Source organism: Niallia taxi, assembly GCF_004005475.1.
Lineage (GTDB): Bacteria > Bacillota > Bacilli > Bacillales > Cytobacillaceae > Niallia > Niallia taxi.
This window is the reverse complement of the sequence record NZ_RZTZ01000005.1, coordinates 57,672-115,342: the sequence shown is the minus strand read 5'-3', so window position 1 is coordinate 115,342 and position 57,671 is coordinate 57,672. Positions and strand designations below refer to the sequence as shown.

General features: G+C 38.8%; 48 protein-coding genes and 4 riboswitches (2 of these 52 cut by a window edge). Of the genes, 17 read left to right on the top strand and 31 right to left on the bottom strand.

All coding sequences use genetic code 11. The features are described from left to right. Window positions 1–43: the 5' portion of an ABC transporter substrate-binding protein gene (locus EM808_RS14315; RefSeq protein WP_182101938.1), read on the bottom strand. The gene continues 1,127 nt to the left of window position 1, outside the view; 43 of the gene's 1,170 nt are visible here — the first part of the coding sequence; the start codon lies at window positions 41–43; the stop codon falls past the left edge of the window. Between the two features lie 699 nt (window positions 44–742). On the opposite strand from EM808_RS14315, the gene EM808_RS14310 reads away from it, so the two are divergent. Continuing rightward, a complete protein-coding gene (locus EM808_RS14310) occupies window positions 743–1,522 on the top strand; it encodes a hypothetical protein (protein ID WP_127738882.1) in 780 nt (259 codons plus the stop codon). Window positions 1,523–1,565: 43 nt separating this feature from the next. Here the strand turns inward: EM808_RS14310 and EM808_RS14305 are convergent, their stop codons facing one another. Next, window positions 1,566–2,648, bottom strand: a complete 1,083-nt coding sequence (locus EM808_RS14305; RefSeq protein WP_127738881.1) for an NAD(P)/FAD-dependent oxidoreductase — start codon at window positions 2,646–2,648, stop codon at window positions 1,566–1,568. 188 nt (window positions 2,649–2,836) lie between these two features. On the opposite strand from EM808_RS14305, the gene EM808_RS14300 reads away from it, so the two are divergent. The 5 genes from EM808_RS14300 to EM808_RS14280 all read left to right on the top strand — a co-directional run bounded on the left by EM808_RS14300 (window position 2,837) and on the right by EM808_RS14280 (window position 8,088). Continuing rightward, entirely contained in the window at window positions 2,837–3,682 is an 846-nt protein-coding gene (locus tag EM808_RS14300) for an ABC transporter ATP-binding protein (protein ID WP_127738880.1), read from the top strand. Continuing rightward, window positions 3,633–4,556: an iron-hydroxamate ABC transporter substrate-binding protein gene (locus EM808_RS14295; RefSeq protein WP_127738879.1), complete on the top strand. Its 924-nt coding sequence runs from the start codon at window positions 3,633–3,635 to the stop codon at window positions 4,554–4,556. Before EM808_RS14300 ends, EM808_RS14295 begins: the two co-directional genes overlap by 50 nt. Window positions 4,557–4,639: 83 nt before the next feature. Further along, window positions 4,640–5,638 carry a FecCD family ABC transporter permease gene (locus EM808_RS14290; protein ID WP_127738878.1) on the top strand — a complete coding sequence of 333 codons (999 nt, stop codon included), beginning with the start codon at window positions 4,640–4,642 and terminating at the stop codon, window positions 5,636–5,638. Further along, complete coding sequence (locus EM808_RS14285; protein ID WP_127738877.1) at window positions 5,635–6,645, top strand: FecCD family ABC transporter permease; 1,011 nt, start codon at window positions 5,635–5,637, stop codon at window positions 6,643–6,645. Before EM808_RS14290 ends, EM808_RS14285 begins: the two co-directional genes overlap by 4 nt. Before the next feature lie 102 nt (window positions 6,646–6,747). Continuing rightward, window positions 6,748–6,852, top strand: a riboswitch (SAM riboswitch). Between the two features lie 111 nt (window positions 6,853–6,963). Beyond that, complete coding sequence (locus EM808_RS14280) at window positions 6,964–8,088, top strand: 5-methyltetrahydropteroyltriglutamate--homocysteine S-methyltransferase (protein ID WP_127738876.1); 1,125 nt, start codon at window positions 6,964–6,966, stop codon at window positions 8,086–8,088. Between the two features lie 463 nt (window positions 8,089–8,551). Here EM808_RS14280 and EM808_RS14275 read toward each other — a convergent pair whose 3' ends face one another. Beyond that, window positions 8,552–9,772, bottom strand: coding sequence for a sensor histidine kinase (locus EM808_RS14275; RefSeq protein WP_127738875.1), 1,221 nt, complete (start codon window positions 9,770–9,772; stop codon window positions 8,552–8,554). A gap of 230 nt (window positions 9,773–10,002) precedes the next feature. On the opposite strand from EM808_RS14275, the gene EM808_RS14270 reads away from it, so the two are divergent. Then, complete coding sequence (locus EM808_RS14270; protein ID WP_127738874.1) at window positions 10,003–11,040, top strand: PTS transporter subunit IIC; 1,038 nt, start codon at window positions 10,003–10,005, stop codon at window positions 11,038–11,040. Window positions 11,041–11,083: 43 nt separating this feature from the next. On the opposite strand, the gene EM808_RS14265 is transcribed toward EM808_RS14270, so the two are convergent. Then, window positions 11,084–11,371: a YxcD family protein gene (locus tag EM808_RS14265; protein WP_127738873.1), complete on the bottom strand. Its 288-nt coding sequence runs from the start codon at window positions 11,369–11,371 to the stop codon at window positions 11,084–11,086. Next, window positions 11,359–11,802 carry a preprotein translocase subunit Tim44 gene (locus EM808_RS14260; RefSeq protein ID WP_127739124.1) on the bottom strand — a complete coding sequence of 148 codons (444 nt, stop codon included), beginning with the start codon at window positions 11,800–11,802 and terminating at the stop codon, window positions 11,359–11,361. The genes EM808_RS14265 and EM808_RS14260 overlap by 13 nt, the downstream gene beginning before the upstream one ends. A gap of 500 nt (window positions 11,803–12,302) precedes the next feature. Between EM808_RS14260 and EM808_RS14255 the strand changes: the two genes are divergently transcribed. After that, on the top strand, window positions 12,303–13,739 hold the full coding sequence (locus tag EM808_RS14255) for a flavin-containing monooxygenase (RefSeq protein ID WP_127738872.1): 1,437 nt from the start codon (window positions 12,303–12,305) through the stop codon (window positions 13,737–13,739). Between the two features lie 45 nt (window positions 13,740–13,784). On the opposite strand, the gene EM808_RS14250 is transcribed toward EM808_RS14255, so the two are convergent. The 3 genes from EM808_RS14250 to EM808_RS14240 all read right to left on the bottom strand — a co-directional run bounded on the left by EM808_RS14250 (window position 13,785) and on the right by EM808_RS14240 (window position 17,901). Continuing rightward, the gene (locus EM808_RS14250; protein ID WP_127738871.1) at window positions 13,785–16,262 is read right to left on the bottom strand and encodes a DEAD/DEAH box helicase; all 2,478 of its coding nucleotides are present in this window, start codon (window positions 16,260–16,262) and stop codon (window positions 13,785–13,787) included. Window positions 16,263–16,359: 97 nt separating this feature from the next. Further along, a complete protein-coding gene (locus tag EM808_RS14245; RefSeq protein WP_127738870.1) occupies window positions 16,360–16,803 on the bottom strand; it encodes a VOC family protein in 444 nt (147 codons plus the stop codon). A 132-nt stretch (window positions 16,804–16,935) separates the two neighbouring features. Beyond that, window positions 16,936–17,901, bottom strand: coding sequence for an iron-hydroxamate ABC transporter substrate-binding protein (locus EM808_RS14240; protein ID WP_225314749.1), 966 nt, complete (start codon window positions 17,899–17,901; stop codon window positions 16,936–16,938). Window positions 17,902–18,110: 209 nt separating this feature from the next. Here EM808_RS14240 and EM808_RS14235 point away from each other — a divergent pair, with 209 nt between their 5' ends. Both EM808_RS14235 and EM808_RS14230 read left to right on the top strand, forming a co-directional pair. After that, window positions 18,111–19,142, top strand: a complete 1,032-nt coding sequence (locus EM808_RS14235; protein ID WP_127738869.1) for a FecCD family ABC transporter permease — start codon at window positions 18,111–18,113, stop codon at window positions 19,140–19,142. After that, window positions 19,139–20,146, top strand: a complete 1,008-nt coding sequence (locus EM808_RS14230) for a FecCD family ABC transporter permease (RefSeq protein WP_127738868.1) — start codon at window positions 19,139–19,141, stop codon at window positions 20,144–20,146. Before EM808_RS14235 ends, EM808_RS14230 begins: the two co-directional genes overlap by 4 nt. Before the next feature lie 46 nt (window positions 20,147–20,192). On the opposite strand, the gene EM808_RS14225 is transcribed toward EM808_RS14230, so the two are convergent. Beyond that, window positions 20,193–20,855 (bottom strand): DUF975 family protein, encoded by a 663-nt coding sequence (locus EM808_RS14225; protein WP_127738867.1) that lies wholly within the window; start codon window positions 20,853–20,855, stop codon window positions 20,193–20,195. Window positions 20,856–21,139: 284 nt separating this feature from the next. On the opposite strand from EM808_RS14225, the gene guaC reads away from it, so the two are divergent. Continuing rightward, window positions 21,140–22,123, top strand: coding sequence for a GMP reductase (guaC, locus tag EM808_RS14220; protein ID WP_127738866.1), 984 nt, complete (start codon window positions 21,140–21,142; stop codon window positions 22,121–22,123). Window positions 22,124–22,327: 204 nt separating this feature from the next. On the opposite strand, the gene EM808_RS14215 is transcribed toward guaC, so the two are convergent. After that, window positions 22,328–23,323, bottom strand: coding sequence for a DUF3231 family protein (locus EM808_RS14215; RefSeq protein ID WP_127738865.1), 996 nt, complete (start codon window positions 23,321–23,323; stop codon window positions 22,328–22,330). A 244-nt stretch (window positions 23,324–23,567) separates the two neighbouring features. On the opposite strand from EM808_RS14215, the gene acsA reads away from it, so the two are divergent. After that, window positions 23,568–25,286 carry an acetate--CoA ligase gene (gene acsA / locus EM808_RS14210; RefSeq protein ID WP_127738864.1) on the top strand — a complete coding sequence of 573 codons (1,719 nt, stop codon included), beginning with the start codon at window positions 23,568–23,570 and terminating at the stop codon, window positions 25,284–25,286. Between the two features lie 50 nt (window positions 25,287–25,336). Here the strand turns inward: acsA and EM808_RS14205 are convergent, their stop codons facing one another. The 4 genes from EM808_RS14205 to EM808_RS14190 all read right to left on the bottom strand — a co-directional run bounded on the left by EM808_RS14205 (window position 25,337) and on the right by EM808_RS14190 (window position 33,585). After that, window positions 25,337–26,071 (bottom strand): amino acid ABC transporter ATP-binding protein, encoded by a 735-nt coding sequence (locus EM808_RS14205; RefSeq protein ID WP_127738863.1) that lies wholly within the window; start codon window positions 26,069–26,071, stop codon window positions 25,337–25,339. Window positions 26,072–26,088: 17 nt separating this feature from the next. Further along, the gene (locus EM808_RS14200) at window positions 26,089–26,835 is read right to left on the bottom strand and encodes an amino acid ABC transporter permease (RefSeq protein ID WP_127738862.1); all 747 of its coding nucleotides are present in this window, start codon (window positions 26,833–26,835) and stop codon (window positions 26,089–26,091) included. A 64-nt stretch (window positions 26,836–26,899) separates the two neighbouring features. Continuing rightward, window positions 26,900–27,733, bottom strand: a complete 834-nt coding sequence (locus tag EM808_RS14195) for a transporter substrate-binding domain-containing protein (protein ID WP_127738861.1) — start codon at window positions 27,731–27,733, stop codon at window positions 26,900–26,902. Window positions 27,734–27,832: 99 nt separating this feature from the next. After that, a riboswitch (Lysine riboswitch) is annotated at window positions 27,833–28,016 on the bottom strand. Between the two features lie 166 nt (window positions 28,017–28,182). After that, the gene (locus tag EM808_RS14190; RefSeq protein WP_205685856.1) at window positions 28,183–33,585 is read right to left on the bottom strand and encodes an OmpL47-type beta-barrel domain-containing protein; all 5,403 of its coding nucleotides are present in this window, start codon (window positions 33,583–33,585) and stop codon (window positions 28,183–28,185) included. Between the two features lie 82 nt (window positions 33,586–33,667). Continuing rightward, window positions 33,668–33,765, bottom strand: a riboswitch (cyclic di-GMP riboswitch). Between the two features lie 328 nt (window positions 33,766–34,093). Beyond that, window positions 34,094–34,193: riboswitch (SAM riboswitch) on the top strand. A 150-nt stretch (window positions 34,194–34,343) separates the two neighbouring features. Between EM808_RS14190 and EM808_RS14185 the strand changes: the two genes are divergently transcribed. Beyond that, window positions 34,344–35,483: a 5-methyltetrahydropteroyltriglutamate--homocysteine S-methyltransferase gene (locus EM808_RS14185; protein WP_127738860.1), complete on the top strand. Its 1,140-nt coding sequence runs from the start codon at window positions 34,344–34,346 to the stop codon at window positions 35,481–35,483. A 54-nt stretch (window positions 35,484–35,537) separates the two neighbouring features. On the opposite strand, the gene EM808_RS14180 is transcribed toward EM808_RS14185, so the two are convergent. The 3 genes from EM808_RS14180 to EM808_RS14170 all read right to left on the bottom strand — a co-directional run bounded on the left by EM808_RS14180 (window position 35,538) and on the right by EM808_RS14170 (window position 39,124). Then, window positions 35,538–36,812, bottom strand: a complete 1,275-nt coding sequence (locus EM808_RS14180) for a cation:dicarboxylate symporter family transporter (RefSeq protein ID WP_127738859.1) — start codon at window positions 36,810–36,812, stop codon at window positions 35,538–35,540. Between the two features lie 139 nt (window positions 36,813–36,951). Then, window positions 36,952–37,848, bottom strand: a complete 897-nt coding sequence (locus tag EM808_RS14175; protein WP_127739122.1) for a response regulator — start codon at window positions 37,846–37,848, stop codon at window positions 36,952–36,954. 10 nt (window positions 37,849–37,858) lie between these two features. After that, window positions 37,859–39,124, bottom strand: a complete 1,266-nt coding sequence (locus EM808_RS14170; RefSeq protein ID WP_127738858.1) for an ATP-binding protein — start codon at window positions 39,122–39,124, stop codon at window positions 37,859–37,861. Between the two features lie 170 nt (window positions 39,125–39,294). Between EM808_RS14170 and EM808_RS14165 the strand changes: the two genes are divergently transcribed. Beyond that, window positions 39,295–39,999 carry a DUF421 domain-containing protein gene (locus EM808_RS14165; protein ID WP_127738857.1) on the top strand — a complete coding sequence of 235 codons (705 nt, stop codon included), beginning with the start codon at window positions 39,295–39,297 and terminating at the stop codon, window positions 39,997–39,999. A gap of 58 nt (window positions 40,000–40,057) precedes the next feature. On the opposite strand, the gene EM808_RS14160 is transcribed toward EM808_RS14165, so the two are convergent. From EM808_RS14160 to EM808_RS14150, 3 genes are all read right to left on the bottom strand, one after another. Next, window positions 40,058–40,732 carry a YdeI/OmpD-associated family protein gene (locus tag EM808_RS14160; RefSeq protein ID WP_205685855.1) on the bottom strand — a complete coding sequence of 225 codons (675 nt, stop codon included), beginning with the start codon at window positions 40,730–40,732 and terminating at the stop codon, window positions 40,058–40,060. A gap of 110 nt (window positions 40,733–40,842) precedes the next feature. Continuing rightward, the gene (locus tag EM808_RS14155) at window positions 40,843–42,306 is read right to left on the bottom strand and encodes a protein adenylyltransferase SelO (RefSeq protein ID WP_127738855.1); all 1,464 of its coding nucleotides are present in this window, start codon (window positions 42,304–42,306) and stop codon (window positions 40,843–40,845) included. A 174-nt stretch (window positions 42,307–42,480) separates the two neighbouring features. Beyond that, complete coding sequence (locus EM808_RS14150; protein ID WP_127738854.1) at window positions 42,481–43,509, bottom strand: polysaccharide pyruvyl transferase family protein; 1,029 nt, start codon at window positions 43,507–43,509, stop codon at window positions 42,481–42,483. Between the two features lie 417 nt (window positions 43,510–43,926). Here EM808_RS14150 and EM808_RS14145 point away from each other — a divergent pair, with 417 nt between their 5' ends. Beyond that, window positions 43,927–44,325: a DoxX family protein gene (locus tag EM808_RS14145; protein ID WP_127739121.1), complete on the top strand. Its 399-nt coding sequence runs from the start codon at window positions 43,927–43,929 to the stop codon at window positions 44,323–44,325. A gap of 34 nt (window positions 44,326–44,359) precedes the next feature. On the opposite strand, the gene EM808_RS14140 is transcribed toward EM808_RS14145, so the two are convergent. From EM808_RS14140 to EM808_RS14130, 3 genes are all read right to left on the bottom strand, one after another. Further along, window positions 44,360–46,285, bottom strand: a complete 1,926-nt coding sequence (locus EM808_RS14140) for an FUSC family protein (protein WP_127738853.1) — start codon at window positions 46,283–46,285, stop codon at window positions 44,360–44,362. Between the two features lie 195 nt (window positions 46,286–46,480). Then, window positions 46,481–47,134 carry a PspA/IM30 family protein gene (locus EM808_RS14135; protein WP_127738852.1) on the bottom strand — a complete coding sequence of 218 codons (654 nt, stop codon included), beginning with the start codon at window positions 47,132–47,134 and terminating at the stop codon, window positions 46,481–46,483. A gap of 17 nt (window positions 47,135–47,151) precedes the next feature. Beyond that, window positions 47,152–47,550: a hypothetical protein gene (locus EM808_RS14130; protein WP_127738851.1), complete on the bottom strand. Its 399-nt coding sequence runs from the start codon at window positions 47,548–47,550 to the stop codon at window positions 47,152–47,154. 229 nt (window positions 47,551–47,779) lie between these two features. On the opposite strand from EM808_RS14130, the gene EM808_RS29660 reads away from it, so the two are divergent. After that, window positions 47,780–49,147: a globin-coupled sensor protein gene (locus EM808_RS29660; protein ID WP_328590384.1), complete on the top strand. Its 1,368-nt coding sequence runs from the start codon at window positions 47,780–47,782 to the stop codon at window positions 49,145–49,147. On the opposite strand, the gene EM808_RS14120 is transcribed toward EM808_RS29660, so the two are convergent. The 8 genes from EM808_RS14120 to EM808_RS14085 all read right to left on the bottom strand — a co-directional run bounded on the left by EM808_RS14120 (window position 49,144) and on the right by EM808_RS14085 (window position 56,799). Beyond that, entirely contained in the window at window positions 49,144–49,563 is a 420-nt protein-coding gene (locus tag EM808_RS14120; RefSeq protein ID WP_127738849.1) for a MarR family winged helix-turn-helix transcriptional regulator, read from the bottom strand. The genes EM808_RS29660 and EM808_RS14120 overlap by 4 nt on opposite strands. Before the next feature lie 68 nt (window positions 49,564–49,631). Then, on the bottom strand, window positions 49,632–50,366 hold the full coding sequence (locus EM808_RS14115) for an SDR family NAD(P)-dependent oxidoreductase (RefSeq protein WP_127738848.1): 735 nt from the start codon (window positions 50,364–50,366) through the stop codon (window positions 49,632–49,634). Window positions 50,367–50,624: 258 nt separating this feature from the next. Then, window positions 50,625–52,430, bottom strand: coding sequence for a carbon starvation protein CstA (gene cstA, locus EM808_RS14110; RefSeq protein ID WP_127738847.1), 1,806 nt, complete (start codon window positions 52,428–52,430; stop codon window positions 50,625–50,627). A gap of 191 nt (window positions 52,431–52,621) precedes the next feature. After that, window positions 52,622–53,416, bottom strand: coding sequence for a tyrosine-protein phosphatase (locus tag EM808_RS14105; RefSeq protein WP_127738846.1), 795 nt, complete (start codon window positions 53,414–53,416; stop codon window positions 52,622–52,624). A 25-nt stretch (window positions 53,417–53,441) separates the two neighbouring features. Next, a complete protein-coding gene (gene phnC, locus EM808_RS14100; protein WP_205685854.1) occupies window positions 53,442–54,215 on the bottom strand; it encodes a phosphonate ABC transporter ATP-binding protein in 774 nt (257 codons plus the stop codon). A gap of 10 nt (window positions 54,216–54,225) precedes the next feature. Next, window positions 54,226–55,071 carry a PhnE/PtxC family ABC transporter permease gene (locus EM808_RS14095; protein ID WP_225314750.1) on the bottom strand — a complete coding sequence of 282 codons (846 nt, stop codon included), beginning with the start codon at window positions 55,069–55,071 and terminating at the stop codon, window positions 54,226–54,228. A gap of 1 nt (window position 55,072) precedes the next feature. Continuing rightward, window positions 55,073–55,870 (bottom strand): phosphonate ABC transporter, permease protein PhnE, encoded by a 798-nt coding sequence (gene phnE / locus EM808_RS14090; protein WP_127738844.1) that lies wholly within the window; start codon window positions 55,868–55,870, stop codon window positions 55,073–55,075. Between the two features lie 14 nt (window positions 55,871–55,884). Then, entirely contained in the window at window positions 55,885–56,799 is a 915-nt protein-coding gene (locus EM808_RS14085; protein ID WP_127738843.1) for a phosphate/phosphite/phosphonate ABC transporter substrate-binding protein, read from the bottom strand. Between the two features lie 275 nt (window positions 56,800–57,074). Between EM808_RS14085 and EM808_RS14080 the strand changes: the two genes are divergently transcribed. Then, window positions 57,075–57,671, top strand: the 5' portion of a protein-coding gene (locus EM808_RS14080; RefSeq protein ID WP_164849665.1) for a GntR family transcriptional regulator. It continues 45 nt past the right edge of the window; 597 of the gene's 642 nt are visible here — the first part of the coding sequence; it begins with the start codon at window positions 57,075–57,077; its stop codon lies off the right edge, out of view.

The following is a 57,671-nucleotide window of genomic DNA, read 5'->3' as shown; positions in this document are numbered from 1 at the left end:
CTAAAGCAGATGTTGCTAACAAATAACTAAGCTTCTTTTTCATGTTTGAATCCCCCATTTTGTTTAAGTATTCCGAAAATAACAAAATCTCCAAAGCTCTTTCTCTATTTCTTTGAAACATATTTGCTATTCTAGTACACTGCTGTCTTTGCTGTCCAGTATAATTTTTAACTAGTTCAACAAATCTGAAAATTTGTGACAGTTTTGTTTCTAAATAGCTTTACTTCCCTCTTATCGGCACTTTCTATCATTTCATTAGCATTCGATTATTCATATTCACCAAAAGTTTTTTGAATAATTTTACTAATGTGATTATTATATTAACCGCATTTCTATATATAAAGCAATACCCTGATTATGCCAAACTCATGTAATGTTTATTAACACATAACGTTATTTAAGTCTTTTTTTACACAAAAAAACGGGAAATTTCTACAATTCTCTACTCCTATAACAAAAATACCGACGAAATATTAACATAAGTTTTAATGCATTTTTAAAATTCACTTGAAGATAATCTGCTTTTTCCTATAAATATAAAGATACTATGCTAAAATATTAACTTACTAATATATTCAGTAAATTTCATTCGGGAACCTTAATTTGTAACATCTCATTACATATTCTATGAATAGGCCTGCTTCCTATTCTATTATTTTTTTAAAGTTTTTTTAAAATTTACTCATTTTTTTGTGAGGATAGGGAATAAAAAAGTAACAAGAAAAAAGAAGGGAGAATTAATATGAAGATTTTTCCCATAATGGTCACAGGTACTCTCCTTTTTCTCACAAGCTGTAACGCAAACGAACAGGCTAATAACGACAGGGTGTCTGCTGACAGCAATCAAGTACAGGCAGAGCAAACTACGAACAAGCCTGCTGCTTCACAGGACAATACAAATAGTGAATGGATAGCTGACGTCAAGAACCAGCTAAAAATGCAAGAGGCGGTACTACCACAAACCGTTCCGGTAGCAACCGGTAATTATGTGGCCGTTAATATCAACGATAACACAGAGGAAAGCTATAATGTCAGCTTCTATTCTTCTGAAACAAAGAAGGATATAAATGATCCTTCCTTAACATCAAAGGAAAATGTACAGCCACTGGCAAAATTTTCAGCCAATGTTAACAGTGAAGCTAGTAATACGTTCCCAACATTCAACGAGAAGGATATTCCAGAGGATATGTCTGTCGATTTAGGATACGGTATTAAAGGAATGATAGAGGGTGCTGCTGGAAGCACTTATCTACAATGGAAGGAAGGCAGATGGGTTATGCAAGTTAAAACCGTTTCTGCTGACAATCGGGATATAGAAACAGTCGGCAAGGAAATGGTTGAATATTTAGAGTCCCATTCTCTCCCTGCACCAAATGATAATGGCTTTGTTGAGGTTAGTTATCCAGCTGGAGAAGACAAAGCTGAAACACGGATAACTTGGGAAGACGGAAACACTATTTACGAACTAACGACATCAGGAGAGCCAGTTGATGCATTAGAAACGGCCGTTTCTGTAGAATAAAAAAAAATCCGCTGTCACTGACAGTGGATTTTTTTATTTTTATTTATATTTTTACCTTCATTTGTGTACAATCGTCACACTGCATCATATTTTTAACAATATCTTTATTGCGTTCTTTAAATACTTCGTTATGAGAGGAAACCATTCCGCTTGTATTAGCCTCAGGCTGAATAAACAGCTTTGCCTTATTTACTGCGTTCGCTGCATCTTGGAAAGCACCTGCAATTAAATGAACCTTTCCATCATGCTTCAAAATATCTCCAGCAGCAAAAAGTCCTGCAACAGATGTCTCGCTATTAGCCGTACCTGAAATATAATATTCTTCGCGCATCACTATATCTAATTCACTGTTCTTCAATAAAGAGGAATCCATTTCATAACCATGATTAATGACAACTTCATCAACATCGAGCAGTGCTGTTTCTTCAGTCTGGTCATTTGTTACTTCAACTGAATCAATTGTATCATGACCATCCTTCGCGATAAGCTTCGTGATAGAAGTATGGAACAAGATTTCTACCTTACTATCCATAAGCTGTGTCGCTTTAGCCTCATGTCCTCTAAAGCTGTCTTTTCGGCATGTTATATATACTTTTTTCGCAACTGGCTCTAGTTCAAGTGCCCAATCTATTGCTGAATTGCCTCCACCTGAGATAACTACCGTTTTATCCTTGAATTGCAGCAGTGATTTAACAGTATAGTTCAGGTTAGAAACCTCGAATCTTTCAGCACCTTCTATTTTTATTTTTTGAGGGGTAAGTATGCCGCTGCCCACCGCAACAATTACTGTTTTCGAATAGTGCAGCTCACCATTGGCTGATTCTAATATAAAACATCCTTCCGCGTTTTTGCGTATGGATGTAATCTTTGTATTTAAGGCAACTTCCGGATTAAATGTCAATCCTTGCTGCACAAGTTGTTCTCTTAGCTTTTCTCCTGGAAGTGGCGTAACGCCGCCTACATCCCAAATCATCTTTTCAGGATACAGATGGAGCTTTCCTCCCAAATGCGGCAAAAATTCAACGATTTTTGTCTTCATTTCTCTTAAACCACTATAAAAAGCAGAGTAAAGTCCTGCTGGTCCACCACCAATAATCGTCACATCGAATATTTCTGTATTTTCCATATCACTTCACTCCTATGGTTTGGGATTAAATTTAAATTGATTCTCATTCTCAATTAGTATCATAACCTGTTTTTAAATTTTTTACAATGGAATATTGACAGAAATATGAAACGATAATAAGATTTACTTGTTCAAAAATGATTATCATTCTCATTTATTTATCATAAAAAATATCACGGGAGGATACGATGGGGCGTTTATATACAGAGGATATAAGCATCAGTTATGGCGAAAAACTAATAGTAAAAAATCTTGATGTAGTTATTCCAGATGGCAAAATCACGACAATTATCGGATCGAACGGATGTGGAAAATCCACATTATTAAAAGCAATGACACGGATTATCCCGCACCAATCGGGTTCTGTCTTATTGGATGGCAAGCATATTAGCAAAATACATACAAAACAGCTTGCAAAAGAAATGGCTATCCTTCCCCAAACACCTGAGAGTGTCGCAGGCTTAACAGTCGGGGAGCTAGTATCCTACGGACGTTTTCCCCATCAAAAAGGATTCGGGAAACTAACAAAGCATGATATTGAAGCGATTGATTGGGCATTAGAATCAACCAACACGATGGAATTCAAAGACAGATCTGTAGATGCACTATCTGGTGGTCAAAGGCAGCGTGCTTGGATTGCCATGGCTCTAGCACAAGAAACAGACATTATTTTTCTTGATGAACCGACAACTTATCTAGATATGGCACATCAGTTAGAAGTGCTTGAATTATTGCAAAAGCTGAATGAAGAACAAGGTAGAACAATTGTAATGGTTCTCCATGACTTGAATCAAGCGGCAAGGTTTGCTGACTATATTATTGCTATGAAAGATGGCGAAGTAATTAAAGCAGGTAGCCCAACTGAAATCCTGACAAAGGATATTTTAAGAAAAGTTTTTCAAATTGATGCAGAAATAGGGGAAGACCCTCGCACAAACAAACCGATTTGCTTAACTTACCACCTAATAAAAGGAGAACAGAAAAATGAAGAAGTTCTTTATGCCAATGATTCTAATCTTGTTGCTACTAGTTAGTGCTTGCGGGAATAAAGCAGCTGAAACTAGCAGTAATGCTAAAGAAACGGACAAGAAATCAGAAACGATCACCTACCAATCAGAAAATGGACCTGTCGAGGTTCCAGCAGACCCGCAACGTGTAGTTGTATTGTCTTCCTTTGCTGGAAGCGTAATGTCATTAGGAGTTAACGTCGTCGGCGTCGATTCCTGGTCAAAGCTCAACCCAAGATTTGATTCCACACTAAAAGATGTGGCAGAAGTATCAGATGAGAATCTGGAAAAAATAATTGAATTGAAGCCTGACTTAATAATTGGATTATCTACTATTAAAAACGCCGATAAATTAAAAGAAATTGCACCTACTGTAACCTTTACATATGGAAAGGTAGACTATTTAACACAGCATCTTGAAATTGGAAAGGTGCTAAATAAAGAAAAAGAAGCGCAAGCCTGGATTGATGATTTTAAGCAACGAGCTGAAACAGCTGGAACAGAAATAAAGGCAAAAATAGGAGAAGATGCAACAGTCTCTGTCATCGAGAACTTTAATAAGCAAATGTATGTATTCGGCGACAATTGGGGTCGTGGAACAGAAATCCTCTATCAAGCTATGAAGCTGAAAATGCCGGAAAAAGTAAAAGAAATGGCACTTACTGATGGTTATTATGCTTTATCCACAGAAGTACTGCCTGAATATGTTGGAGATTACTTGATTATTAGTGAATATGCAGACCAAGATAACTCCTATCAAGAAACAGACTCCTATAAAAATATACCAGCAGTTAAAAATAATCATGTGTTTACAGCAAATGCAAATGAATTCTACTTCAATGATCCTCTAACATTGGATTATCAATTGGAATTCTTCAAGGAGCATTTTCTAGCAAACTAACCATTTCACGCTAACTTTGAATGCTGTGCACCTTGTGCGCAGCATATTGTTTATCCAAATCTAAACAGGAAAGATGATATAACATGACTAAATCTATTTCTTTTGTATGGAAGTTAATAATAGGTATTTCTCTGTTGCTTATAGCATTTATTGTCTCCATGGTTTTTGGAGCTGCTGATACATCATTAAAAGACTTATGGATTGCCATGACTTCAGATCATGCCAATCAAAACAGCAGTATTTTACGGGAGATTCGTCTTCCTAGGGAAATTGCCGCAATGGCAGTTGGGGCTGCTTTAGCCGTTTCAGGAGCTATTATGCAGGGCATAACGAAGAACCCACTTGCAGATCCTGGTTTGCTTGGACTAACTGCAGGCGCAAATTTTGCATTGGCACTGTCTATGGCACTTATCCCTTCGTTAAATTATTTCAGTATAATGTTAATTTGCTTTGTCGGTGCTGCTATCGGCACCATTTTAGTTGTTGGCATTGGTATGCTTCGAAAGGGCGGCAATTCCCCGCTGAAGCTTGTGCTTGCAGGGTCTGCTGTAACAGCTTTTCTCACAGCTATTGCTGAAGGAATTAGTCTGTTTTTTCACATTAACAAAAATGTGTCTATGTGGACTTCTGGAGGACTTATCGGAACATCCTGGGGGCAACTAAAAGTGATTCTTCCGGCAATTTTAATTGGAATTATTATCTCCTTCCTTTTGTCACGCCAGGTTACTATCTTGAGTTTAAGTGAAGATGTTGCTGTCGGGCTCGGACAGAAAACTGCTCTAGTCAAAACATTGCTTTTCATTGTCATCACTATTCTTGCAGGTGCTGCTGTAGCATTAGTCGGAAATATGGCATTCATTGGGCTGATGGTGCCACATATGGTCCGTTGGGCTGCAGGAACAGATTACCGCTTCCTTCTTCCTATTACTGCTATAGCCGGCGGGATATTTATGCTGTTAGCAGATACTGTTGCCAGAACACTGAATGCTCCATATGAAACACCTGTAGCAGCAATAATCAGTATTTTAGGCTTACCTTTCTTTTTATTAATCATTAAAAAAGGAGGGAATAAATTCGCATGATATCAACTGCTTTGCTTAGAAAACAAAAATGGACTATTGTAGTGCTTGCGGTGCTTATTTTCTTAACAATTGGAATCAGCTTGAGTGTAGGCTCTGCAGCTTTCGCGCCATCCCGGCTTCTGCCAACCTTGTTTGGTAACGGTTCGTTCACAGAGGAATTTATTCTTTATTCTGTCAGACTTCCGAGAATCATTGTTACACTTTTAGCAGGCATTGCACTTTCACTTTCTGGAGCAATCCTGCAGGGAATCACGAGAAATGATTTGGCAGACCCAGGCATCATCGGCATAAACGCTGGTGCTGGTGTAGCCGTTGCTATCTTCTTTTTGTTTTTCCCGATTGATGCTGGATCATTTATTTATATGATTCCTGTCTGTGCATTTATTGGTGCTGTTGGTTCAGCCCTGCTTATTTATATTTTTTCGTATGATAAAAATCTTGGCTTCCAACCGACTCGCCTTGTACTAGTTGGTGTCGGCTTTTCCATGGCCTTATCAGGAATCATGGTAGTTCTAATAAACTCTGCCGAAAGAGAAAAGGTAGAATTTATTTCGAAATGGCTTGCAGGCAATGTGTGGGGCACAGACTGGCCGTATATTATCGCAATGCTCCCATGGCTGATCATATGTATTCCCTTTACTTTATACAAAGCAAATAAGCTTGATGTTCTTACTTTCAGCGAGCCTGTTGCAGTCGGTATTGGTGCATCTATCCAAAAAGAAAGAATCAGTTTAGCTATTGTAGCGGTTGCTATGGCTGCTGCTGCAGTTTCTGCAACTGGAAGCATCTCTTTTATCGGGCTGATGGGACCTCATATTGCTAAAGCTTTAGTTGGACCGAGACATAAGCTATACTTACCTATTGCACTTTTGGTAGGAGGATTATTTTTGCTTGCAGCGGATACAATCGGCAAAAACATCCTTGATCCTGACGGAATTCCAGCAGGAATTATGGCAGCTATTATTGGTGCACCATATTTCATGTATCTGCTCTTTAAGAAAAAGTAACCAAAATGATATTTTGATATAATAATTTATTTTTCTTGACTATTTCTACTTTTCCAATTAATCTAGTAAACAGATATTTCAAAACCTAACAAATAATTTCATTTCTTATCGAGAGAGGTGGAGGGACTGGCCCTGCGATACCTCAGCAACAGATTCTTTTCTAGAATACTGTGCTAATTCCAGAAGCTTAATGCTTGGAGATAAGAAGAGCCAATGTGAATGTTCGCCTCTTCTTATTTACAAAGAAGGGGCTTTTTGCGTCTTAGAGGCTTATCTTCTTTCATTTAGAAAAATACTTAACGAAAGCGGGAATTAACTATGACAAACCTACTTAACAAAGGACCATTCAGAGCAGATCACGTTGGCAGCCTATTACGACCTGAAAGCCTACATAAAGCAAGACGAGAATATAAAGAGGGTACAATTACAAGGGATGAACTTCGCGCTGTCGAAACAGCAGAAATTAAAAGGATTGTTGATAAACAAATTGAAGTTGGTCTAAAAGCTGTCACAGACGGAGAATTCAGACGTACATGGTGGCACCTAGACTTTCTTGAGCACTTGAACGGAATTGAGGGCTATGTACCAGAGACTGGTTACAAGTTTGATGGGGTCGAAACAGAAAGATACAATATTCGTAACAACGGAAAAATTTCTTTTAATCCAAATCATCCATTCATTGAGGACTTTAAAGTATTTACTGAAATCGTTGGAGACCGTGCTGTTGCAAAACAAACGATTCCTAGCCCAAATCAGCTTTTCTATAGCACAATCCGTGATGAGTCCATTTATCCGAATCTGGAGGATTTCACAAAGGATGTAATCCAAACTTATCGTGATGCAATTAAAGCATTTTATGATGCTGGCGTACGCTATTTGCAATTGGATGATGTTTATATTGCCAGACTTTCTTCTCCTGAGCATATATTCAATGATGGTGAGTACAGCAGAGAACATTGGATTGAATTAGCACTTTTCGTGATTAACAGCATTCTTGAGGATAAACCAGAGGACCTTATTGTTACAACACATTTATGTAGAGGTAATTATCAGTCTACATGGGCTTTTGAGGGCAGCTATTCATTAATCGCACCAACACTGCTTGCAAAAGAGAAAGTGGACGGCTTTTTCCTTGAATACGATGATGAGCGCTCTGGCGACTTTAAACCACTTGAGCATATCCCTCATGACGGAGCAAAGGTAGTTTTAGGTGTTGTTACATCCAAATTCGGTGAGCTTGAAGATAAAGAAGCTTTAAAATCACGGATTCTCGATGCAGCGAACCATGTGCCTTTAGAGCAGCTATGCTTAAGCCCGCAATGTGGTTTTGCTTCCACACATCACGGAAACAAGCTGACAGAAGAACAGCAATGGGAAAAGCTAAGATTAGTCGTAGAAGTAGCAGAAGAACTATGGAATGCGAAAGAACCTGTTACAAAATAATAAGGGCTTGTGGAGGCAATCATATGCCTCCTTTGTTTTTGCTGAAGCATATGACCTATTTATAATATGGACAGTCCAGAGTAAAATGAGTGAAATCATAAAAAGAGGCTGGGACAAAACAAAAGATAAGCTTTCTAAACACGAATATAGAATTACAACTAAATTTGAAAAATGAAGGTTGTGTCCAAATAGAATTTTGAGTTAAAGTTTGTTCGTTTCTTTGCGCTGCACCCACTCGCTTTCCGCGGGGAGGAAGATGAGTCTCCTCGTCTTCGCCTGCGGGGTCTCATCCTTTCCTCTATTTCCCGCAGGAGTCGAGTGGCCTCCGCTCCATTCCACTAAGATTTCTAAACATTGTATTAAAACTAAAAAACACAAAAAACCGAACTATTTAATCATTGGTTGATTAAGCAGTTCGGTCTCTACGCTGGTTCACATACTTATGTCCCAGCCTCTTTTCCATTTAAGGGTTCTTCACAATCGGAAACTGTATCTTCACAGCTGTTCCTTCCCCTTTTTTACTTTCAATGTTAATTTTGCCGTTATATTTCTCCACAATATTGAAGCATATCATCATGCCCAAGCCTGTCCCTTTACTTTTTAAAGAATAAAATGGTGTTCCTAATGATTGGACTTCCTCCTCTGACATTCCACAGCCATGATCAGTCACCTTTATTTCCACCATATCCTTTTGAATTTCTGATTCAATGAAAATTGGCTCACCATATGGCGATGCCTCCATCGCATTTTTCAATAAATTAATCATAAGCTGTTTAAACTCAATTATATTAACAAGAATGTAGCAATCCTTCTCTACGTGATGAAGAAAGATATTGTTATCCCGAAGAATCCCATATGATTTCACAAGATCTGTCACACTTTGAAGCAAGGATTCTACCTCGACCTTTTCCAATTTTATATCATTATCTGGCTTTGCCAGCATAAGGAACTGTGAAAGGACGTGCTCCGCTGTATTCAACTCGTCAATCATCAGACTGTAATTACGCTTTGAACCTTCGTCCATTTTTTCCTCCTGCTGGTATAGCTGCAGGAAGCCTTTAACGACCGTCAATGGATTTCTGATTTCATGGGCAACCGCCGCTGCCAATTGCCCTGTAGTCTTAAGCCTTTCCGATTGCTGTAGCTGTTTATAATATAATTGCTGTTTCTTAATCCGTTCATATGTCAGTAAAAAGATACAATATAAAAGTGCTTGGCTTCCTAGGAAGTTAATGATATTACCTGGCACATTTACTCCTAACAGCCCAAATGTCTCTGCCTTATCCATAAATAGAATATAGGCATAGCCTAAAAAGTAAAGGCAAATATTCATTACCATGGAAAAGATGAACAGCTGTTTATCAAAAAACAAAATAGAAATAGCCGGGATAAAACACACAAATATAAATGATGACCATGTGTCAGGATACACATAAAAAATCGTATAAAAATAGGAAGTTCCTACAATGATGATCAAGAAATTAAGCCACCATCCGGAAATCTTTGGATACAACAGCAAAAGCACAGATAATAAAACAACTTCCACTGCATTAAGATAATTTCCAACACGCAGCCCTGCTGTTTCCATGAAGAAGCTTGCAACCATTCCTGAAACCATGAACATGATGATAAAAGCTATAACTCCATAATAAACCTTTACATTAAAATCCTTGTATGAATTCATGTTTATGCACCTTTTAGTTAATTTCTGTACATACATAGTCTACCAAACTGGGAAGGGCTTGAATACGTCTTTCCAAATATTTCTTTTTGATTTTTCTACTATTATTCACGTTATTTTCATTTTTATTACTTTTATACATTTATGCGTTGAAGCATTAAAAATTTTTATTGACGATTATCCATATTTTTCATATAATTACACAAAAAAACAAGGGATGGGAGAATACAGGAATGAAAGAATTTTTCAATAAATTATTGACTGGTATTAGTATCGGGATCGTTGTTTCACTAATTCCTAATGCATTATTAGGAGAGATTCTAAAGCTCTTAATACCATATATGCCATTCCTTCAACATGTTTATGATATTACCGCATTCGTTATGAGCCTATTGCCTGTGCTTATCGGTGTAATGGTTGGTATCTCCTTTAAACTAACATCCATTCAAACAGCAAGTGTTGGAATTGCCGCAATGGTCGGAAGCGGTGTCGTGCAAAAGACGGCTGACGGATTATTTACCTTAAACGGAATCGGGGTTGTTATTAACACAGGACTGACGGCTGCTTTAACTGTTATTTTTGTCCAGTTAGTGGGGGACAGGTTAAAAGCTTATGCCATTCTGCTTCTCCCAACCTTGAGTATTTTAATCCCAGGCATGGCTGGTTATCTCCTATTGCCATACATAAAAAACTCAACAGGACTTATCGGTGTTGGTGTCCAGCATGTCACAACCCTCCAGCCAGTCCTAATGGGTGCTGTCATTGCTGTCATCTTCTGTGTTATCATTTTGTCACCAGTGTCGACAGTTGGACTTGCGACCGTCATTTCTTTATCCGGCATTGGTTCCGGTGCTGCTAATCTTGGAATTGTCGCAGCAGGTGTTGGGCTTGCAATTGCAAGCTACAAAGCGAATGCACTGGGAACGGCACTCGCTCATGTGCTCGGCTCACCCAAAATTCAAATGAGAAACTTCTTTATGAAACCAAAAATATTGGTGCCAATGCTCATTACTTCAGCAGTATTAGGCGCACTTGCAGGCTTCCTTAATATCCAAGGAACACCATACAGTGCAGGCTTTGGACTATCCGGACTAGTAGGTCCGTTAAATTATATGCACCTTGCAGATGGTGGCTGGACCTCCAAAAATATTACCATTATGATCGGCGTATTTTTTATCATTCCAATTTTTCTTAATATCGCTCTTATCTATTTATTTGCAAAAAAGCTGAAGCTTATAAAAGCAGATGACTATAAACTTCATTTTGATTAATAAAAAGAGTCGTCAAGATTTCCTTGACGACTCTTTAGCTTCATTATCTTGTTACAGCAATAATCCCTTGCTCATCATCAAGCACTAATTTAATGCCAATGTAAGGATCGATATTCATATATTCTTCCATCCATAGTCGTAATGCTTCAATAATGTTTTGGGCAATCAGCACTTGTTTTCGTCCATTTACATAAGACTCTGCTGAGAAGCCATAATCATCATCATACATTAGCTCCACTTCCACCTCTTCTGGACGGACTTGTTTTTTCCTCGAAATATAAACACAAAGCGCATTTATTATATCCTGCTCTGGAATAATTAGCTTCTCCAATTATCTGCTTCCTCTCTTTTTTTCTTTTTGAAATAAACAAAGATTTTTCTGATGACACTAATTAAGATAACAATTGCAAGCACGTTAACAATCAGACCTAAAATAGAGCCTAATATCCCCATGTTTGCGAAGAGCCCGCCAAACAGCAATCCTGCCAAACCACCGATCATTAACCCTCTCATCAAGCCTCCACCGGAGAAGAATCCTCGATTAGATTTAGTATTTGCTGTTGTATTGTTCGTTTGCTTTTTCTGGAAAAAAGAATTTGTGTTTGTGTTTGTATTTGTATTGCTGTTATTTGTATTAAAGCTTCTCTTTCCTGATTTGTAGGATTTCGCCTCTACTGTTGTTGTCTGATCATGAAATACAACGTTTCCAACAGGTGAAAAGATAAGGCCTAGTGTTAACACCGCAGTTAAAAGTTTTTTCATCATTATTTTTATTCCTCCATTTTTATATTGTATTGTGTTGTTTGGTCTTTCCATTTAACGTTCTTTTTATTATTCCCCCTTTTAAGAAAAACAAAAAACCTCTACCAGCTTTGCGGTAAAGGTTTGAATAATAGACATATTTATCCCTTTACCATTTAGGCAAAGGTCTCGCAAACAACAATTCATGTTGCCAGTTTGGCCGGTGGCATAAATACTGCCACGTATTGACGACGTAACTGTTAGCTACTCCCCTTTGGAGTATGAAAATGTTCATGAGCATTAGCTCTATGATGATTATATTTTACTAAAAAATTAGGCTAACGTCAAATTCTTTCCTTATTTTTGGGATTGGTGGCGGATTGACTAAAAAAAGAGTGAAAATTTAGATATATTATCAATACAATAAACAAACAAAGATGATAATATATTTCCAAGGTAACTCATGTTATAAAACCTCACATGATATACAAATGACAGGATGAAGGAAGGATGAGGAAAGAATGAGCTTAGAGGCTTTAAATGAACGAGTGAGAACAGACCTATCTTATATAAACTTTGGTGGAACAGATTGGATACAACCTCGTTCTCATAAAGATGGGCATGTATATGATGCCATCATTGTTGGCGGTGGACAATCTGGCTTAGGAATTGCATTTGGTCTCTTGCGGGAACGTATCAGCAATATCCTTGTCATCGATGAAAATCCGGAGGGCTATGAAGGACCTTGGGATACTTATGCAAGAATGGTTACATTGCGTACACCTAAGCATCTTACATCAATAGACCTTGGTGTTCCTTCCTTAACCTTCCGTGCTTGGTGGGAAGCACAGGTCGGATTACAAGGATGGGAGCAGCTAGATAAAATACCACGAGGAAGCTGGATGGATTACTTACGCTGGTATCGAAATATACTAAATTTGCCTGTCATCAATAACACAAAGCTTCAGCACATTGAACCACTTAATGAAGGGCTTCATTGTCTTCAAGTTTGTAAAAATGGAGCTATTAAAGAAAAACTTTTAGCACGAAAGGTTATCCTTGCAACAGGTATTCAAGGAGGCGGTGAATGGCATGTTCCTCGCTTCATTTCAGAGTCTTTACCAAAAAGCCTTTATTCCCATACTTCCGAATCCATTGATTTCAATAAGCTTAAAGGAAAAAAACTCGCCATTTTAGGTGGAGGCGCATCAGCCTTCGATAATGCTAACTATGCACTTTCAAAAGGAGCAAGTGAAGTGCATGTATTCGTTCGCAGAAAGGAGCTGCCGCGCATTAATCCAATTAGACAAATGGAAGTGTCAGGCATGATTGAACGCTTCCCCGCCTTTTCTGATGAAGAAAAATATGCTAGTATGGTACATTTTTTCAAACATAATCAGCCTCCTACTAATGACATTTTTGAAAGAGCCAGCAATTGGCCAGGTTTCCGTCTTCATTTAGGTGCTCCTTGGCTGCATGTTGAAGAAGACCAAGGATGTGCTAGTGTAACCACACCTCATGGAAAGGACAGCTTTGATTTCTTAATAGTTAGTACTGGATTAATCACTGATCCTGCCCTACGGCCCGAGCTGAAATCAGTAGAAAAGTATATCGCTCGCTGGAAGGATTACTACAAAGCACCTGATGATATTGCAAATCCTTTAATTGATGCACATCCCTATCTCTCTAACGGTTTTTCCTTTATGAGTAAGGACAAAGCTGGAGAAGCAATGCTTTATGGTCTTTTTTCTTTTAATTATTCTGCTCTCATCAGCTGTGGTTTGGCTGCATCCGCTCTTTCTGGCATGCGCTATGGCATACCAAGAATTGTCACAGCTATAGCAGATCAATTGTTTTTAGATGACCGAAATGAGAAGCTCCGTGATTTCTTATCTTATCATGTGGAAGAGTTTGTAGGGGAATGGCCAAGAAAGGAGTCAGCCTCTCCAATGAAATAAAAGACAGAGCCAAAGGATGGGTACTAGTCCGTCCTTCGGCTCTGTTTATCTTATGAAAAAACATTCATTACATATCTTATGCTTAAAGCGATGCGGGAGCTCCTTCCCACAAGTTTCACATACATTACGGCGCAATTTTACTCCAGATTTTAATTGCTCATGAATAAGATCGCTTATCTCCTCCCGAACTCTTTCCCAATAATGAGCCTCCGTTGTTTTTCCTATCTTATATAAAAAGAGCAAATGGAGACCAACTGATTTGTAGGACAATTCCAACTCCTCTAAACTAGACTTATTAATGACCGGCTCTGGCAATTCGCTATCTCCCACAATAGACAGCATCTTCGCTTTCCACTGTGCTCTTAGCAAGGGCTCGTTCGCAGAAAATGGAAGCCGCAGAAAGGCGAATAGATCATCCATTGAAAACCTTGCTTCCACCATAGTATCCTTAATTATATCGTATAATAGCATCTCATCTGCTAAGGTTGCCTTTTTCGTTCCTTCTGGATTTTTAAAGTTCTCCCATAGGTAGAAAAACAAACTTAGACTGCTTGAATACTTTTGAAATCTTTTTAAAACTGCAGAGGTAGGGGCGATTGTGAAGCCATGGATTTCCTCGTCTTTTTTCTCCAGCAGGCCCTTCATCATCTTAGTCTCACTCGCAAAGGCTACTCTCCCTACTTCGTATAGGCCTCTTCTGCCTGCTCTTCCTGCAATTTGTTTGACCTCTTGAGAAGTAAGGGTTCTTCGTTTCGTACCATCAAATTTATCATTTTCCAAAAAAACTACCCGTTTGATTGGAAGATTTAAACCCATTCCAATCGCATCCGTACAAACAATAACAGACGTTTCTCCATTGATAAAACGATGCATCTGTTTTTTTCTCGTTTCAGGCGGCATGCTTCCATATATCATGCTTGTCTGTCTTCCCATCTTTTGAATCTGTGATGCAGTTTCAAGAACGCCTCTTCTTGAGAAGCAGACAAGGGCATCGCCTTTTCGTGTGTCATTTAACTTGAATGAAGCTGTTTCTACTTGTAATGGCGTTTCCCTTTCATACTCCTTCACTTCTACATCAGAATCGCCTAACAGATCTATTATCATCGTTTTCGCATGAAAGCTGCAGATAATATGAACTTCCTTTGCATTAGCCTTAGTAATTGCTCTGTACCAAGAAAAGCCCCTATCCTTATCAGCGATCATTTGGGCCTCATCAATCACCACTACTTCATAAAAATCCTTCTCTCGAAACATTTCGACTGTACATGAAAGATGGTTTCCACCCTCTGCCAGCTTTTCCTCTTCTCCTGTAATTAAAGAACAAGGAACACCATCTCCGTTGAGCCTCTCATATATTTCCAATGCTAACAATCTCAATGGTGCAAGATACAGACCGCTTGCCGCTTCCTTCATCCTTTGTATCGCTTGAAAGGTTTTTCCAGTATTTGTTTCTCCAACATGCAGCTTATATTGAATGTCCCGGCCAGCAGGTGGGCTATATTCCGATCCGAATATATCCTCGAGCATCTTTTTTTCCTTCTCTTTGCGCTTTCTTTTCTCTTCTCTATCTTCTCGTTCGCGCTGCTCTCTTGTTGTCCTGTCTTTTATATAAATATTACGATGATGTCCTAAATCAAAGGGAATATCGATTAATTTTGTAAGATCTTCAAGCCTTTCCTCAAGAAGATCAGCGAAAAAGTCTGAAGCAATGTCCTGACTATAATCTGCGGCAATTTCTCTTAAGTAGGTTAAGTGGACAGGCTTATTTGTGACCTGCTGATATTCCTCCAACAAATGCTCTGGCAAATTTTGTTTAAGCCAATTTGGTCCAAAATCATTTAAGTAAGCAGCAATCATATCTTCATATGCCGCTGTCCTATCCTCCACAAAATAAAACTGATTATAAGGCATATCTAACTCATTATATAAATACTCCTCAAATGAAACATCATCTGATGATAAAACAATGCCATTCCCCTCTATTTCTATCTCCAAATGACAACCGATTAAATAACGCACATATACATATAGATCCTCGTAATGTTCTCCTAAAATCTGCTCGATATAATAAGCAAACTTACTGTTAAGCTTTCGGTTTTTTTCACGAATTTCTGCGTTTTCTTTCCATTCAAGATATTTAGCCCTAACATTTGCATAAAAAGCCTGCCATTCTTGCTCTTTCCCTGCATAAAGACTGTCCAGCCATCCTTCAAAATTATATGGCTTTACGTCTCTCGTTTCCTGCCTGAATAGCTGCTTAATCATTTTCTTTGTTAAACCTTCTGTATCTATGCCCTTTTCTTCTAAATAATCCTTTTTCTCTCTTCCTGATGACTCACTTCCAGCCATGTTAATCCATGTATTTAACCATATATGCTGAATAAACTCTCCTCTTTCACGCAAATATTGCTCATAGGATGGAAGCTTGTCTTGTTCCTGCAAATATCTTTCAATATCCACTATTATCAATGTCTTTGTCTTTTCTATTGCTTTGTCGTAATATCCCTCTAGTAGTCCGCCCATTTATTTAACCTCTTCACTTATTTCTTTTCCTTAGTCTCTTTCAATTAGGAAAAATCAATTCAAAAAAGACCATATTAATGGTCCTTCCCCTAATTTCTTAGTTGATGACAAGCATATCAGTTTCATCAAACTCCCAGTCTGGCCCATATGCCACTTCCCAATAATAACCATCTATATCCTTAAAGTAGCCTCCATAGCCTCCCCATGATGTCTCCCTTGGAGTTTTGGCTATTTCTGCTCCTGTCTCAATAAGCCTTTTAAAAATGTCATCGACCTCTTCTACCGATTTCGCATTATATGCAAGAGTAAACCCTGGAAAGCTTTTTCCGTCAGTAACAGTTGGAGGATTCTCCTCATTAATATCCTTTGCTAAAAGCTCAAGAGGAAACAGCTCCAATTTAGAACCTTGATTTCTAAAGAAAACTATTACAGGCTCCTCATCCGTACCAACTACAGAGGCTTGAAAGCCTATAGCTTTGTAAAAGGCTAACGAGTCTGCTATATTCCTTACTCCTAATGCGATTAAATTAATTCTGTTCATAAGGCTCTCCTCCTGACATTAACTATCCTTAGTATTTCGATATGCAGGCTGGATATCCCTTTGTTTGCTGGAGGTCTTTCCGATTTATAAAAAAATAAAGCACATTCCTGAATTAGAAATGTGCTTTCCTTATTATTTCGTTATGCTTTCTACAACATCATCCATGATTTGTGTATTAGCAATAGATCCAGAGTATAACCAGCTAGTGTCTGGGCCATATTCGTAAACATTACCATTTTTCACAGCCGGAATATTTTTCCATAATGGATCTTTTAGCGTTTCTGCACTGTCGCCGTCACTGTTAATCAAGAATAAGTGGTCTGCATCAAGCTCGGCAAGCTTTTCAAGGGAGATAGCAGACCAGTTACCAGTTGCAGTTTTAGAAATTTCTTTTACTACTTCTGGTACTGCTAAACCTAAATCACCATAAAGTACTGCACCACTCGATACATTTTCACTAACGATAAACAATTTTCCGCCCACAAGCCAAATAGCTGCTGCTGATTCATCCTTTGCAGCATCCTGAATGCTAGCTTTTGCTTCTTCCGCTTTTTTATCGTAATCAGCCAAGACTTGTTTTGCTTTGTCTTCTTTACCTAGTACTTCTCCAACTGTTTCCAGTCTTTTTCTCCAATCATTGTTGTTTTCTTCTGAAACAACATATGTTGGTGCGATATTAGAATATTGCTCATACTTTGCACCTTCAACAGTAGCAGCAGAAGTCATCAGCAACAGGTCTGGCTTGAAGCTTGCAACAGCCTCGTATGGAAGTTCAGAATCAACTGTAGGAACATCCTTTAACGAATCTTGTAAGTAAGCCTGTACGCCTTCGCCATCTCGAACAGACCATTGTGCTACAGGTGTAACACCAAGTGCAACAAGCTCATCCTCTAAATAAGAACCAATTACTGCTTTAGGTTCTGCTGGAACTTTTACTTCATGTCCCATAGCATCTTTTAATGTACGGTCTTTTGCTTCTTCTGTTGTATCTGTTCCTGTATTCTTATCGGAATCACTATTATTGCCGCAAGCAGCTAATATAGTAAATACAAGTAATAAACTAGCAAATAAAAGCGATTTAGCCATTTTTTTAGACATCTATGTACCCTCCTGAGTGTTTATAATCACATTATAAGTGATAACAATTATCATTTTCAATAGACTATGTATTTTTTTATCATTTTCTAGTAAAATTTATTTATAAATCCGACAAATTTTTTATAGCTACTGAAAGATTTTTTTAGTTTGTTCTAATTTTGTATTATTATAAATTGATTTTTGAATTCTGGTCAGAAAGTTGGTCCAATATGAAAAAAAATAAACCGGGTGTGACAAAAGATATTTACAGGCCGAAAACAGCTGCAGCTGTCATCCTTTTGGGCCTCGCCCTCTTGATTGTGACAATGTGCTTATCCATTATATATGGAGCAGCTGATATCAGTGTTTCAACAGTGTGGCAAAGTATCCTTCATTATGACCCGCAATCTACGCAGCATCAAATTATTCATCGCCTTCGCTGGCCAAGAGCCGTTGCCGCAGCACTAATCGGAGCATGCTTGGCAGTGTCAGGGGCAATCATGCAAGGGATGACAAGAAATGCCCTTGCTTCCCCGTCCATTATGGGGGTGACAGCTGGAGCAGGGTTTATGATTGCAATCGGGTTTGCCTTGTTCCCGTCTGCTTCTAATGTGATGCTTCTTTTCCTTGCATTTTTAGGTGCAGGACTGGGCATTATGCTTGTTTTCTCTATTGGGGCTTTATCAAAAAGAGGACTTACACCGATTAAGCTTGCGCTCGCAGGCTCTGCTGTCACTGCACTTCTTAGTTCGATTTCAACTGGAATTGCCCTTTTCTTTGATATATCAAAGGATATAAGCTTTTGGTATGCTGGCGGAGTTGCCGGGGTTCAATGGGTAAGTATTAAATTACTGCTTCCGGCAGCAATCGTGGGGATTCTTATTGCTCTATTTATCAGCAGATCAATAACTGTTTTAAGCTTAGGTGAGGATGTGGCAGCAGGTCTTGGACAGCGCACAGGAGTTGTCAAATTCCTTGGTACTATTGCTGTTTTACTGTTAACGGGTGCAGCGGTTGCAGTTGGAGGTACAATCGGCTTTGTCGGTTTAGTCATTCCACATATAGTACGATTTATTGTCGGACCTGATTACAGACTAATCATTCCTTGTTCTGCTGTCATTGGTGCACTTTTATTAGTTATATCGGATGTTGGCGCCCGTGTCGTCAATCCGCCCTTTGAAACACCATTAGGCGCCATTACTGCATTGATTGGCGTACCATTTTTTCTATATTTAGCCCGTCGTGAAGGGAGAGGATTATGATGTCACAACCAAAGCGCTTTATTATAACCATCTCAAGTCTAGTTGTAGCCATCATTCTTGTTTTCTTCCTCAGCCTGAATTTGGGTATTATTAAAATTTCACCGGCTGAGGTAGTGCAGGCCATCCTCGGAAACGGATCACCACAAAGTACAAACATATTGTACAATTTCAGGTTACCTCGGATGGTTATTGCCCTTTTAATAGGAATGGGTATGGCTATTGCCGGAGCAATCCTGCAAAGCGTCTCTCGTAACGCCTTGGCAGATCCAGGCATTATTGGCATAAATGCCGGAGCAGGCTTCGCTGTGATTTTATATATATTCTTCTTCCAAGGAAGCTCCTTCGGCACAGGCGCTGCATCTGTTTTTATTATGCCCTTTTCTGCACTGCTGGGCGCATTAATTGCTGCAGGTCTTATATATGTAATCGCATGGAAGGACGGCGTCTCACCAGTGCGCCTTGTACTAGTCGGAATCGGTATTAACTCAGCGTTTGCTGCTTTAATTATTATATTCCAGCTAATGATGGATCCAAGAGATTTCACACAAGCAACCATTTGGATTACAGGAAGCATTTGGAGTGCCAGCTGGGATTATGTTTTTGCCGTGCTCCCTTGGATTTGTATTTTTGTTCCAATAGCCCTATATAAATCACATAAGCTAAATTTATTGCAGCTAGGCGAAAATACAGCAGCTGGACTTGGAGTTTCCATTGAAAAGGAAAGAGGCATCCTCCTGTTTATATCAGTTGCTCTCGCTGGAGCTTGTGTATCAGTTGGTGGGGGAATTTCCTTTCTCGGTTTAATAGCCCCACATCTTGCAAGAAGAATTATCGGTCCAAGACACCAAACCCTCCTTCCGGTCGCAGCTTTAATAGGAGCCTTTTTGCTGCTAACTGCCGACACGATAGGGAAAAACTTAATGGCAACAACAGAAATACCCGTAGGACTTGTTGTCTCCTGTCTTGGCGCACCATATTTTATTTATCTACTTATTAAAGATTGAATAAATAAAAAAGGAAAAGGCGTTCTGCCTTTTCCTTTTTTGCTTCTTATTCTAATTCATTTTTCTTATCAGCAATATGATTATCATAAAAAGCACTAAAAGTTGTGCTCATATACGGCATTAGCCAAAGAAGTCCGATTCCGAAAGTAATTATGGACAGCAAGCCCCAGCCAATGAAGCTAAGACAAAGCAGGAAATACTTCCATTTAAGGCCAACCATGCGTTTACGACTTTCTGTTATAGCTTCAAATGTTGAGTATTCAGGATGATCCTTCAGTAAATAAAAAGTTTGTGAGTATGCAATTGATTTAATAACACCAGGGACAAATAATAGCAAAAACCATAAAAACAAGAAAATGCTTTGCATAATGGATATTCCAATAATCTTTAAGCCAAGCCCTAAATCCCTATAAGGATTAAAAACATCCGAGATCTTTGGTCCATTTCCACGCAGTAAATCTATAAAAAACCAAATCGATGCAATAGAAAGTGGAATAAGCAGCAGCGAAATAAGTGTGCTTACTAAAGTAGCTCCTATAGGGGCTGTATCCTGTAAAAGCCATGCCTCATATCCTCCGCTTAGCGGAACTTCAAAAAAAAGTGGAACTAAACCACTTATAGCAAACACAATTAAAGTAAGCAGTACAGAAGCTCCCCAATTGCCTCTTAACGCATTTAACGCTTCTCTTTTTAAGCTCAATATTTTCATTTAGTTAACTCCCCCTTAAAAGATAAATTGTAACAATTTATTACAAAATTGTATATGATTTTCCCGGGAAATACCCCAGTTTCGTCAATTTATGACAAAGACGACTCCCCTCTTATAGACATTCTCCAATATATTGTATTCATTAGGATACAAGCTAGAACAAAATATATGTCTACATAATTATCAAAAAACTTTGACATACTGATAAAAATGAGTTAAAGTACCTTATGGACGAACAATTTTAAATAAACATTATAAAATATTCGTATTTAGGAGTGTAAAACATGGATAACGTATTTGATTACGAAGATATACAGCTAATTCCCGCAAAATGTATTGTAGAAAGCCGTTCAGAATGTGATACAACTGTAACATTGGGCGGACATACTTTTAGATTGCCAGTTGTGCCTGCAAATATGCAGACAATTATAGATGAGAAGGTTGCTTTATACCTAGCAGAAAATGGATATTTCTATATTATGCATCGCTTCCAACCAGAAACAAGAAAAGCTTTTATTCAAGAGATGCAAGGTAAAGGGTTTATTGCCTCTATTAGTGTAGGTGTTAAAGAAGAGGAATATGGTTTTGTTGAGGAGCTTGCTTCATTGAACCTGATTCCAGAATTCATTACAATTGATATTGCACACGGCCACTCTAACGCCGTAATCAGAATGATCAAGCATATTAAACAACATTTGCCTGCAAGCTTTGTTATTGCTGGTAATGTAGGTACACCTGAAGCTGTCAGAGAGCTTGAGAATGCCGGGGCAGATGCAACTAAGGTCGGTATTGGACCAGGTAAAGTGTGTATCACAAAAATTAAAACTGGCTTTGGAACAGGCGGTTGGCAGCTTGCTGCACTTCGTTGGTGTGCTAAGGCTGCAAGCAAGCCTATTATTGCAGATGGTGGTATTCGCACACATGGAGATATCGCTAAATCCGTTCGCTTCGGTGCTTCAATGGTAATGGTTGGTTCCCTATTCGCTGGACATGAGGAATCTCCTGGAGAAACATTCGAAAAAGACGGAAAACTATTTAAAGAATATTTTGGTTCTGCGTCTGAATTCCAAAAGGGAGAAAGAAAAAACGTAGAAGGCAAAAAAATGTTTGTAGAGCATAAGGGATCCCTACAAGATACATTAATTGAAATGGAGCAGGACTTACAATCTTCCATTTCATATGCTGGCGGTACAAAGCTTGATGCCATTCGTAATGTTGATTATGTAATTGTGAAAAACTCCATTTTCAATGGTGATAAAGTATATTAATAATGCTAGAGCAAGCTGTCCTTTGACGCTTGCTCTTTTTATTGTTTCATGTGAAACAATCTTCTGTCCTTTTCGACATACAGCCCTTTCTTTTAATAAAATTAAAGTATTAACTTTGACGGCAACAAATAGGTCATTTGAACTTCAATAACTAACAAACAGGGCAACTAGGGAATACCTAGCTGCCCGCCTTCGTCATTATAATTATTTCACTTTCAATTTAATAGTCTGCGGTGGCTCTTCCATCCATCCATGCTTAATCATCAGCTTTGCACCTTCATGTGCATACTCAAAGACATCCTTCATGATAATCGAGAACTTTGCTGGTAAATCATTTCTTAAGCTAAAGGCTGTTCCGAGCGAATTTCCTCCCAAGGAAAAGCTGCAAAATAAACTGATACAATACATCATAATCTTATCAGAAAAAGGCGGAACTGTTGATGTTGTCAAATTTCCTCCTGAAATGCCAGGAAGCTGAGTATCATTCTTTAAAATAATGTCTCCTAAGTTTGTTGCAATCTCCTTCGCCAGCTCCCCTCCCTTAGCAAAATAATTACTTACATCTTTTTCTTCTGCGCATTGTGAAAAGCCATTTATAACTTGTAATCCAATTAAATTCGTTTCAACCGCATGAAATAAATGAGCGATTTCTACTGTATTTAATGACCTTCTTTCACTGAAAAATTCATTTCCGCTCAAATAACCTTTCTTCTCTACGAATTCTACTCCCTCTTCAACAGCAACATATGGTGCGCGTGGAAGCAATCCTTTTTCAAGCAGATATGTGTTACAACGTTCATAGTACTTTTGTGTTATGTTTGTCAGTTCTCGAAACAACTCCATGATGTCACTTCGATATGCCATTGTTAAGTTAAGTGTATGCATACCCATGCTAATCTCTTTAATAAGCCTGATAAACATTATGTCAAACCCATTATCAAACAGCCTTGGTGCTTTCAAATTCACATCTTTACTTGTAAACCCAACTGGAACTGGCACATTCTCTTTTTGGTAAATCTTTTGTATTTTTTCAACATAGGGCGTTATTTCCTTAAGTAAATCAGTCATTATATCTTTTGCTTTTGGATCATCTGCTTGTTCAATGAAGTATTCTAAAAACCTCATTATCATAGTTTTTTGTTGATAACTCATCCATAGAATGCCTATTTCAGAAGACGTAATTGCCGGAGTAGTTTTCAAATATATACCTCCATTTTTAAGTTTCTAGTGTTATCCTAACTGTTTTATTGTGGTTACTATCATTGTTTACTTTTATGCTAAAAAAATTCACAAATTAGTTAATTTGACTTTTGTTTCCTTTTCTTTATTTTATGTAAAATAGTCATAATAAAGCGTTTTCATCATTAGAATTGTGTATATGGTTTTTTTGACAGTTAGAGATTCAGCCAAAAGCCAAACTATGTGAGGAAGGATGATTTATCCGATGAAAATGGAAGCGTTTCCACCTGTTGAAGGCAATTATAACCTCCAAAACTATGAAGAGATGTATGAAAAGTTTCAATGGGACCAAGCAGAAGAGCAATTTTCATGGCATACAACAGGAAAAGTCAACTTGGCTTATGAAGCGGTCGACCGACACGCAGAAGGTTCAAAGAAGGATAAAGCAGCCCTGTGTTATCTCAGCAGCACAAGAAATGAAACCTATACATTTAACGATTTAAAACAAATGACAAATAAGGCCGGCAATGTATTAAGAACGAAGGCCGGTGTTAAAAAAGGAGACCGAGTATTCATTTTTATGCCCCGCTCACCTGAGCTTTATTTTGCTTTATTAGGTGTAATTAAAATCGGAGCCATTGTCGGTCCTTTATTCGAAGCATTTATGGAGGATGCGGTCAGAGACCGCCTCTATGACAGCTCTGCTAAAGTTCTTATTACAACACCAGAATTATTGGAAAGAGTGCCTGTTCAGGACCTTCCTGCTCTTGAGACAATCTTCCTCATTGGGGAGAATATTGAGGAAAAAGACCAGTATGTTGACTATCAAAAGCATTTTCAGGAAGCCTCTGCTCAGCTTGATATTGAATGGGTGGAAAGAACAGATGGTTTGATTCTTCATTACACTTCTGGTTCAACAGGAAAGCCTAAAGGGGTACTGCATGTTCATAATGCCATGGTTCAGCATTATCAGTCAGCGAAATGGGTCCTAGATTTGCAGGAAGACGATATTTACTGGTGTACAGCTGACCCAGGCTGGGTAACAGGCACTTCATATGGCATCTTCGGACCTTGGCTGACTGGTACAACAAATATTGTAGCTGGAGGCAGGTTTAGTCCTGAAGGCTGGTACAAGACGATTGAGTCTTTCGGCGTTACTGTATGGTACAGTGCTCCTACCTCCTTCAGAATGCTGATGGCTGCAGGGGAACCTGCCTTAAAAAGCCATAATCTCACCTCTTTACGACATGTATTAAGTGTAGGCGAACCGTTGAATCCAGAGGTTATCCGCTGGGGGCAGGAATCCTTCAAGAAAAGAATCCATGATACATGGTGGATGACAGAGACTGGCGCACAGCTTATCTGCAATTATCCATGCATGGAGTTAAGGCTTGGATCAATGGGCAAACCACTTCCGGGTGTTGAGGCGGCCATTCTTGATGATGAGGGAAATATCCTTCCACCTAATCAGATGGGCAACTTGGCTATAAAAAAAGGCTGGCCATCCCTAATGCATACAATCTGGAATAACCAAGAAAAGTATGACAGCTATTTTCCTTTCTCGGATTGGTATGTTTCGGGTGACAGTGCTTATATGGATGAAGAAGGGTATTTCTGGTTTCAAGGCCGTGTTGACGATGTTATCATGACCGCTGGAGAAAGAGTCGGACCTTTTGAAGTCGAAAGTAAGCTGATCGAACATCCGGCTGTTGCAGAAGCAGGTGTTATCGGCAAACCAGACCATATTAGAGGAGAAATTATCAAGGCTTTTGTAGCTCTTAATGATGGTTATACAGAATCTGATCAGCTTAAGGAAGAAATTCGGCATTTTGTCAAAACAGGCTTAGCCGCACATTCTGCTCCAAGAGAAATTGAATTCTGTGAGAAAATACCTAAAACAAGAAGCGGAAAAATTATGCGCCGTGTCTTAAAGGCATGGGAGCTTGGACTGCCTACTGGCGATTTATCTACATTAGAGGATTAAACAAACACCTCCAAATGCTAACATTTGGAGGTGTTTTAATAGTATACTGTCTATTTTAATGTGCGTTTCAAGAATTCCTTTGTACGCTCTTGTGTTGGATTCAGGAAGATTTGCTCAGGAGTCCCTTCCTCTGCAATGACACCTTTGTCCATAAACACGATTCGGTCTGAAACCTCTCTAGCAAATTCCATCTCATGGGTAACAATCAGCATTGTAAGGCCTGACTCAGCAAGCTCCTTCATTACTTTCAATACCTCGCCAACCATTTCTGGATCAAGTGCTGAAGTCGGCTCATCAAACAGCAGTACATCTGGCTCCATTGACAGCGCTCTTGCGATAGCAACACGCTGCTTTTGACCGCCTGACAGCTGTTTTGGCTTGGCATTTACGTAACGATCCATCCCTACTACTTTTAAGAATTTTAGCGCTATTTTTTCTGCTTCCGCTTTTGAACGCTTCAATACCTTAACTTGCCCTACTACGCAGTTGCTTAAAACATTATGATTATTAAAGAGATTGAATTGCTGGAACACCATTCCTAATCTTCTGCGATAAGCGGAAATATCATGCTTATCATCAAGAATGTTTTCCCCCTTGTAGATTATTTGACCACCACTTGGCTTTTCCAAAAGATTGACACAACGAAGAAGGGTCGATTTTCCGGAACCTGAAGAGCCGATAATGCTGACAACTTCTCCTTTTTTAACTGAGAAGTCAATATCTTTAAGCACTTCATGGCTACCAAAGGCTTTGCTTAAATGCTGAATCTCAATGACTTTTTCCATAGTCTCTCCTCCTTCTTTTATTGCTTCATCCCTGGCTGTGCATCAAGTTCTTCACCAAGCATTTTGTAATTATCTGGTCCTTCTAACTTTCTTTCAATGTACAGCAGAATTCTTGTGACGATAAATGTCATAACAAAATAGATGACACATGCTACAAAGAACGACTCAAAATATCTGAAGTTATTGCCTGCTACTGATTTCGTCATGAAATAAAGCTCAGAAACAGAAATAACGTTTAATACAGAGGTATCTTTAATATTAATAACAAACTGGTTGCCTGTAGCCGGCATAATATTGCGGATAACTTGAGGTAAAACAACATTCATCATTGTTTGGAAGTGATTCATACCAATTGCCTGTGCAGCCTCAAATTGCCCTTTTTCTACTGATACAATTCCACCGCGAACAATTTCCGCCATGTATGCCCCAGTGTTGATTGACACAACAATCACTGCCGCAAGCATTACGTTCATATCTATATTAAATGCCATTGCTGAGCCATAATAAATGACCATTGCCTGTACAATCATTGGTGTTCCTCGGAAAAACTCAATATATATTGAAAGTATAATATTAATCACTTTTAGAATAATTTTTTTAAAGCCACGCTCTGGCGCAGGTATTGTGCGGATAATTCCGGCGATCAAGCCGATTGCTGCTCCGATTATTGTACCGATCAATGCAATAGTGAGCGTCATACCCGCACCGCGCAGGAACATCGGCCAGTTTTCGGTAATAATTTTTACGATCCAATCAAAACTCATCGTTCTCCTCCTTTACTCATCATAAAACCGACTGCATAAAAAGACAGCCGGTCTTATGTCATCATTATTTTGCTGCAGGTTGGTTTACAATTGCATCATCCATGATTTTCGTACGGTCTTCTTCTGAGATACCTTTTAGTATTTCATTTATTTTATCTTTAAGATCACTGTCTTTTTTCAATCCTACAGCGATTGCTGTATCATCCTCAGATGTTTCAAAGCCATCCTTGAACTCAACCATTGCAAAGTTTTCATTTGCATTTGAAGCACTAACTGCTTCTGGACGTTCTGTAACATAGCCATCAATTACACCTGATTCAAGAGCAACACGCATTGCCGGGAAGTTATCCATTGCTGTCTGTTTAGAAACTCCTTTGATTTGGTCAATAACAGAGTAATGGAATGTATTTAGCTGTGCTGTGATTTTTGCTCCTTTAAAGTCTTGAATAGATGTTGCCCCTTCATATTTACCGCCTTTTTTAACAACCATTACCAAGTTGGACTTGTAGTAGTTATCTGTAAAGTCAATTGTTTGTTTACGCTCTTCAGTCGGAGACATACCTGCAATAATTGCGTCAATTTTGCCTGAAGTCAATGCTGGAACAAGTCCATCCCATTCTGTTTTAACAATGACTAGCTTTTTCCCTAAGCCATCAGCGATTTTTTTAGCAACTTCTACATCGTAGCCACCTGCATATTCAGAAGTGCCATCGATTTTAACTGCTCCGTTAGAATCATCATTTTGCGTCCAGTTAAATGGAGCATAACCCGCTTCAAGTCCTACTTTAAATGTATCTTGATCATCCCCGGATCCGGAGCCATTGCTTGTCCCGCACCCAGCCAAGAGAATAATAGCTGAAAGCAACAATAAAAATAGTAGTGATGCTTTTTTCTTCATTTGTTTTCCCTCCACATGATATGTTGGGCCTCTAAACAAAAAGCGACCTGAGATACACTCAGGTCGCAATATATAGTTGCCCTAAAGTCCTCTCTTTTTTCCTGAGATAGCACAACTCAATAAACTGGGAGTTTATTGAGACAGTCCTGCAGCTATTGACTGCAGACCCAGCAAGCAATTTTGAGATAAATTGCTCACTTCGGCGATATTTCCTTCTCTTTAGCATCATTGCCTTCTCAAGCTCTGCTTAAAGACTGTTAAATATCGCGCCTCTACCTCACTGACTAAAGTGAGGTCTAATATATTAAGTTTATACCTTTTAGGCTACAGGAAGGAGCCTAATCTGTCAACCTCGATTTCCTGTGAATATATTGGAAATTATGTGACAGAGTGCGCTTTAAATGTGCATTTTTAACATTTTCTATTAACCAAAGACGCAAAGATTGATACTATCTTAAGCACCAAAGTAAATTAAATAGAGAGCCGAATAAACAATTGCCTTTATAGCTACAATCCTTTGCTTCAGCAGTTGTCTTACCAACTACATAGTACTTGTTATTCAAAGAACCTGTAAGTACTAAATCAACATCCCCTGAATTCCAATCAAAATCTTCTCTATCGAATTTGAACTGCCCTTTTTCTGCTTGCAACAACTTGCCAAAGCTATCTGTTGAAGGCGCAACTCCATTCAGTCTGACAGAGGAAACGTTAAACTTTAAAGATTGATATTTCTTAGGCAATGTTGCTTTAACAGTAAAGGTACCTTTATTACCTTTAATGACCTTTGGTAACACTTCAAGTGTTACAGGTATATAAGCATTGATTGTTTCTTCTTTAACTGTAGTCACGCCGGCACCGTTTGTCGCTTTAATGCTTATCTTGTATTCACCAGGCTCATTAAGCTGTACGGCTTCACCATTTTTGTATGTTTTACCATTAATAGTAGCTACTTCTGAGCCAATACTTGATTCATCATCTGCAGAATGAAAATTCAATATAAGCTTTGTGCCTAGTTCATAAAGAGACTCATTATTAAAGGAAATGACTGGAGCCGTTTTGTCTATTTTCACTTCTGCTGTTTTGACTGCTTCTTTGTTGCCCGCTTTGTCTACGGAATAATACGTGATTTCATTTATTCCTTCTTTTTCTACCGTAAAGGATGTTCCCTCCACATATTCTGCTCCGTTAATAGAGTAGTAGGTTTTTACCGTTCCACTCAAATTGTCAGCAGCAGTTAATGTAACAGAAACCTCTTTAGTTGACCAGCCCTCTTTCCTATCCGAAGCTGTTGTTGGTGCTGTTTTATCTATTTTCACTTCTGCTGTTTTCATATCTTCTTTATTACCAGCTGCATCCACAGAGTAATAAGTGATTTCGTTCGTTCCCTCTTGTTCTACTGTAAAGGATCTTCCCTCTGAATAGTCTGAACCGTTAATAGAGTAGTAGGTTTTTACTGCTCCGCTCAACTCATCTACGGCAGACAATGTGATTGTTACGTCCTTATTCGCCCAATCCTCTTTAGTATCTGAAGTTGTTATTGGCGCTGTTTTATCTATACTTACCTTTGCTGTTTTCACTTCCTCTTTGTTGCCAACTGCGTCTACAGAGTAATAAGTGATCTCATTTGTTCCTTCTTCATCTAATGTAAAGGATGTTCCTTCACTATACTCTGAGCCATTGATAGAGTAATAGGTTTTATCTACCCCGCTCAACTTATCTGCGGCAGAAAGCTTAACAGTAACAACATTATTTGCCCAATTCTCGTTAGCATCTGCTATTGTTGTTGGTGCTGTTTTATCAATACTCACTTCTGCTTTCTTCACTTCTTCTTTGTTACCAGCTACATCCACAGAGTAATAAGTGATTTCATTTGTTCCTTCTTCATCTACCGTGAAGGATGTTCCTTCTTTGAAGTCTGAGCCATTAATAGAGTAATAGGTTTTATCTACCCCACTCCATAAGTCGGAGCCTTCGAGTTGGATATCAACCGTTTTTGCATATACTGGTACTTCACTCATTACAGTCTCAGGTGCTGTTTTATCCAATTTGACATAGGTAGTTTTCACTTCTTCCATATTTCCTGCCTTATCAACAGAATTAAAAACAATCTTATTAACTCCTTCTTGATCAATAAATATGGAGTTTCCTTCTTGAATTGGTCCATCATTTAAAGAATAATAAGAATTTGCTATACCAGTTATATCATCCGTAGCTTCAAGCTGTACTGTTTGGTTTACATTCACCCACTTGGACGGTGCATCGCTTGTTGTGATAGGTGCCTGAGTATCAATGATTAACTTCGCTTCCGCTGTCTCTGATGGTTTGGACTCCCCAAAGGAATTGCTGTATGAAGTCACATAGTATTGGTGATTTCGATATGTTAAATCTTTTAGCTCATAAGAAAGATTATTTAAGTTTTCAACAAGCAATACTGGCTTACCATCAATGATTTCATATACATTATAGCCATTTGCGTATGTGACAAAATCCCATGAAATTCTTGCACTTGTATCACTGAGCAATATTACAGAAAGCTTTGGCGCTTCCATTTCGGGATATACAATCTTCTGAACAAACGATTCAGAAGGCAAGGACTCAACGAAACGGTTGCTGTATGCTGTAACTTCAAATGTATGCGTTTCTTCTGACAGATTATACACTTTATAGCTCAGCGCTGTCCCGCTGTATAATAGCTCTCTTTTTCCATCCTTCACTTCATAGACTCTGTAACCATTTGCCCATTCCGTTGCTTTCCAAGACAGTGTAATATTATTAGCATTGAAAACACTGCCGCTGACCACTGGTACTTGGACAATTGGCCATGTTAAGTTGAATGTAATTCTTTCTTCCCTTGGTGACTCACCAAAACGATCGCTGTACGATTGCACAACATAAGTGTAATCACCTTCCGCCATATTTTTATATGTTACAGACGTGCCTGTCACTGTGCTTTGTAATACTTTTTCACCATCGATTATTTGGTATACCTTATAGCCTTTTGCATATGCAGATGCATTCCATTTCAGAACAATATCATTGCCATTAGCAATAGACTTCGTCAAATTTTCAGGTGCCTGCATAATTGGCCATGTTAAGTTAAACTCCAACTTACTACCATCCCCGGATTCGCCGAACCGATCACTGTAGGAATACACAACATACGTATAATCGCCTTCTGGCATATTTGTGAAGGATGCAGATGTCCCTGTTGCCGTTTTAACTAGGTTTTTTTCTTCCCCTGATAGTTGATAAATTCTGTATTCTTTTGCATAAGTAACAGCATTCCATTTTAATGTAATATCATTGCCATTCGAAATTGTTTTTGTTAAGCTCTCCGGTGCCTGCATAATTGGCCATGTTAAGTTAAACTCCAGCCTACTTCCATCTGCAGACTCACCGAAACGGTCACTGAAGGAATGGACAACATATACATAATCGCCTTCTGGTATATTAGTTAAAGCTGTACTTGTTCCTGTCACTGTGCGGACAAGCTGTTTTTCCCCATCTTTGTATTGATAAATATGATAGCCTTTTGCATAAGTGACAGCGTTCCATTTCAATGTAATATCATTGCCGCTTGTAACTGTTTTCGTTACGTTTTGCGGCTGTTCCATCTGCGGATATACTAGCTTATCCTTCACTTCCCCGCCAACAGGTGATTCTCCGAATAAATTGGAATATGCCTTTATCACATAATTAATACCGCCTTCTGACAAATTAGTTAGTGTTAAACTTGTTCCTGTCACTGTGCGTTCAAGCGTCTCTTCTCCATCTATTACTTTATAAATCTTATAGCTATTTGCATATTGAACAGATTTCCATTTTAATGTCAGGTCATTTCCATTAGTAATTGTATATGTGATACCTTCAGGTGCTGCTAATACTTGACCGCTTAGAGTCACCTCAAGGGGAGTTCCTTCCTCTGACTCTCCGAAACGAGTAGAATAGGAATATACCTCATACTTATATGTGCCTGGTTGAATGTTGGAATAAGTGATACTCGTACCATTTACATTACTCTTTAATACTTTCTCCCCGTTTATTAGCTGATAAACTCGATAGCTGGATGCATAATCTGCTTGGTTCCAGCTAAGTGTGAAGGCCGATGGATTCAGTGTTGTCGATACTAATTCTACAGGTGAAGCAAGCTTTGGATAGACAACAGGAACACTAACGGAAGATCCCTTCTCAGACTCACCAAACCGGCTGTTATATGCATAGACTTCAAATTTACTGTTCCCCTCAACCAAGTTTGTTATGGTTGCTGTTGTACTGGAAACGGTTGTCTTTAATGTCTTCTTTCCATCGATAACTTGGTAAACTTTATAGCTTGCAGCATTATCTGCCTGTTTCCAAGTTAACACGGCATCATTCCCATTTTTTAATTCGTAGGTAACCTCTTCAGGTGCTGCCAATTTTATTTGTTCAAGCTGGAAGGATAGCGGTGTTCCTTTTTCTGATTCACCAAACCTTGTACTGTTTGTGTGGACTTCAAATTGATAGCTTCCTGCTATCATATTTGTATATGTCACAGTTGTTCCTGTCACAGTACTCTTTAATGTTTTCTCTCCATCTACGATTTGATATACTTTATAATTTGTTGCATTCTCTGCAGCAGACCAATTTAAAATAATATCATTGCCACTTTGGACTTTATACGTAAAACCATCGGGAGGATTTACCGAAACTGTTTCAATGTTCACTGACAGCTTAGCACCCGTATCAGATTCTCCAAATCTGTCGCTGAAAGAATTTACTTCATAATCATGATTGCCCCCAGCAAGCTTCGTTAAAGTCGCTGTCGTGCCTTTCACTGTTTCCTTTAATATTTTTTCTCCATCTATAATTTCATAGATTTTATAGCTCGTTGCATATGGAACAGCATTCCAGCTTAATATAGCGTCATTCGTGTTTTGAATTTTATATGCCGCATTTTCAGGTGCTGTCATAATAATAGATCCAACCTCTATATCAGCCTCACTGCCCTCAAGCGAATCTCCAAAGCGGTCACTTGATGCGTAAACCTTATAATTATATTTACCTGCAGGCCAATTTGTGAAGGCTACGCTAGTGTTTGTTACCGTCTTTTTCAGCTGCAACTCTCCGTCGATAACTTCAAAGATTTTATAACTAGTAGCATATTCTGATGCCTGCCAATTCATCGTGACATCCGTGCCATTTTTTATCATAAACGTTAGATTTTGCGGATTCTTCAATATTGGGTGAACTAAATCAACGTTAACAGGATTCGTTTCAGCAGATTCACCATAAAGCTTATTATAAGCCGTTACAGAATAAGAATATGCTCCTTCCTCTGCCTTTTCGATCGTAAAGGTTTTTGCTGTCGTTGATGTCAGCAACGATTTCTCACCGGATTTTGTTATATAAATATTATACTTTTCGGCATAAGTCGCTGCCTTCCATGAAAGAACGATATCATTCCCATTTTTAACCGTCGAAACAAATTCCGCCGGTGGTTCCATAGCAGGATATGCTATCTCAGCACTCACAGGTGCAGAAGGTCCTGATTCCCCATCATCCGTCACTGTCGCGACGACATACCTGTATGAGCCTTCTGAAAGATCATTTAAGCTGTAGCTTAATGCTGAAGTACTGCCAACCAGTGTAAGCTGGCCATCCTTTATTTGATAAACTTTATATGATGTTGCTCCATAAACCGTACTCCAAGTCAGCTTTCCATCATCTGGACTAACCGATTGATACGCCAAGTTGCTTGGCGGCAAGGCGCTTCCAATCTCTGCAGCCTTTGTCATTCCAATAGGTAAAGCCAGCTGGTATACAAGTAGCGTTAATAGTAAAAAAGACTTTATAAATACAGATTTTCCCCTCATTCAATAGTCCTACCTTTCGTGTAAAAAAAGGCAAATAAAAAAGACCCCGCAGAAGGTCCATAGAGTTAAAACTATGACTTCTTGTGGTAACCGGCTGCCATAACATCTGCTCTAAAAGCAGTATATTTTAGGCCCATAGCTTTGCGTCTCATAGTTTCCTATGATTTGCCCTTTTCACTTTCACTTTTTTTGTTCTTCGTTTATTTTAATCATCAACCAGGTCTTTTCTACCTCCTCATCACTCATAGTATAATAGGACTATTAATTTACACAAGATAAATTTGAGAGATTTATAAACCTTTTTTATCCAGTAATAAAACTGTGGAATATTTGCCCTCATTTGCTCTTTACAATTACTGATTAATAGGAAGTAATTCCCCATCCTTTTTTTCCTTGCCAATTATTTTGAATTAATTCTGAAAATTCAGTTGACAAATAAGCCCTTAGCGTTTAAATTAATATACAAGATTAGCAATTGGTTAATCTACTTAAAGTGAATAGCAAAATTATCTTATCTAGAGAGGTGGAGGGACTGGCCCTTCGAAGCCTCAGCAACAGGTTACTTTAACACTGTGCTAATTCCAGAAAGCAATGCTTGAAGATAAGAAGAGACCCGAATTCGTTCATTAAACCCTCTTCTTATGATTAAGAAGGGGGTTTTTTACTGATACATAGTATAAATATCGTTCTTTGGAAGACCGAAATTAATGTTTATTTAACTAAAAATACTAATCATAAAAAGAGAGAGGGTTTTTCATATGTCAAATAAAATTCCATTCCGCGCAGATCACGTTGGGAGCTTACTACGTCCGCAAGCACTACTTCAAGCTAGAGCAGATTTTCAAGCTGGAAAAATCACTGCTGATGAATTGTACGAAATTGAAACAAAAGAGATTGAACGAATTATTGATAAGCAGATTGAGGCAGGTTTAGATGTAGTAACAGATGGAGAATTCCGCCGCAGATTTTGGCATACTGATTTCCTAGAGCAGCTTAATGGGATAGAGGGCTTCGTACCAGATAAAGGCTATCCTTTCAGCAAAGGGGAAACAGAGCGTTACACAGTCCGTAACAAAGGGAAAATATCCTTCAACCCTGACCATCCGCAAATTAAAGATTTCGTGCTTTTCAATAAACTAGTTGATGGCCGTGCTGTGGCGAAGCAAACAATCCCTAGCCCGAATCAGTTATTTAATATTGGTATTCGCGACAAAGAAACATATCCAGACCTTGAGGAATTTACGAAGGATATCATCCAAACATATCGTGATGCCATCCAAGCCTTCTATAATGCTGGTGTGCGCTATCTTCAGCTCGATGACGTCTATATTGCTGGTCTGTCCTCACCAGATATTCCATTCAATGACGGTGAATACTCAAGGGAAGTGCTGATTGAGCTTGCCCTTCGTGTCATCAATGAGATACTAGAAGACAAACCAGAGGATTTATCTGTAACAACTCATTTATGCCGTGGAAACTACCGCTCAGACCATGCTTTCTCTGGCAGCTATGACATTATTGCACCAACATTACTTGCAAAGGAGAAGGTTGATGGCTTCTTCCTAGAATATGATGACGAGCGCTCAGGTACATTCCAGCCTTTAAGCCACATTCCAAGCGATGGAGCAAAGGTCGTTCTTGGTCTTGTCACATCTAAAACAGGAGAATTAGAAGACAAAGAGGCTATTAAAGCACGCATTAAGGAAGCCTCCCAATATATTTCCCATGATCAGCTTTGCCTAAGCCCTCAATGCGGCTTCGCTTCAACCCATCATGGAAATGAACTGACAGAAGAGCAACAATGGGAAAAACTTAAATTTATTGCGGATATCGCCAAAGAGGTTTGGGAAGAAGAAGAAAAAAGTTTAACTGCTGCAGGTAATGCAGAAAAAGCATAATGTATAAAAAACTGGCCTCCTTTTATAAAGGGGACCAGTTTTTCTAAATTATACTTATGCAGTCTTTTTAAAAGTAGCATAATACTTGTCTTTTTTAGCTGTATCAAAACGTCCTTCCCACTTGGACATAACAACTGCTGCCAAGGAGTTACCTACAACGTTAACCACAGTACGAGCCATATCAAGCAGCCTGTCAATTCCAGCGATAAATGCCAATCCTTCTAGAGGAATGCCGACAGTACCTAAAGTCGCAAGCAGAACAACAAAGGAAACCCCTGGAACACCTGCAATACCTTTTGAAGTAACCATCAACACAAGCACTAACGTTATCTGTGTTGTAATACTTAGCTCAATGCCGTACATTTGGGCAATAAACAAAGCGGCCAGCGCTTGATACAAGGTAGACCCATCCAGATTAAAGGAATAGCCTGTTGGAACTACAAATGATACAATATCTTTTGGACACCCAAACTTTTCCATCTTTTCAATTACTTTTGGCAAAACACTTTCTGAGCTTGATGTAGTATAAGCCAGAAGCATTTCATCCTTTAATACTTTCATAAGGTGGAAAATATTAATACCGACTAGTTTTGCAATACCGCCAAGTACCACTAGAATAAAGAAGATCATTGTCGCATAAACAAGAATCATTAGTTTTCCGAGTGGCAGTAATGACTGGATACCAAACTTGGATACAGTGACACCAATAAGGGCAAATACTCCAAATGGAGCAAATCTCATGATAAGATTTGTTACCCAGAACATTGCGTCCGCAACACCTTCAAAGAAGGCAAGCACAGGTTTTCCTTTATCACCGATTGCAGCAACACCTAAGCCAAAAATGACGGAAAAGAAGATAACCGCAAGCATATCAGCATTTGCCATCGCTTGGAATATATTGCTTGGAACGATGCTAACAAGAATATCCAACATTCCATGGCTTTCAACTTCCTTCGTTGTCTCCACATACTGGTCAATATTACCTTTTGCTAGTGAAGACATATCAACACCATTACCTGGTTGGAAGATATTCGCCGCAAGCAAACCTACGATAATGGCAATTGTCGTAACAATCTCAAAGTACAATAAGGATTTTCCGCCAAGCTTTCCTAGCTTCTTCAGGTCACCAGTGCCGGCAACCCCTATCACTAATGTAGAGATAATGATCGGTACAACAATCATTTTAATCATGTTAAGAAAGACAGTTCCGATTGGCTGTAGGTATTTCTCTACACCAGGATTCCCGTAAAATACTGCTCCAACAATGATCCCCAGCACCAGACCAACAAGAATCTGGTAGGCTAAAGTAAACTTAAACTTTTTCTTCATTATTTTCACCTCTTTTGTGTTAAACCTTAACGTCATCAGTCAGGATATAACACAGTTTACAGGCTACTTATAAAATCCGACAAAATCCTAAATTTAATTGTTTTTTAATATGTCTAAATTTTTAAAATTATAAAATATTCTAGTGTGTTTTATTATATTTTTCTAAAGTTTCTAGATAGAGTACTTGGAGGAATTTTTTGATATTAACCTTCACCTTTGCCGTGTCCCCTCTGCCCTCTTGGATATGAATCATATGAGTTCTTATTTCCTGAAAATCAAAGTAGCGAGGAGCATAATATTCAAACTCTGGATTAGTATAGTCAATAGCACCTAATGATGCGAGGTTATTAATAGCAGTCAGAATTGTCCTGCGAATGCGCTGCTCAATTGCCTTAGTTTCTTTTTTGACTTCCGTTAAAGACGCTCCACTTCGTCCAGCAAGCTTTTCATATAATTCCTTTAAAGGTGGCAGCTGCGGTGAATGACCTCGTTCATTTACTAAATATTCAATGATGGAAATAATATCATCACTGCCTGCTTCACCGATAATTCCCATATAGTTAAGGGTTGATAAAACAATTTGTTTAACACTTTGCGGCTTTTGCAATGTATTGTTTGCAAGTCCAATGTTTGCAAGAGACTCCTGAATTGTCAGCAGCGATTCCTTAAGTCTGCACTGTTCAACTATTTTTTTTAAAATACTTTGGACTTCAATCCGATTGATTGGCTTATGAATAAAAAACTCTACTCCCTTTTTATATGCCTCGCCAACCATCTCCTTGTTCACAATTTGCGATATCATGACAAATTGCCCTTCATAGCCTTCCCGTTTTAGCAAATCTATCGTTTCTATTCCATCCATTTCTGGCATGAGCAAGTCAATTAAAACAACATCAGGGTGCATTGTCATGATAGCTGATAAGCATTCCTTCCCATTGTCAGCCTCTCCAATTGCAATGCCAAGGTCCTCTTCTTCTATAATATTCTTTAACATTGTTCTGCTCGCCTTGTCATCATCTACAATATAATAACGCAGAATTATCAACTCACTTTCTTAAATGTTCCGTTGGTATAGTTATACGGAAAATTGCTCCTGCTTTTGGTGTTTCTACTTCTATGCTTCCATCCAGTTGCTGAACAATTTCTTTGACATGAGATAAACCAATACCAGTTGCGGCAACACCTTTATCATTAAACTTCGTCGTATACCCTGGTTCAAACAGAATCGGCACGTCCTCTTCTTTTATGCCTGAGCCAGTATCCTCCACAACAAAGCAGGTATTTCCGCTTGTTTCAAATAAACTTATTTTTATGCTTCCTTTTCCTTCAATAGATTCTACAGCATTTGCAGTTAAATTATTTAAAAGGGCCAGCATAGGGATATGCTTTTCCGTTTCGTAATCTGACGTTAGCTTCAATTGAAAGGAAATTGTTTTCTTTAAATATTCCCCATACTTTTCATTTGCCACTATAACCAGCCTCAATAACTCAGAAAGTGTTAAACTGTTTTCCTTCTTTTGAGACGTGATTTTGGAAATCCCCGCTAAGACCCGCTGAGAGTCTTTTTTGACTTCATGAATTTCCTGGGCAATTTTAAGTGCTTGCATGCTTAATGATAGCTCTTCTTTTTTCTTCAATTTTTGATATAAATCATAGCTTGAGGCTGTTATTTTTTCGATATGATTCATTGATTTCTGCAAATAGAGTGCTTCTGCGTATAATTCTGAGCCCACTCCAAGCATTTCCTCCACTCGTTTTCTCTGTTCCGATACAGTAATGGATGCATAAAGACCAGCAACAAAGAAGCTGCGGAATAAAGCTACTGCACTCATAAGGGCCCAGCTCCAAAAATCAATATTTATATTTTCCTCCATTTCAAAACGCAGCAGCTGCTCTGCCGCATTTCCTAAAAATTCAAAAAGGAATGCCCATGCTCCTAAATGAAATGGCGATGATTTATATCTTTCCACTTTGATGATATGAAAACCAAGTGCATAGATAAAATAAAACAGAAAAGCAGGAAAATGGCTGATAAAGCTTGGAAAAAATTCGCCATTCCGCAAAATCATATCCTCTAATGTCCTAATGATAACAATTGTACTGGCAGTAATGACTCCTGCTTTCCATATCGATTTAGGCGGCCATATCAATATCAGCATAAAAAATGTAATGCCGCCAAGCCCAAAACGAAATGCTTCTCCATCAAATGGGACAACCTTTATTTCACTTGCAATCGTGGTAAGTATTGCAATTAACGTTATTACAACTCGGTTAGAAGGGAATTTACTGAAAATTTCATTACCAATAAACATTTCTTTCTCCTATTAGTATCATTTTTTCTTACAATGTATAGATTGCCCTTTATTATAGCATTCACCTAATTCTCCTGCCGTGTATTACAGCAGCATATTTTTAATATTCATGATTATGAACATTGCTTCGGTGATAAACTAAGCCGATGACACAGAGGAGGCGTAATTCCATGGATTTTCATCAAGGTCAAGAATCACTAACTGCAATTGAATGGATACTTCGAGCATTTATTGCCTTTTTTTTCTTAGTTATAGTCGGAAAGCTATTAGGTCATCGTTCCATTTCACAATTACGGATGTTGGATTTTGTAATAGCGTTAGTAATTGGGAACGTTATTGCTCATCCCCTTTCAGAGGAAAGGCTTGGCCTAAAGGGCTCGATGCTGACAACCTCCGTTCTTGTTGTCCTCTATATTGCAGGAATAAAACTGATGTTAAAATGGCGTTGGCTCCAAAAAGCCATTAACGAGGACCCAATAACCGTCATTCAAAACGGTAAGATACTCTATGATGGTCTAAAAAGAGCCAGAATCTCTATTGATATCCTTCTAGGAGAGCTGCGGGGTAAGCAAGTGGATAGTATTAAAAAGGTGGCATTAGCCACATGGGAGCCAGACGGAAGTATTTCTGTTTTCCTTGAAACAAAATTTGCTCCTGTCACCCCATCTTCACTCCAACTCGAAACTGCTCCTTTTGAATTGCCAATTACAATAATAAGGGATGGAAGGATTGATATAAAAGAACTGGAGCGTCTCCATAAGCAGGAGGAATGGGTGAAATCAGAATTGAAAGCTCAATACCAAGCAGAAGTTACAGACATTCTGCTTGCTACATTAGATCACCAAGATAATTTGGTTGTTTTCTTCTACAGATAAAGGCTGGTGGCATTCGTTACCACCACTCCTTAATCCTAAGCTTGGCAGTGTTACTTTATCAGTTATGCTCCCGGCGATACAGGTCACGGCTTTTAAACCCTGCTCCAAGAATCACTTTCATTTCTTGTCGCCTTTTTTCCTTTGTGGCCTCTTGCTTAGCACTATATACATAACGGGCCCAATCCCTTTTATATCCCGGCGTTAATGACTGATAAAAAGAAAGAAGGTCTACATGTTCCGCCAAGTCTTTTTCTATTTGCTGAATATGTTCAATATAGTCACCGACAGACTGACTCGCCTTGTTGACTGGCTTAGCTTTTCCCTTGGAGTCTTCCTTAAGTCCAACAATAGTAAATATTTCATCCATGCCAACCATTCGGCTAAATTTAATATTGCTGCTACCGATAAAGCCGTTTTTGTTTGCCTCAAGGCCGTCCATAAGCTCATCACGGTGAATGAAGGTGGAATAAACTTTATTCCCTTTTTTGGGATATGCGAGATAAAGGTACCCCCCTTTATTTATGTAGCCACCCTCTATTACTTTGTTCACGAGACGCCTCATTGAATCCATGTCGAGGACAAATGCAAAAATCAAATCATAACTTTCTCCAGAAACGAGCTTTGCTCCAAAGCTCTTAAACTCTTCCTCATATGGACTGTTTTCCGGCATATAAAGTACTGCTTTATGTTCATATTTATGCAAGCTTAATTTCTCCGTAATTGTTTTAGCCACAGTTTTAACTACTCTCCTTATGTATGGGAAAAACCAGTTTTCACTTAAATAAGTAATGCTGCCATCATTATAGGCAGCATCCTGAAGTTTATGCAAGGGCATTAAAATGTTTAAGTGCCGCAGAATGTTTGGTATGGTCCTCTTGAAACAGGAAGCTTCGCATATTCTACCTGCTCTGCTGTATGAGCATATGGTTGAGATAAGACTTCGAGCAGCTTCTCCATTACCGTGTAATCACCATGCTCGACCGCAGCCTCTAAGGCTTCCTCAACTCGATGATTTCTTGGAATAACAGCAGGATTTGCTTTACGCATCTGCTCTTCTGCTTGAGCTTTTGTTTCCGTTTGCCTGCCAAGCCTATCCTGCCAAAGCTTGTGCCACTCTTCAAACTCTTTGCTAGTAAACAACGCAGTATTATCAGTTTTCGTGAAGGTAAGGGCTAGGAAAGTATTCGTATAATCTGCTTGATACTTCTCCATCAACAGAAGCAGTCTATTGATTAGCTCCTCGTCCTCTTGCTCTGCATGAAAGAGTCCTAGCTTCATTCGCATACCATTAAGCCAATTTTTTTTATATAAATCCATATATCCTGATATTTTCTCTTGGGCTAATTCCAGTGCTGTTTCATCCTCATCATGAATTAACAGCAGCAGACTCTCTGCGAGGCGAGCTAAGTTCCATCCACCAATTACAGGCTGATTGCCGTACGCATAACGCCCTTCTGAATCGATTGAGCTAAATACTGTGTTAGGACTATACACATCCATAAAAGCACAAGGACCATAGTCAATTGTTTCCCCGCTGATCGTCATGTTATCTGTATTCATGACACCATGGATAAAGCCGACAAGCTGCCATTTGGAGATAAGCTCAGCCTGTGTTTTTATCACTTCCTCAAGCAGGGAAAGATAGCGGTTCTCTTCATTTTCCAATTGTGGATAATGACGCTTTATCGCATAGTCCGCAAGAGCTTTAAGCTCCTCATTGCTTCCCCATTGTGCAGCAAACTGGAAAGTTCCAACACGAAGGTGACTCGCAGCTGTTCTTGTCAAGACAGCACCTGGAAGCCTTGTTTCTCGGAGGATATCCTCACCTGTCAAAGTAATGGCCAAGCTTCTTGTAGTGGGAATCTGCAGTGCATGCATTGCTTCACTGATAATATACTCTCGCAGCATCGGTCCAAGTGCTGCGCGACCATCTCCACCGCGGGAATATGGTGTCCGTCCTGCACCCTTCAGCTGAACGTCCACGCGCTCTCCATCTGGGGTAATCTGCTCTCCCAACAAAATTGCACGTCCATCACCGAGTCTGTTGAAGTAACCAAACTGATGGCCAGCATATGCCTGGGCAAGTGGGTCCGCACCCTCAGGACAATCATTTCCTACAAATACTCCTGCACTCGCTTCCCCTTGAAGAAGCTCAGCATTCAAACCTAAGTCTTCGGCAAGCTCTTGATTGAACAATACTACCTTTGGTGCAGCTGCCGGTGTCGGCATTGTTCTAGTAAATAACTTTTCTGGGAGCTGAGCATAGCTATTATCTAAATTCCATCCAGCTTCATTGCTTTTTGTCATAGTATCCCCTTTCCTAACATGTGATTAGTCCTTAATAATGTTTGCGTCTGTACCCTTATTATACTTTTATTTCAATCAGATGGCTTTCTTCATGAACTAAGTTTACTGCTTTTCATTACTTCAAGCTTTTAAATTGAAAAAAGACTGTCCTCTGACAGTCCCTTTCCACCTGATTTAATTCTTGAAGAAGTCCTTTAATGGCTGAAAATCCTCTGCTAAATGGACACGGTTCGGCTCTGCCTTCATTAGCTTTTCCACTAATCTTTCTAACTCGCCGATATCCTGTGTATCTGTATATTCAATGAAGTTAAGCTCATCCAGCCAATCCGTATAGGAGTGTTTTGCTTTCCCGTAACTATTACCAAACACAAGGCAAGGGGTATTTGTGATAATGGAAAAAACCATTGCATGCAAACGGTCTGTTATAACAATTTTGCTTGAACCAATTTTTTCGAGCATTTCTAAAAAGTATTTTTCTCGTTCATCATAATCAATAGTATCTACTTCTGAAAGCACTGTATCTGTTCGGTCAACAGGCCCGATCTTTTCAGACCATTTCATTAGATCCGTAATAAAATCTTCATCTGTCACTTTTTCTTTGTCCGCCCTCAATATAAACAACACCCCGTCCCTTTTCAGCTCTTTAGGAACAATATCAAGGGAAAGAACCATATCTGGAGTATAAATAACATTAGAATTAAAGGTATTCTTCACAACCTCGAGAGTTTGCGATTCTCTTGCCGCAATTGTTAAATGGCGGTTTTTATGATAAGCGTCCTGTGACTTCTGTTTTTCCAGGTTACCTTCTTCCGTATCTTCAAAGTAAACAGACTGAGGAAGAGAAATCGTTTTATAATCCTTGAAAACCTCAAATACCTTTCGTCTGTCTTCTTCAATCTCCAAATACAGGCTGCCGAGATTTCCGCCTCCTGTAAAGCAGACAATATCATCTTCTTTAATTATCTCTTTTACTAGCTTTATTCCTTCCTCTGTCGCGTAATCCATAATTTCTACATATTCATAATATGGAAAATGATTTTTTATAAATTTTTCCTCTGCATATGCTATTGCCTGGTCACCGATATTTGTGTAGCTTGGTGAGCCGAAAAGGAATACCTTTCTTTTATCATTTAACAAGTCTTTAGCATCAATGTTAGGTGCTATGCCTTTTACTAGTTTTCCTGCTAATATTTCTGCATTCATTATTAGTGCCTCCATTCTAACAAAATTACTATTTTGTCTCTTTACCCCGTAAAACACGAAGTATGCCTGTTTTTTTAAAAGGGACGCACTAGAACACAGTCTTCCATAACAATATATTAGTAAAATATATCTATTTCCGACTATTCTTATTTACTTTCAAAAAAAGACAGGCGTATAATAACAACTGATTATTGTACATAGCTTAAATAGTGGAAAGTACTAGTTATATAATTTCTGTACAGGGTAAAGGTGCGAATGGACTGCTCTTAAATGTACTTACTGAAATCATAGGAAGAATAATGATTTCGCAGGAAATTGCTTGTATAAGTTGAACTTTTTGTCCATATAATAGGCAATAAAAGTTTTTACTCAAAACAAATAGTGGAAGAAGGTTTTAGCATGGCTCATAATATCGTAATGATAAATAGCGGGCTTTTGATTATTCGACTTGTAGTGGGATTGACCTTTGTTGGCCATGGTGCCCAAAAGCTTTTCGGCTGGTTTGGCGGGACTGGAATTGAAGGAACAGGCAATTGGCTGAAAACAATCGGTCTTGCAAAGGGAGCGAAGGTTTGGGCGATCTTAGCAGGATTATTCGAATTTATAGGTGGTTTGCTTTTTGCTTCCGGTGTACTTACATGGCTAGGTGCAGCGATGATCGTTATTGTCATGATTGATGCTATTTTCGCTGTCCATGGGAAAAATGGGTACTGGATGACTGAGGGTGGATTCGAATACAATTTTGTTTTGATTGCAGTGGCAATCGGTGTTGCCCTAACAGGACCTGGTGACTATGTTTTGTTATATCAACCTTAATACATATTAAAAGCTGGCTGCGGCCAGCTTTTTTTTACTCCCATTGCTCCATTTCCTTTTGCAGATTGAAAACTTCGTTGTGCAAATGAGAAAAGCCTTCCACAAAGGGAAGCTCCTTTCGTTCAGGATACAAATTGTTCTCGATTGAAAGAGCCATTATTTCCATTGCATAAAGCCATTGAGCTAGCTCGCGTTCAGGAAATTTCTTCTCCAGTCCATACTTCATGCTTATATTCAACTCATGGCTAATTTGTTTAATGGAAAAAATAACTGGCCATAATGCCTCCAACCTTGCTCTGTTCCCAAACAACTCTCCTAATGCCGATTGATAGACAGTCACCAAGTTGGTGAGATTTGTCTGCATTTTGCTCTGCTCCTTACTTTGTATATCTTCATATGGGATGTAATTAGAGTACATTGCTACAAGAAATTGACCTTGACTGCGGATTGTTTTCGCAACAAAATGATTTAACAGATTGGAGGCAGATTTCCTCCCAATCAGCACTACTCCTGCCAGTCCAATAAGACTCCCTATTAGAATATCTGTCACTCTTACAACTGCAAAATATGGGTAGTCAAACACTTGGGAGGAATACTCGGCCATAATGAGTGCAGATGCTGTAAAGAAAATTGCCGCAAAACCATAATTACGGACGATAAACAGCTCTGTCAAAAATGTTAAACAAAGGATAAGAAGAGCAACCACAAAGCCATTGTGCACTGTAATGAGGATTACCCCTGCAATAAGTAAGCCGATAACTGTCCCCATCATCCTTTGCACTGCCCGATGAAAAGTGGCAATAATAGTCGGTCCGCTCATGACTGCAGCACATGAAAGTGGAATCCAATAGGCGTGCTCAAACGGAAAAGAATAAGCAATTAATGCTGCAATTATTAAAACAACCCCATACTTAACAGAAGAAAGAAATACAATGGAGTTTTTATCAACCGCACCTAATAGTGTTGTTTTCAAGGAAGGCTTAACAAACTGTTCATGCTTTAATTCCTTTAAGGACGCCATTAAAATACCTTTTGCCTCAAATACCCTTTTGGCTATACTCTCTATTTCCGCAGACATCTCTTCAGGCAAAGCAGCTTCTTTACTCGGTAAATTGCTTGCACCAATCATTTCACTGATTTCACGGACAGATTGCCCTAATGCTGGCGGTATTTGATCAGTTGTAGTAGAAATTGCTGCTATGCTTGAATAAATTAAGTTAGCATGCTCGTTTAATAGAAAAAGCTGACTCCATAGTTTTGTGGACGGTCTAGAAGAATATCCTGCAAACAGAACAGCTTCTGCTTCGCTCATTACATTAATAACTCTATGCCTTACCATATTCACATTGCTTGTACCTATAGAATCCATTAATTCAGCAAGCTTACAGTATACCCTTTTCACTGCCTTTATTTCAGGTTTATGAGGATGGAAAAACCAGCCAAGCATAGCGAGAATCCAAGATAAAGATCCACCTATAAAAACAAACCCTGCCCGAATAGGCGCAAGAGATGGATCAACCGGCATGCCAGTTGCCATGGCAAAACAAAGAACAAAAAATAAGGCAGATGGTCCGGTTATTTTCAATGCTCCAAAAATAAAGATTGCTAACGCGCCAATAACACCCATCATCAAAACAGATAAAGCAACATACGGCGCCAAAATGGTGCCAATAAATACAGAGAAGGTAATAGACAACAGCACAAGAAATATCTTTTTGGCTCTTTGAACATAAGGAATATCAAACACATATAAATAGGTGAATCCCCCTATTCCGGCCAATAGCCCATTTTCAAAGCTCCCGAAAAGAACACCAATAAATACAGGAAGTGCTGCAGCCAAACCAGCATAAAAAGCCTTCAGCCAAGGAAAGGGATTCTTGTTTACCTTAAAGGATTGTTTTAAAACAGCATTCATCCTTTTTAATGATTCGCGTAATAGTCCTTCATCCGTATTATTCATTTTAGAGAACACTCCTTTGTTAGCTTTCAGGGATTATTTAATGAAGGGGTCTTAATTAGAGGGAATATATGCAGTGCAGCATTAACTTATAGAGCAATGGGAATATGTGTTTTAGTATTCCTCATATCTAGTAATGTCATTCTATATACAAATTAGGCCCCGTTTTTAAACAGGGCCTGTTTTATCTTTTATTTTTTAACCTTTTAACTTCTCCAATTCCTTCGAAACCTCGTCATCACTTACATATGAGAAGCCTGTCCCAGCATAGCTGTTTAACGGGTTTTTCGTATATCCGCCTGCTTGTACTTCTGCTTCCATAAATAGGATTTTCTCCTCTGCCTTCGTTACACCTCTTACAATATTGTCTGCACTAAAGGTGCTCGAAACCTTTTGAATTTGCTTAATGGAGTTTGCGACATTTGCACGAGATGCAAGCAAGATTTTCTTATGCTGAAGCTCATTATAAGTAACTAGCAGTTCATTGTACTTTTCCTTCAGAATATTCGTTTGCTCCTTGATAGCTTCTAATTGCTGCTCGTAGATGCTAAGCTGCTGCTCATGATTGATTTTTTCTTGAACTGCAAGCCTTGCAATTCCATCCTCACCCTTTTCAATAGCTAGTTTAGCTTGGCGAGTTCTTCTTTCCATTAATTCCTTCGTTTGTCCAATTAGTGCTGCTTGTTTGTTTTCTACAAAAATTTGTCGTGATAAAGCTGATTGAGCTTTTCCTAGCTCATGCTCCATTTCCCTTGTATATTCATTAAGCATTGCAATTGGATCTTCCATATTATCCAATAACCCATTAATATCTGCACTTGCAATAGTTTTTATTCTTTTAAAAATACCCATAATTTAATCTCTCCTTTTTAATTTTTGTTTTTTCTTTCCCATTCATCTAAAACAGAAGCATTGCTAAAGTTAACTGGTGGCTTAGGTGTATTCATTGTGGAAGTAGGAATAAACTGCTCCATTGAATTGGATTTTGGCTTTTTCTTTAGAAGCTTAACAGCCAAATTAATTACTACTATCACAATAATCAGGAAGAACAAGAAGCCTAACCATGAAAAACCTGGCCCGTGGTGGAAACCACCCATCATTTGACCATGGCCAAAGTCGCTTTGACGCAATCCGTTACCCATTCCTGGTCCGTGACCAAAGGCTAAAGCAGCAGCACCTCCAATCAGTTTTGTGATGAAGCTAATTGCCAATATAATAGAGGCAATTATTACGCTCCAGAAAATACCTTTTTTGAATCTAGCATTCATTGTTTTCTCTCCACCTTTCCTTTTCGATAGTTGTAGTTTAGTAGCCTTTGGTGAAAAGTCGGTGAAAAGCAAGCTGTTTTATAAAATTTATTAAAAAATAGAAAATCACAATAAAAAGGAAATATTATCCTAACCCTTAAAAACCGATAGTTTTTACCGATATATTACATGTAAAAATTTGCATATAGATCGGATTTATTTATATTTAACAGGAGTGATAAACTTGAATATGTTTGCAAAGAAACAAAAAGCAGTCAGCTTAAAGGAGTTAGCCGAGCAGGAACGGCATAAAGTAAAAATAGATGTCACTAAAGATGCTAATCTAGTTCAACAGCTGGCAGTTATAGACCTCACTTTAGAAGAACTAGCAGTAGCTAGAGTACTACAGCCATTTATTCAAGCAAATATTGAAACAATCTATAACCCTATTTATAATCACACTAATCCTGGAATTCGCAAAGTAGTGGACATGACTTCAATTGGAGTAGACTTGAAGGGCTGCCAAGAATATGTGATAGGCTTCTTTGATGGTATTATCGATGACCAATTTGCAGAAAGAAGGATGAATATATCTAAGTACTATTTGGCAGTAGGTGTAGAGGCACGCTGGTATCTTTGTACGAACGCCGTATTTGTTAACACTATTCTTGAGCTACTTAAAGAAAAATACCATGAGGATATTGAAAGCATGACTTTAGCTGCTAAAGTCACAGCTAAAATCTTTAACCTAGAGCTACAGCTATGCCTTGCTTATCTGCAGGATTTGCAAAATGAAGCAGCTATAATGAAAGAAATGGAAGCAAAGCAACAAGTCAAAAAAACAATCGGTTCTATTACGGAAGAGTTAGCAGCTATGTCAGAGCAGGTTGGAGCATCTGTCACTGATGTCGTTGTTCGGTCTGAAAGCATGACGAAGGAATTGGATGAAGGATTGAGGTCCTCTATTGTCACATCGGAATCTTCTATAAAAGGAAGCAGACAGCTTGATCAAGTTATTGAAGAGACGGTCGCACTAAAAGACAGTGTAAATGAAATTAAGACAAGCGTTGGTTCACTTGAGGCTAACTCGCGGGAAATTGGTGATATCGTAGCGGTTATCACTACCATTGCAGAACAAACAAATCTTCTTGCTTTAAATGCTGCAATAGAAGCTGCAAGAGCCGGGGAGCACGGGAAGGGTTTTTCTGTTGTCGCTGCAGAAGTGCGAAAGCTGGCTGAGCAGACGAAGCTTTCTTCCAGCAATATTACAAGCTTAGTTCTTTCAACAACAAAGCAAATTGAAGATGTCGTCAAACAGATTAATGAAGTGAATTCTAAAACCATTTCAGCAAACCAAAATGTCCAAGAGACAGTAAACAGCTTTGATGAAATTTTAACAGCAAGCATAGTAAGCACGGAAAAAAATGAACTGAATAATAAAGAAATGAGCAATTTCACAAACATTTTAAAAGAAATTGGTGAAGCTGGTTCCAAGGTAGCAGAATTAGCGGATGAATTGAATCAAACAATGCAGGGGTTATTAAATGAACGTATAAAAGAAGAACAGAATCAGCAGACGAATAAGGGCTTGTTTTATTCGTCTTTCTCCTGTCTCTAAGTTTGTCCATTCAGCTTCTCAAATATCTTCAACATCTGCAGTCTTTCTTCTTCTGTGAGCGTTTCAAACAGGTTTCGACGCAGCATCTCCCCGTCTCTGTGGGCTTTAACTACTATTTCACTGCCCTTTTCTGTAATACCCAAATAGATGATTCGACGGTCCGTTTCATCTACAATTCTTACGGCTAATCCCTTGTGCACTAGTTTTTCTGATAAATGTGTCAAAGTGGGAGGAGTCAACCCTAAAGCCTTCGCAATATCAGATGGTCGGCTATTCCCCTTTTTCTCCAAATGGCTAAGAACAAGAATATGGGAAATGCCAAGATCCTCATTAAACATTTTATTCCACTTAATGATTAAATTATTAGTAACCTTGTCCATATTATGGATGATCTCGAAAATCGTCTTTTCTTCCATAAATATCCCTGCTTTCGAAAAGTGTTAAAAGCCCCTGATAATATCAGGGGCTCTCTTATCATACATTACTATTGTGCTGAGAATCCACCATCAATCACCAATTCTGCACCTGTAATATAGTTAGAATCATCTGAGGCAAAGAACAACGCCGCTTTCGCTATGTCAGCGGGCTGTCCCAGCCGCTGAAGTGGTGTTGCCTGAATTAAGCGGCCAAGCAAATCTCTAGAAGTGCTCAACGACTGTGTCATCGGCGTTTCAATAATGCCAGGGAAAAGGGCATTAACACGAACTCCGTCATGCCCAAAAGTAGTAGCCGCTGCCTTTGAGATAGCACGTACTGCGCCTTTTGATGCAGAATAATGATTGAAGCCTTGACCAATTTGAGCCGTGTAGGAGGAAATGTTGACAATAGAACCTTTCTTTTGGGCTGCCATGAAGGGAGCTACATGCTTCATCCCCGCAAATGGACCAAAACCATTAATAGAAAGCATTTTCTGCCAATCATCAAAATTAATATCCTGATACATTTTTTCAGAAGAAATTCCGGCATTATTTATGAGAATATCAATCTTTCCGAACCTTGATACCACTTCTTTCACTAGATTCTGCCAATCCTCATCGGAAGCTACATTTAACTTTATCCCATACACATTTTCCTTTTGGCTAACCGTTTCTAGTGCTGCCTCATTAATATCGGCAGCAATCACAATAGCACCTTCCTGGCAAAATAAATCTACCATGCATTCACCAATTCCTGATGCTCCTCCCGTGATTATAGCCACTTTATTCTCTAATCTTCCCATCTTTAAAGACACTCCTAACTGTCATTTGTTTTTATTTAGATGTCTAAATATATAATTGGCCTTATAGCTCTACTATTTTTCGAAAGCACTATCTCCTATCCTATCTGGAAAGGTTTAATAATCACCTAACTATTTAGACGTCTAAATAATAGACATCTAAATAATAACAGAACGTTTCTTCTTCAGCAATTAATTTAAACTACTCTCTCTTAAATAGGAGAGACTGCGGCTAAAATCGCCAGCAGCCTCTCCCAAAAATTAGGCAGAAAGATATTTATCTCCTCTTAAGCTCGGAGTTTTCCAGATTTCGACCCACTTCTTAATTGCCGCAATTACGATAATAATTCCAAGAACAAGCATAATAATCGACAAGACTCCGTTTACAACATTATATCCTGCAGCATCTGGATTCAAATATACGTTTGTAATCATCCAATAACCTGCAGCATTAACTGTTACAAAGAGATAAGCAAGCGGGATGAGACATGTCAGGATATAGCTGCGCTTATCAGCTATTTTCAAAATAACTGTTGCTCCCACAATCAAGCCAATAGATGCCATCAGCTGATTAGAAACACCAAAGAGTGCCCAAACGGAGCCAATATCTCCAGAGAACAGCAAGTAACCCCATGCGAGACATGCTAACGCGCTTGCAAATATATTGCCAGGCAACCAATCGACGCGTTTCAACGGTTTATATACCTCACCAAAGAAATCCTGAATCAAATAACGCGCTACACGCGTCCCTGCATCAATAGCTGTTAAAATGAAAACTGCCTCAAACATAATCACAAACTGGAAGAAATGCGGTGCAAGACTATCAAACCAAGGAATGCTCGTAAAAATATAGGTCATTCCAACAGCTAAGGAAACAGCTCCACCAGTTCTGCCTTCCAAGTCTAGACCAATTTCCTGGCTAAGCTCAGGCAAATGAACTGCTGACATCCCAAGAGTTTTAAATACTTCTGGTGTTGAGTTAATAGCAAAATAATCGCCTGGCTGTAAGGAAACAGCAGCAATTAAAGCCATAACAGCAACTAAACATTCAACAAGCATACCGCCAAAGCCGACAATTTTTATATCCTGCCAACGGTCAAGCATTTTCGGAGTCGTTCCAGAACCGACAAAGGCGTGGAAACCGGAAATTGCCCCACAGGCAATCGTAATCGAAATGAACGGCCAAACAGGACCAGCAATAACAGGGCCGCCGCCATGTATAAACTCTGTGAAAGCAGGCATTTGCACATCAGGATTTATAATAAAGACACCAATAATCAATGCAATAAACACACCGATTTTCATAAAGCTGCTTAAATAATCCCTTGGTGCTAACAACAGCCATACTGGCAGTGCTGCTGCAAAGAAGGCATAGATTGGCAGAATAACTGCTAATGTTTTAGAATCAAAGGTCAAGAACTCTCCTAACGCAGTTTCTTGGATGGATGGACCGATAAAAACACCGATCATAAGAAGAATAAAACCAACTGTACTGGCCAGCTTTAAATTTCCTGTCTTTTTATAAAATAGGCCAACACCCATCGCAATCGGAATGGTAATCCCTACTGCAAATGTTCCCCATGGGTTGCGCTCAAGAGCATGAAGCACAACCATTGAAAGCCCCGCCATCGTAATCGTTATGATGAACAGCATCGCAAGCCCTGTACAAAAGCCAGCAACAGGACCCAATTCTTCCTTCGCTACTTCTGAAAGAGATTTTCCCTTTTTGCGCATGGATGCGAAAAGAACAACAGCATCATGAACAGCCCCTCCAATTACTGCCCCAATCAACAGCCAAAGCAATCCCGGCAGGTAGCCAAATTGCGCAGCAAGGATTGGACCAACAAGCGGACCAGCTGCAGCAATCGCCGCAAAATGATGACCAAACGTAACCCATTTATTCGTCGGCACATAGTCCTTTCCATCATTCAGCTCATGAGCAGGGGTCTTTTTTCGTTCCTCCATTTCCTTCAGCTTTAACACTTTAGCAGCCATGAAGGTACCATACAAACGATATGCAATCATTAAGAAGCACATCGTTCCAATTACAATAGTAATTGCATTCATTACGTTTCAGCCTCCTTTGATTATTACTTTCACATGCATATACAGCCTAATTGTAAACGTTTCCAAATAGCTTTTCAATATCGTATATTGTCATATTTTAGGTCACAGGACAAACGGGCACTAAGTCCTAATAAGACAGAATAACTACACACAAAAAAAGAGCCCTTCACGAGACTCTTTTTAGAAAACTTTTATTCCAGCCATAAATTTTGTAAAGCAGTACGCTTTTCAGTAGTTAAGTTTAATTCCTTTTCGAAGTAAGTATCTAAATCTCCATAGGTTTCCTCAATAACTGTAAATACCGCTTGCAAATATTCCTCTTTAGCTGCCATCATGGCATCAAATAACTTAATCTGCTCTTCTGTCAGCTTGCCTGACAGCTCTGCTTTTATCATTTCCTGAAATTCACGCAACGTCTCGTTTGTTATTAAATAGTCTTCTATTACTACCTCTTTTGGAACACCTAATGCTGAAAGAATAAGCGCTGCTCCAACTCCAGTTCTATCCTTGCCTGCTGCGCAATGATGGAGAATCCCCATATTTTCTGGATCTTGAATGACTTCAAATAACCTGCTGTATGAACGACTATTCAGTGCCATTTTTCCATACATATCAGCTAATCCAATTGTTTTAAGGTCCTTGAATAACTCACTTTTCACCAAGTCCTCCATTGATTGGACAAGCCCCTGTACCTCTCCTGCAATAGCAGGTATTCTCTCGTTAATAACACCTGTAATAACAGGATCCGGTTTCACTAAAGCTTCACCATCATCCCGATAGTCAAATATATACTTTATGCCCAGTGAACTAAACATTTCTTTATCTTTATCAGTCATGCCTGTCAATTCAGCTGAACGGTAAAAAACTCCATACTTCACTGTCCGACCATCTATTGTTTTATAGCCACCCATATCACGGAAATTACGAATTCCTTCAAACGGTATAATTCTGCTTTTTGTGCTTGCTACCAAACCTTGATTTTCCATTTATTTACACCCTTTCATTTTGTGCTTAATTGGCTGACTCATACATTTCTTGCTCTTTTCCCTCATAAAGATATTCAATCATTTCCTCCGTTAATTCACTTGCCTGACCATCAAAGACAATGGTGCCTGCTTTTACTGCCACGATTCTTGTTGCATATCTTTTGGCAACATCAACTTGATGGAGATTTACTAAGCAGGCAATACCTTGCTCCTTGCAGTTTTTATAAATAGCATCCATTACAACAGCTGATGATTTTGGATCCAATGAGGCGATTGGTTCATCCGCCAAGATAAGCTCTGGATTTTGTGCCAAGGCACGGCAAACACCTACACGCTGTTTTTGCCCTCCGGAAAGCTCATCGGCCCGCTTATAGATTTCTGCTTCTAACCCAACCTTCTCTAGCAACATGATTGCTTCCTGCTTATCCTCTTCCTTATAACGGTTAAACACTCCAGCAACTGAGCCCATATAGCCTAATCGTCCGTGAAGAACGTTTTCAAGGACACTTGATCGATAAATCAAGTTATAATGCTGAAAAATCATGCCCATCTTTGACCTAATTTTTCTCAGTTCGCTTTTATTCGCCTTTTCTATTCGCTGATCAAGGAATTCAATAGAACCTTCTGTCGGTTCAATTAAACGGTTAATACTGCGCAGTAACGTCGATTTACCAGCACCACTTGGTCCAATTACAGCAATAAATTCACCCTTTTTCACTTCCAGGTTAATATCCTTTAATGCCAGTGTGCCGCCATTATATCGTTTTACTAGATTCGTAACTTTAAGAATGCTATTCATCATATTCCTCCTAATGTGACATGCGTCTGCGAATTTGGTTTGTCATAAATTCAAGTGTAAACATTGTAATAAACACCATGATTATACCTAGACTAAGACTGCTAAAGTCATAGAAGGAGATATATCCTTGAATTAACAGCCCTATACCACCTGCACCTACCATGCCTAAAATAACAGATTCAGCTACGTTCATTTCAAATCGGAAAGCAGTAATTGCCAAAAAACTAGTAAGAAGTGTCGGAATCAAGCCTCTAAAAACAATATGCCACCATGTAGCACCAACTGATTGCAATGCTTCAATCGTTTCTTGGCCTACTTCCTCAATCTGGGCCGAAAAGGATTTTACTAAATAAGAAAGTGTTGGAAAGATAAGACCTAACACACCCGCCATTGTCCCAAATCCGATGCTTGCTACAGCAATTAAAACCCATACAGTAGCAGGAATAGCGCGTATTATCATAAATAAAAAACGAAGCAGCATCCCGAAATATTTATTTGGGGTCGTATTTCTCGCCGCGAGAAAGGAAAGGACGACAGCAAATAATATGCTAAGTACAAGACTCAGAAACGCTGTTACTAAGGAAACAACCATTTCACTTGCCAGCTCAGGAAGTTCAGCAAATGATAGTTGCATCATCATCTCTAGAACTGACGGGATTCTAGCCATTCCCGCCTGAAATTGGGTAAAGCTTAAATCTATCTGCATAAAACAAATGACAAACAGTATTCCAGCCGTAATGAAGAAGTATTGCTGTTGCCGTCTTGTTTGTTTATGGGCAATCGGAATTTTTTTCTTCGCAAAAGCTTTTTCTTTTACTAATACTGTTTCAGGGACAGGCATTTGACCTTTTGACATTTTAAATTAATCTCTCCCTTACCCGGTTTGTCACATACTCCACCATTAATATCAGTATGACCATAATAGCGATGATTGTAGATGTTTTTCCATATTGAAACAAGTCCATCGTCTGCTTCAAAATACTTCCCATGCCGCCCGCTCCAACAAGTCCAAGAATGGCAGAAGCCCGAATATTTATTTCAAACATAAAAAGTGTCCATGAATAAAAGCTCGGCAGGAATTGGGGCATAATCCCATGCTTTATTTTTTGAAGATAAGAAGCACCACAAGCATCCAGTGCCTCCACACCCTCTTTATTCAACTCTTCAATTGATTCTGCATATACCCGAGCTAAGAAGCTTGTCCCAAACAAGACTAAGGCGAACAGTCCTGGCATTGTTCCGACTCCAAATATTACGACCAATATAGATGCCCAGACTAGAAAGGGAATATTCCGCAGAAATGCAATTATCCCTCTGAAAAATATCCGAACAGCCGGATGTGGTGTTGTGTTATGTGCCATACAAAACCCAATGACTATTCCCAGCAGTGATGATAAACTTGTCGTTACTACCGCAAAGATAAGGGTATCAACTACTGGTCCAATATATGTGTCCAAATCAGATATATTCGGAGGGAAAAAATCAGTAAACAAAAAGTGGAAGAATATAGGCATACTCTGTATAAGCTCAAATATATCCATTTCCACGAACCAAATTGAAAACAAAATCAGGAGGGCAAAGAAAATAACAGACAAGCTGGCTTTCATCCTGCGCATTTCAACGGCATTCATGGAAGGTTTATTGCGTGCTGACATTAAATTCTCCTCCCTTAGTTCTCCAATAACTGCTCTGGACTTAAATTAAGCATTTCAGCAATATCCCGCAACTCGTCATAGTCACTATCATTTGCTTCTACAAATTTGGCGTCCTCTGTGCCTAAAATTGCCTTGAAGTAATTAGAATCATCATAGCTTAATAAAAACTCCGTTATTTTGTCTTTCGTTTCCTGATCTAAACCACCTCTTACAGCAAATGGTGCTCCAACCGGTATCGGTTCAGACTCTGCAATCACACGGTACGAATCCTTTTCAATAACTCCTTTTTCCTCAAGCATGGCAGGAATCATCGCTGAAACACCAGCAGCATCATATTGCCCGCGAACTACACCGATAAGTGCTTTGTCATGCCCTCCAGCAAATTGCACGCTTTTGAAAAATTTACTTTCCAGTTCTTCTACGTCCATATTCAGTTCTTTTACAATAGTTGATTTAGGCAGCAAATGCCCTGTTGTAGATACTGGATCAGCAAACCCGATTGTTTTTCCCTTTAAATCAGCAAGAGATTGGATAGTTGAATCTTTTGGGACAACAATAACTGATGGAGCTTGTCCCTCCAATGCCGGGTTGCTTAAATTAGCAATAAGCTCTGCCCCCGCTCTTTCCTCTGCAACTATGTAGGAAAATGGTCCAAACATAGCCATATCTGCTTTATTATTTTTCATCGCTTCAATTGCAGCATTATAACTATTGGCTTGGTATGCCTCTACATCCATACCGATTTTTTCAGAAAGTTCCTTTTCAAAATTACTATACGTTTTTTGCATTTGTTCGTCTGTCTCCTGAGGGAGATATGCAATAACAAATTTACTCTGCTTTGCCGAACCTGATGAACTGCTTGTTCCACAGCCAGCTAAAATCCCCGTTGCAATAAGCATCATTATTAAGAACGAAAGAAGTTTTTTCATTATTTCCTCCTGAAATTATCAATTTTTTTACTTATAGCTGATTCACTTCTAGTTACAAGGGTTTACACAATAATAGCTTGTTTTGAAAAGAGTACCTCCTTAGAATCCAACTTGTATACAACTTGAGTGCAAGATAAGAATAACGCTTAAACGTAAACTCCATATTAAGGATTTTTAAAGTTCATGTAAGTAAATTGCTTTGCTTTTGTTTGTTGCGGATGGGTAGAGTATCAGGTAAGATAAGTGTGCAATCCTATTTGAAAGGAAATGGAAATATGTCCTCCTTAGTTGACATCGCCTACAGCAAAATAAGGGAAAACATCATGACTGGAATCTATATGCCTGGATCCCTTTTGTCAGAAAATGAACTCGCTCAATTGCTCAATATGAGTCGCACACCTATTAGAGGTGCTATCTCTCGGTTAGAATCAGAGGGATTTGTTTCCTCTTTAAAAAATAGAGGTTTATTCGTAAAGGAAATCTCTTATAAAGAAATCTTAGATGTAATGGAAGTATTCCTATTTTTGGAGGAGTATTCCGTAGACTCTGTTATAGAAAAGGGCCTCATATATAACATAGAAGAACTAAACAAACACTTAGAACAGCAGCTTGATGCAGAAAAAAAGGATGATTATCCTGCATATGTACAATCTTCCATGATGTTCACTCGCAGTATGATAACATCTGCCAATAACCAAACAATGCTGCAAATAATGGATTCTGTTAAGGACAAGCTCATCCATTTCGGTATAGTTAATTGGAAGCTGACACCACACCAAAAGCATTACTCTGCCAATCTATTAAATAAAGCCATTTATGAAGCGGTTTGTGCAGAAGACTATGTGGAGGTCAAGCGTTTATGCAAGGAAGCC

Bases quoted from the DNA above. Each gene is read 5' to 3' on its own strand.
- EM808_RS14305 (WP_127738881.1), bottom strand. From the start codon at position 2,648: ATGGAAAATACAGAAATATTCGATGTGACGATTATTGGTGGTGGACCA.
- guaC (WP_127738866.1), top strand. From the start codon at position 21,140: ATGGATAACGTATTTGATTACGAAGATATACAGCTAATTCCCGCAAAA.
- EM808_RS14240 (WP_225314749.1), bottom strand. From the start codon at position 17,901: ATGTCTAAAAAAATGGCTAAATCGCTTTTATTTGCTAGTTTATTACTT.
- EM808_RS14275 (WP_127738875.1), bottom strand. From the start codon at position 9,772: ATGAATTCATACAAGGATTTTAATGTAAAGGTTTATTATGGAGTTATA.
- EM808_RS14095 (WP_225314750.1), bottom strand. From the start codon at position 55,071: ATGTCAAAAGGTCAAATGCCTGTCCCTGAAACAGTATTAGTAAAAGAA.
- EM808_RS14280 (WP_127738876.1), top strand. From the start codon at position 6,964: ATGACAAACCTACTTAACAAAGGACCATTCAGAGCAGATCACGTTGGC.
- EM808_RS14200 (WP_127738862.1), bottom strand. From the start codon at position 26,835: ATGAGTTTTGATTGGATCGTAAAAATTATTACCGAAAACTGGCCGATG.
- EM808_RS14255 (WP_127738872.1), top strand. From the start codon at position 12,303: ATGAGCTTAGAGGCTTTAAATGAACGAGTGAGAACAGACCTATCTTAT.
- EM808_RS14225 (WP_127738867.1), bottom strand. From the start codon at position 20,855: ATGAAAATATTGAGCTTAAAAAGAGAAGCGTTAAATGCGTTAAGAGGC.
- EM808_RS14140 (WP_127738853.1), bottom strand. From the start codon at position 46,285: ATGAATAATACGGATGAAGGACTATTACGCGAATCATTAAAAAGGATG.
- EM808_RS14205 (WP_127738863.1), bottom strand. From the start codon at position 26,071: ATGGAAAAAGTCATTGAGATTCAGCATTTAAGCAAAGCCTTTGGTAGC.
- EM808_RS14300 (WP_127738880.1), top strand. From the start codon at position 2,837: ATGGGGCGTTTATATACAGAGGATATAAGCATCAGTTATGGCGAAAAA.
- EM808_RS14150 (WP_127738854.1), bottom strand. From the start codon at position 43,509: ATGAATGCAGAAATATTAGCAGGAAAACTAGTAAAAGGCATAGCACCT.
- EM808_RS14155 (WP_127738855.1), bottom strand. From the start codon at position 42,306: ATGACAAAAAGCAATGAAGCTGGATGGAATTTAGATAATAGCTATGCT.
- EM808_RS14230 (WP_127738868.1), top strand. From the start codon at position 19,139: ATGATGTCACAACCAAAGCGCTTTATTATAACCATCTCAAGTCTAGTT.
- phnC (WP_205685854.1), bottom strand. From the start codon at position 54,215: ATGAATAGCATTCTTAAAGTTACGAATCTAGTAAAACGATATAATGGC.
- EM808_RS14295 (WP_127738879.1), top strand. From the start codon at position 3,633: ATGAAGAAGTTCTTTATGCCAATGATTCTAATCTTGTTGCTACTAGTT.
- EM808_RS14085 (WP_127738843.1), bottom strand. From the start codon at position 56,799: ATGAAAAAACTTCTTTCGTTCTTAATAATGATGCTTATTGCAACGGGG.
- EM808_RS14185 (WP_127738860.1), top strand. From the start codon at position 34,344: ATGTCAAATAAAATTCCATTCCGCGCAGATCACGTTGGGAGCTTACTA.
- EM808_RS14165 (WP_127738857.1), top strand. From the start codon at position 39,295: ATGGATTTTCATCAAGGTCAAGAATCACTAACTGCAATTGAATGGATA.
- EM808_RS14235 (WP_127738869.1), top strand. From the start codon at position 18,111: ATGAAAAAAAATAAACCGGGTGTGACAAAAGATATTTACAGGCCGAAA.
- acsA (WP_127738864.1), top strand. From the start codon at position 23,568: ATGAAAATGGAAGCGTTTCCACCTGTTGAAGGCAATTATAACCTCCAA.
- EM808_RS14115 (WP_127738848.1), bottom strand. From the start codon at position 50,366: ATGGGAAGATTAGAGAATAAAGTGGCTATAATCACGGGAGGAGCATCA.
- EM808_RS14195 (WP_127738861.1), bottom strand. From the start codon at position 27,733: ATGAAGAAAAAAGCATCACTACTATTTTTATTGTTGCTTTCAGCTATT.
- EM808_RS14135 (WP_127738852.1), bottom strand. From the start codon at position 47,134: ATGGGTATTTTTAAAAGAATAAAAACTATTGCAAGTGCAGATATTAAT.
- EM808_RS14310 (WP_127738882.1), top strand. From the start codon at position 743: ATGAAGATTTTTCCCATAATGGTCACAGGTACTCTCCTTTTTCTCACA.
- EM808_RS14130 (WP_127738851.1), bottom strand. From the start codon at position 47,550: ATGAATGCTAGATTCAAAAAAGGTATTTTCTGGAGCGTAATAATTGCC.
- EM808_RS14270 (WP_127738874.1), top strand. From the start codon at position 10,003: ATGAAAGAATTTTTCAATAAATTATTGACTGGTATTAGTATCGGGATC.
- EM808_RS14105 (WP_127738846.1), bottom strand. From the start codon at position 53,416: ATGGAAAATCAAGGTTTGGTAGCAAGCACAAAAAGCAGAATTATACCG.
- cstA (WP_127738847.1), bottom strand. From the start codon at position 52,430: ATGAATGCAATTACTATTGTAATTGGAACGATGTGCTTCTTAATGATT.
- EM808_RS14120 (WP_127738849.1), bottom strand. From the start codon at position 49,563: ATGGAAGAAAAGACGATTTTCGAGATCATCCATAATATGGACAAGGTT.
- EM808_RS14250 (WP_127738871.1), bottom strand. From the start codon at position 16,262: ATGGGCGGACTACTAGAGGGATATTACGACAAAGCAATAGAAAAGACA.
- EM808_RS14145 (WP_127739121.1), top strand. From the start codon at position 43,927: ATGATAAATAGCGGGCTTTTGATTATTCGACTTGTAGTGGGATTGACC.
- EM808_RS14180 (WP_127738859.1), bottom strand. From the start codon at position 36,812: ATGAAGAAAAAGTTTAAGTTTACTTTAGCCTACCAGATTCTTGTTGGT.
- EM808_RS14260 (WP_127739124.1), bottom strand. From the start codon at position 11,802: ATGAAAAAACTTTTAACTGCGGTGTTAACACTAGGCCTTATCTTTTCA.
- EM808_RS14290 (WP_127738878.1), top strand. From the start codon at position 4,640: ATGACTAAATCTATTTCTTTTGTATGGAAGTTAATAATAGGTATTTCT.
- EM808_RS29660 (WP_328590384.1), top strand. From the start codon at position 47,780: ATGTTTGCAAAGAAACAAAAAGCAGTCAGCTTAAAGGAGTTAGCCGAG.
- EM808_RS14245 (WP_127738870.1), bottom strand. From the start codon at position 16,803: ATGAACAGAATTAATTTAATCGCATTAGGAGTAAGGAATATAGCAGAC.
- EM808_RS14190 (WP_205685856.1), bottom strand. From the start codon at position 33,585: ATGAGGGGAAAATCTGTATTTATAAAGTCTTTTTTACTATTAACGCTA.
- EM808_RS14285 (WP_127738877.1), top strand. From the start codon at position 5,635: ATGATATCAACTGCTTTGCTTAGAAAACAAAAATGGACTATTGTAGTG.
- phnE (WP_127738844.1), bottom strand. From the start codon at position 55,870: ATGTCAGCACGCAATAAACCTTCCATGAATGCCGTTGAAATGCGCAGG.
- EM808_RS14170 (WP_127738858.1), bottom strand. From the start codon at position 39,124: ATGTTTATTGGTAATGAAATTTTCAGTAAATTCCCTTCTAACCGAGTT.